The following is a 56,649-nucleotide window of genomic DNA, read 5'->3' on the forward strand; positions in this document are numbered from 1 at the left end:
TCCGGCCGCGTGCGTGGTGGCTCCGCCGATGCGCCGACAAATCCGAAACAGGACAGTCGAAGACGTCAGTCAGTCGGCGAGTCAGACGCATCAGCAGAACCACCACTCACATCCTCACTGTCAGTCGAGTTCACGCCCTGGTGTCCTTGCCCGCACAGACCCCCCGGCCCCGGAGTGCGCCGCCCCCGGGTCAGCGGTCGGAGACGGTGAACAGCGCGCCCTCGGGGTCGCAGATCACGTAGGCCGCTCCCGTGAGGCCGCTCGCGGGCGCCGCCTCGCCCCCGGCGGCCACCGCCGCGGCCGCCGTCTCCCGGCTGTCCTCCACGAAGAAGTCGACGATCCAGCGGGCCCGCACACGCGGGTCCGGATCGTTCTCCACACCGCCGCCGCGCAGGGTCACCACGGTGTGTCCACCGGCCCGGACGAGCACGCGCTCCTGCGCGTAGTCGACGCTGCACCGGCTGTGCGGTCTGGCCCATCCGAACACCTCGGCGTAGAAGACGGCCGCGTCGAAGACGTGGCGCGACCGGAGATCGACGCGCGCGGGTGCGCGGGGGCCGTCGGACCAGACGGGGGCCGGGCCCTCCCAGAAGCCGAAGGCCGCCCCTTCCCGGTCGGCGGCGATCACCGCTCTTCCGTCGCCCAGGGGGAGGGGCCCCACGGCGAGCGTGGCGCCGCGTTCCCTGATCCGGTCGGCCGTCTCGTCGGCGTCCGGCACGGCGAAGTACAAAATCCACACCGGGGACGGGCCTGCGGGCCCGGGGCAGCCGCCGATCCCGGCGACCGCCCTGCCGTGCGCACGGGCGACGACGAAGTCGCCGCCGAGGGTGCTCTCCTGGAACTCCCAGCCCATGACCCGGGCGTAAAAAGCCCTGGACGCCCGCGGATCGCGGGTCGTCAGACTCACCCAGCAGGGCGCACCGGCGACCGGTGTCTTCCATTCGAGGCTCGGCATGCGGCGCTCCTTCGCCGGAGGTGCTCCCACGTGAACGATCCTCCTGCGGCCCGGTACGCGCATCCCGGCCGCCCCGCGCCCGCGCCCGATTCCGCAGGGCGTTCAGCTCGCGAGGACCTGGGGCGAGATCACTTTGATCATGGCGTTGGCCCAGCGCTGCTGGCGCAGTGTCTGCGGGTGGCAGCGTTCGGTCAGATCCAGCAGTTCCTGGTCGCGGGCGGCCTGGGCGGTCTGGGCCAGCAGTTCCCAGTCCACGGAGACGGCCGTCGCCTTCAGATAGGTGTCGCGCAGGTCGCGCAGGAGGAGCAGGCCCGTCTCGGGGCGCCGCCCGACGAGTTCGCCGCCCTTCTCCCGCAGCCAGGCCGCGGCCCCCGTCTCCTCCTTCGGCTCGGGGGACAGGTCGACGCCGTGGTCGGCGGCCTTGTCCGCGAGTTCCCGTACGTGCTGCTGCGACCAGGCGGCCAGGTCGCGGGCCACGTGGTGCACCTCGTGGTCGGTCGCGTGGGTGCTGGAGAGCCGCATCAGCCGCACGGCGAGGCCGTTCTCCCCGTGGTGCACCTCTTTGAGGACCATGTCCAGCTTCATCGGGTCTCCTTAGGGTGCGTGGCGTGCAGCTGTTCGTCCGCCTCGCCCGCGCGGCCGCCGGTGGTCGCGGGCACGGCCGCGCCCGGGACGGGGGCGGATGCGGTGGTGGTGGGCGCGGGGGCGGGGGAGCCGGTGGCCCCGACGCGGCGCAGCCGGGCGGCGGCCGTCTTGAACAGCGGCTGTTTGGAGACCGGGTCCCACTGGGTGGGCGTCAGCTCGTTCCCGGCGCGCCCGTCGTCCTTGGGCGCGAACCCGCCGTCGGTGTCCCAGTAGCCGTAGTGGAACGGCAGGAACAGCACACCGTCCCGGATACCGCAGACGCGGGCCTTGGCCCGCACGGTGCCGCGCGCGGTGGCGACCTCCACCAGATCGCCCTCCCCGATGCCGTACGCCTGAGCGTCGCCGGCGGAGACCTCCACCCACACCTCGGGCGCGGCGGCCTGGAGCTGCGGGGCCCTCGCGGTCTTCGTCCGGGTGTGGAACTGGTAGAGCGTGCGGCCGGTGATCAGGGAGAACGGATACTCCTCGCCGGGCGGCTCGTGCGGCGTCACGTACTCGGCGGCCTTGATGACCGCCTTCGCCGACGGGTTCAGCGCCCGGTACTCGCTCTCCTCCACCGGCGCCCCGGTGATCAGGTCGCGCCCGAAGCTCTCGCAGTCGTCCGGGCCGCTCCAGAACGCACCGTCCGCGTACAGCCGCTCCGTACCGTACGGATGGTGCTCGTTGCACGGCCACTGGATGCCGCTCCCGCCACGGAGTTTGGCGTACGTGATGCCCGTGTAGTCGCAGGGCCGGCCCCGGCTGCACTCCTTCCATGCCTCGAACGCGGCCTCCGGGTCGCTCCACGGGACCAGCGGGCCGCCGTCCTTGTCCTCCAGACCGAGGCGGCGCGCGAAGTCGCAGAAGATCTCCAGGTCGGGCCTGGCCTGGCCGGGCGGCTCGACCGCCTTCTCCGAGAGATGCACGGTCCGGTCAACATTGGTGAAGGTGCCCGTCTTCTCGCCCCAGATCGCCGCGGGCAGGACCACGTCGGCGAGCTGCGCCGTCTCGGTGAGGAAGGCGTCCTGCACGACGAGGAACAGCCGCTCCTGGGCGAGCACCGAACGGATGCGCCGCAGCTCCGGCAGCGACACCGCCGGGTTGGTCCCGCTGACCCACAGCAGCCGGATGGAGCCCTCCTCCACGTACCGGAACATCTGCATGGCGTGGGTGGGCGGGCCGTAGTGCGGCACCTGGAGGGGGTCGAGGTTCCACAGCCGGGCGAGCTCGGCCATGTGGGCGTCGTTCTCCCAGTTGCGGAAGCCCGGCATGTCGCCGTTGGCGCCGCACTCGCGGGTGTTCTGCGCCGTCGGCTGACCGTTCATCTGGAGGACCCCGCAGCCGGGCTTCCCCAGCATGCCCCGTACCAGGTGCAGGTTGTTGACCTGCACGGACGCGGCGGTGGCCTGGTGCGACTGGTAGAAGCCCTGCAACACCGTGGACAGCAGCCGCTCGGCCGTGCCCAGGACGCGGGCCGCCTCCCGGATCTGTTCGGCGCTCACCCCGCAGATGCCCGCCACGTGCTCCGGTGTGTACGCGTCCAGCCGCTTTGTCAGCTCGTCGAAGCCGACGGTGTTGCGGTCGATGTAGTCGTGGTCGGTCCAGCCGTTCTCCACGATCTCCCGCAGCAGACCGTTCATCAGGGCGACGTTGGTCCCGGGGCGCGGCGCCAGATGCACGGTGGCCGCCCTCGCCACCGGGGTGGGGCGCGGGTCCACGCAGACGACGGCCGGCGGGTTCGGCCCGGCCAGCCGGTCCAGTACGCGCGTCCACAGGACCGTCTGGGTCTCCGCCATGTTGTGGCCGAACAGCGCGATGGTGTCCGCGTGGTCGATGTCGGCGTACGAGCCCGGCTGCCCGTCGCTGCCGAACGTCTCCTTCAGCGCCTCGGCGGCCGTCGACGTGCACAGCCGGGTGTTGCCGTCCAGGTGGTTGGTGCCGAGGCCGCCCCGGGCGATCAGGGTGAGCGTGTAGTACTCCTCCGAGAAGAGCTGGCCCGAGGTGTAGAAGCCCACCGACGACGGCCCGCGCTCCTCCATGAGTTCCTTCGTACGGCGCGCCACTCGGTCCATGGCCGTGTCCCAGTCGCTCTCCACCAGCCTGCCGCCCTCGTCGCGCACCAGCGGCCGGGTCAGCCGGTCCGGGGAGCCGTTCGCCTGCCAGCCGAACAGGTCCTTCGGGCCGAGCCGCCCGTGGTTGACCCGGTCCTGGGCCCGCCCCCGCACCCCGACGATCCGCCCGTCCTTCACGGCGATGTCGAGCCCGTCCCCGTTGGAGTGCAGGATCGCCGCCGACTGCACCCACCGCTCGACCTGGTCCGGCGTCACCCCGTCGGCGAGCCGGGTGTCCACCCGTACGGGCCACGGCTCACCCGGGCCGTACGGGGTCCGGGTGCCCCAGGGCTGTGCGATGCGGTCCGTTCGTGTCATGGGGTGCTCCTCAGGTCCGGCCGGTGCGGGCGCGCCCCTGCGGGAAGCGCCGAACCTTCGTCGTCGGGTGTCAGGTCGTCGAGCAGGGCCTGGCAGCCGGCCACCAGGCTGCCCAGCGAGGCACCGGCGTCGGGGCCGGGGCCGTGCAGGTGTTCCTTGGCGTCGGCCAGGGCGCGGCGGGCCTCGGCGAGATGGCCGGCGCGCTGCTCCAGGCACGCGTCGTCCGGGCCCTGCTCCATGATCGTCTGATCGGCCGCACAGACCTCCGCCGCGGCGGCCAGTACGGCGCTCAGGCACTCCAGGGACCGGCCCGGCGGGCGGGGCAGCGCCCGCTGCTCGGAAGCAGTCTCCCAGAGCGTCAGCGTCAGGGTGAGCAGGCGGTTGCCCACCTGGGCCCAGACCACGTCCCACTTGTCGGAGGGGGAAGGGGTGCTGCGGCGCAGCCGGTGGCCCGGGTTGAACCGGAAGCTCTCAGACGCCCATCCGCGCGCCGAGCGCAGTTCCGACAGCGCGCCCGGCAGCTCACCGGCGGCCTGGTGCCAGCGTCCCGCCTGCTCCTCGTCGTACTCCTCGACGATACCCTCGCTCAGGTCGTGCAGAAGGAGGGAACAGTCGCGCGGCAGCGCACACGCGAGGGTCCTGACGCGCAGCGAGTGCACCGGCGGCAGGACGATCGCGTTGACCGCGACACCGACGGCGGCCCCCACCGCGGTCTCCAGGAGCCGGTGTCCGACGGCGGGCAGCGAGTAGGAGCCGTAGGCCAGGACGAACAGGGCGGTGGTCGGCGCGTACAGGCCCTGCTCGCCGACCGGGGCCCAGTTGCCGAGGAGCACGGTCAGCGGGAGGGCGATGAGCATGGCGGCCATGGTGTCCCCCGTGACCGCCGCGGCCCCGGCGGCGAGCAGCGTCCCGGACGCCATCATCGCGAGCAGTTCGACCGCGGAGCGCAGGGACCGGTAGACGGTTCCCTGGACCAGGGCCACGGCCGCCCAGGGAGCCATCAGCGCCATGGGGGCCGCCAGCCACCAGCCCGTCACCGCCCAGGCGAGGGCGGCCGCGGCGGCCGCCTTCAGGGACTGCACCAACTGGTACCGGCCGGGGAGACGCCCGTCCGCGACGAGTGAGTCCCACGACGCCTTCAAGCCCTCTCCGGCCCTCCCTGTGCGGACCACGTCCACCCCTCCCTTCGCGCATGCGGACCCGGCGTTCTCCCGCCGTGCGGTCAGCCCCGCCGTCCCTGCTCCTCCTCGTCGTACGTCGTATGGACGGCGGCCTCCTCGGCGGACGCCGCACCGCCGTCGATGCCCACGTCGTCGGCGTAGACGTCGGTACGCCGTCCGGGCACCTCGTCCACCGCGCTCAGACGGCCCGAACGCGTCTCGCCGTCCTCCGGCTCCAGCGGTTCGCCCTCGCCCCCGTTCAGGTCACCGATGCCGTCGCCGTCCGGCGGCTCCACGTCGTCGACCTCCTGGGCCAGGCGCTGGTCGAGGGATTCGCCGCGCCGCTCCTCCTCGCCGGTCGTGCCGTACTTCTCGACGCCCAGCGGACGCTCGGGCGGGGAGTAGCCCTCTTCCATCTGGTCGTCCAGCCCCCGTTCACCGAGGGTGTTCTCCATGTCGAGTTCGTCGTTCGGCGGGTCCTGGCCGTCGTCCTGCGGCTGGTAGACATCGTCGCCACGTGCCTCTGTCGGCATGCTTCGTCCTTCCGTCGGAGGCGTCATGGGGCCCGGGCCGCCGCCGGGTGGCATCAGGCCACCCGGCGGCTTCCCTTCGCACCCTGCGAGTGCCCGGCCGGGCACGGTGGAAACACCCCATTTGTCACTCTAGGTGTGCGACTGATCCACGTCCTCCTGGGCGTCCGCATTCGGGGTCAGCGCGTCCCCGGCCTCACCGTCCTTGCCCTTCTCACCGCGCCGCTCTCCGTGGTCCGCCACGTCGGCCACGTCCGTCTCGGCCTCCTCCGCCTCCCGGAGCACCTCGTCGGCGGCGGTCCGGGGAGGCTTCGCGCCGTCCGGGCGGCTGCGTTCGCGATCCTGGTGGTTCATATGTCTCCTTACGTGGATGGCGCCCCGCCGACCGGGCGGGACGGCACGCGAGGGGCCTGTGGAGGCCCGGCCTCGTCCCGCGCGTGCCCTGGTCCGGGCCGGCTACACACCGCCGGCCCGGCACGTCCTCACAGAGCCGGGGTGAAACGGTCCCAGGCGCGGTGACCTGCGAGGAGCTCGGCCACGCCGTCGAGCACGGTGGACGCGGCCCCGCCCGACACGACCCCGGCCGCGTCCGCGGCCAGCCCGGCCTGCTCCAGCACCGTCGCCCCGTCGCTCAGGGCGCCGATGGCCTTGCCGTGGCGGAAGGCTTCGGTGACCAGCAGCAGGACGCGCGGGTCCACGCCGGTGGCCGCGGCCGCGCCGTCGTCGGCCTTGGCGTCACGGGCCCCGTAAGCGTCGGCGGCCGGAGCGGGCGCCCCCGCCACGACGATCGCGTCGAACTCGATCGACCGGGCGGTGGCGAAGGTGCGCTGCACGGTGACCGGATCGCTCCCGGCGCCCAGCTCGCCGCCCGTCGGCGCGATGACCAGCGGCACCATCCCGGCGTCCAGGACCAGCCCGCGCGCCTCCCGAACGGCGTCCAGGCCGGTCTCCCCGTCGGTGACGATGCCGACGATCCGGCCGTCGACCGGCCAGGTGTGGCCGAGCTGGGACAGCGCGGGGCTCGGTTCGACCGACGCCAGCGGCACGGTGGCCTCCGGCGCCGGCAGGCCCAGGCCCTGTGCGACGCGCGAGCACAGCTCCGGGTCGATGTTGGCGAGCGCCTTGAGCCCCCGCTCCTTGACCGCCTTGTCCCAGCACTTGCCGAGTTCGAAGGTGTACGCGGCGGCGGTGTGCTCGCGCTCCGTGGGCGTCATGCTGAGCCAGAACAGCCGGGGCTGGCTGAAGTGGTCGTCGAAGGAGGCCGCCGCGTCCCGCACCTTGCGGGCCGCCGGAACCTCGGTGGGCACCTCGATGTACGCACCGGTGTCCGCGCCCGCGACGAACGGGCAGCCGCCGTCCAGGGAGTTGGGCCGGTAGGGGGCCACCCCGCGGTGCACGGCCGTCTGGTGCATGCCGTCGCGCAGCATGTCGTTGACGGGTGCGTGGGTCCGGTTGATCGGCAGCTGCGCGAAGTTGGGTCCACCGAGCCGGGTGATCTGGGTGTCCACGTACGAGAAGAGACGCCCCTGCAGCAGCGGGTCGTTGGTGACGTCGATGCCGGGAACCAGATGGCCGATGTGGAAGGCGACCTGCTCCGTCTCCGCGAAGTAGTTCGAGGGGTTGGCGTTCAGGGTCATCAGCCCGATCGGGCGGACCGGCGCCAGCTCCTCCGGCACGATCTTGGTCGGGTCCAGCAGGTCGATCCCCTCGAACATCTCGTCCTCGGTGTCGGGGAACGTCTGCACACCCAGCTCCCACTGGGGGAACGCGCCCGCCTCGATCGCGTCGGCCAGGTCGCGGCGGTGGAAGTCGGGGTCGACGCCCCCTGTGATCTGGGCCTCCTCCCACACCTGCGAGTGCACACCCAGCTTCGGCTTCCAGTGGAACTTCACCAGTGTGGTCGCGCCCTCGGCGTTGACCAGCCGGAACGTGTGGACGCCGAAGCCCTCCATCATCCGGTACGAACGCGGGATGCCCCGGTCCGACATGTTCCACAGGGTGTGGTGGGTCGCCTCCGTGTGCAGAGTGACGAAGTCCCAGAACGTGTCGTGCGCGCTCTGCGCCTGCGGGATCTCCCGGTCCGGGTGCGGCTTGCCGGCGTGGATGATGTCGGGGAACTTGATCGCGTCCTGGATGAAGAACACCGGGATGTTGTTGCCGACCAGGTCGAACACACCCTCCTCGGTGTAGAACTTCGTCGCGAAGCCCCGGGTGTCGCGCACCGTGTCGGCGGAGCCGCGCGAGCCCAGCACGGTGGAGAAGCGCACGAACACCGGCGTCTCGGCGCCCTCGGCGAGGAAGGCGGCCTTGGTGATGCCGGCGGCGGCGCCGTAGGCCCGGAAGACACCGTGCGCGGCGGCCCCGCGGGCGTGCACCACCCGCTCCGGGATGCGCTCGTGGTCGAAGTGGGTGATCTTCTCGCGCAGGTGGTGGTCCTGCAGCAGCACCGGACCCCGGGGACCGGCCTTCAGCGAATGGTCGGTGTCGTACAGGCGCGCGCCCTGCGCGGTGGTGAGGTAGGTGCCGCCCTGGGCCACCTTGTCCTGCCCGGCGCCGGTCGGCTGCCCGGTGGGGCTGTACGTGTCGGGCCCGGTCTGGTCGTGCTTTGGCGGCAGCGGACCGCGCGGCTTGGTGGGCTCCTCGACCTGGGCGGGCTCGGGACCGGGTGCTCCGGGAATCTCGGTGCTCGGGGCGACGGCCTGCTGGACCTTGTCGGCGATCTTCTCCGCGGCTGCTGACACCGGGTTCTTCTTCTCGCTCACTGAGTTCCAATCTCGCGGGGGACGGGCAGTGCCGCGCGCGGGGTGGTCGGCACGCGCTGGGGGACGGCATCGCCTGACCACCGGTACCCCCTGGCGCCCGCCCGGACACATGCTGTTGCGCCATCCGGTGCTATGCCGCGGGCCCCGTAGCCACGGGGCCCCCGTACGGCGGAATGCGGGCCCGCTGAGGAAGGGCGCAGCGGGTATACGGCCCCCGTGAACGCTCCACGAACCTCCCCCGAGAAGCCCGACGCTCCGACGAGCCTCAAGAAGGAACTGACCACCCCGCTGCTCTACTTCTTCATCCTCGGAGACGTCCTCGGCGCCGGCGTGTACGTGCTGGTCGGCGAGGTCGCGGCCGACGCCGGCGGCGCCGTCTGGGTGCCCCTCGTGGTGGCCCTGTGCCTGGCCCTGCTGACGGCCACCTCGTACGCCGAGCTCGCCACCAAGTACCCGCGCGCGGGCGGCGCGTCCCACTACGCCACCCTGGCGTACGGGCCCTTCACCGGGTTCGTCGCCGGCTTCTGCATGCTCGCGGCCGGCGTGGTGTCCGTGGCAGCCCTGGCCCGGGGTTTCGGCGGGGACTACCTCTCGGAGTTCGTCACGCTCCCGGTGGTGCTCGTCACCGTCGTCTTCCTGGTGGCGCTGGCGCTGCTGAACGCCCGGGGCATCAGCGAATCGACCCGGGCCAACGCCGTCGCCACCGTCATCGAGGTCAGCGGGCTGCTGCTGGTGATCGGGCTCGGCGCCTGGATCGTGCTGCGCGGCGACGGCGACCTCGGACGGCTCACCGACCTGGGCACCGAGAGCGAGGGGCCGGTCCTGGCCGTGCTGAGCGGCGCCGTGCTCGCGTACTACTCGTTCGTCGGCTTCGAGACGTCCGTCAACGTCGCCGAGGAGACCCGCGATCCGCGCCGCTCCTACCCCCGGGCCCTCTTCGGCGCCCTGCTCACCGCGGGCGCCGTCTACGCCCTGGTCGGTGCCGCGGCCGCGGCCGCCGTGCCCACCAGCAAGCTGGCCCGCTCCACCGGGCCGCTGCTGGAGGTCGTCCGTACCGCCGGCGGTGTGCCCACCTGGCTGTTCAGCGCCATCGCCCTGGTGGCCGTGGCCAACGGAGCGCTCCTGACCGGCATCATGTCCTCGCGGCTGGCGTACGGCATGGCCCGCGACGGGCTGCTGCCGCGCTTCCTGACGGCCGTTCTGCCCGGCCGGCGCACCCCGTGGGCGGCGATCGCCGCGACCACCGCCCTGTCGCTGCTGCTCGCCCTGACCGGCGACGTCTCCACGCTCGCATCGACGCTGGTCCTGCTCCTCCTCGTCGTCTTCTTCATCGTCAACACCTCGCTGCTCGTGCTGCGCCGCGACCCCGGCCGAGCCGATCACTTCAAGGCGCCGGTCGTCGTACCCGTACTCGGCGCGGCTTCCTGCGTAGGGCTCGCCACCCAGATCGAGGGCGCGGTCTGGCTGAGGGGGCTGGCCGTCCTCGCGGTGGGCGCGGTCCTGGGTGCCGTGGCCGCACTGCGACTGCGCCGCGCCCGCTGAACGCAGCCCCAGTACGCTTGCGGCCACGCGAACGACAAGGGGGGGCCGCGGTGCACGAGAGACCTGCGGGCGGACCGGCGACGGGCCTGTCGGCCGAGCGGCCCTGGTGGGCGGCCAACGAGCTTCTGGCGTTCCTCGTGGAACTGGTGGCCCTGGCCTGCCTCTTCTGGTGGGGGTACTCCCTCGCGGACAACCTGGCCGTCCAACTCCTGCTCGGCTGCGCCGTCCTCGTCGTGGCCGTCGTGCTGTGGGCGCTGTTCGCCGCACCGAGCGCTCGCTTCTGCCCGCCGCTCGCCGGGGTGCTGGCGGTCAAGGCCCTGGTGCTCGGCGGCGGCGCCCTGGCGCTGTACTGGGTCGGGCACCCCACCGCCGCCGCGGTGATGGCAGTCGTCGTCGTGGTGAACACGGCCCTGGCGGAGACCTTCCGCCGCCGTCCCGCCCCTACCGCGTAGGGGAGCGGTCAGAATTCCGCCCCCCTGGTGCTCCCCGTGCCGGGCGACCGGCCCGCGGAGTCGGTAGCGTGGACCTAACGACGAGACCGGACGCCCAGGGACCGAGGACCGCGGAAGCAACCGGCGTCACGTCCGGACCACGGCCCCTGACCGCCGCCCGGGAAGGGACGCCGCTCATGTGCAGATGGCTGGCCTACTCCGGCACGAGTGTCGTGCTCAGCGATCTCCTCTACAAACCCGAGCACTCGCTCATCGACCAGAGCCTGCACTCACACATGGGTGTCGAGACGACCAACGGGGACGGCTTCGGTGTCGGATGGTACGGGCCCGATCGGGACACGCCCGCGATCATCCGGGACACCGGACCCGCCTGGAACAACCGCAACCTGCGCGAACTCGCGACCCACATCCGCTCGCCGCTGTTCTTCGCGCACGTGCGGGCGTCCACGGGGACGGCCGTGCAGCAGACGAACTGCCACCCCTTCCGGCACGGCCGGTGGATGTGGATGCACAACGGGGCCATCACCGATTTCCACCGCCTGCGCCGCGACCTCTCGCTGGCGCTCGACCCGGCGCTGTTCTCCGCCCTGGAAGGGTCGACGGACTCCGAGGTGATGTTCTACCTCGCGCTGACGTTCGGGCTCGACCAGGACGTGCCGGGTGCGGTGGCGCGCATGGCCGGACTCATCGAACGCGTGGGGCACGCCGAAGGGGTGGAGTATCCGCTCCAGATGACCGTGGCGGTCTCCGACGGCGAACGGCTATGGTCCTTCCGCTATTCGAGCCTCCGCAAGTCCCGCTCGCTGTTCTACAGCAGCAGGGCCGAGACGGTCCGCGCGCTCCACCCCGACCTGGACTTCCTGCGGGGCGTCTCCGACAGCACCCGCCTGGTGGTGTCGGAGCCCCTGGGCGGTCTGCCCGGCGTGTGGAAGGAAGTGCCGGAGAGCAGCTATGGCGTCGTCCAGCCGGGCACGGACGAGTTCCTGCCGTTCGCGCCCGAACCGGTCTAGGGCCGGCGCCAAACGGGGGGCGTCAGCCGGCGAGTGCGGCGTCGACCTCCTTGAGGAACGGGTCCAGGTCGCCCGGGTTGCGCGAGGTGATGAGCTTCCAGCCGCCCGACTCGTCCGCGACGACGGGCTCGTCCACCCAGTCGCCGCCCGCGTTGCGGACGTCGGTCTGCAGCGAGGCGTACGAGGTGAGCCGCTTGCCCGAGACGCCGCCGGTCTCCACCAGCACCCACGGGCCGTGGCAGATGGCCGCGACGGGGCGGCCGGAGCCGGTGAAGGACCGCACGATGTCCAACGCCGTGCGCTGCAGCCGCAGTGTGTCGGCGTTCAACGTGCCGCCCGGCACCAGCAGCAGGTCGTAACCCGTCGGATCGACGTCGTCCAGCGTGAGGTCGGGGCGTACGGTCCTGCCCGGGTCCTTGTCGCCGACGAGGGTCTGGATGTCGTCCTTCTTCAGGGCGGCGACATCGACCTGGGCGCCCCGTTCACGCAGATGGTCCACCGGGACGACGAGTTCGTCCTGCTCCACGCCGTAGTTGGTGACGATGGCCAGTACCTTGCGCTTGCTGCCGTTGTCGCTCATGTGCGTTCGTCCTTCCGTCCTGCGGGGAACACGCCCGGTGACGTCGCTTCCGGGTCGCAGCCTCTGGGTTCCCCCCACGGCGGCGGTCATTCCTGCGGCCGCCCGCCCCCCGGCAGCCTCCTGCCGTGGAGCGGCCCCCGCAACCGCACACCGGCCGTCCGGCCCCGCTGTAGCGGCATCGGCGGCGGGCGCCCATGGTGGGAAAGGCGGTGCGGGCGGCCTCCGACGGGTTGGCGTGCCGGTTGCCGGGTACACGGAAGCGGTCGGCGGACGAGGCCGTTTCGCCCTAGCGCACGTTCGAGGAGTGACACCATGGCAGGTCAGACGGGCGGACCCGCGCTTCCGCGGGCCCGCGGTGACCTTTCGGCGGCGGTCATCGCCCATCTGCGGGGCAGCGGCACACTGCCCGGCCCCGCCCCGGCGGACGCGGCACACCCCTACGGGGACGATCTGCAACTCGCCCTCTACCTCTGCTACGAGCTGCACTACCGCGGCTTCGCGGAGGTGGACCCGGCCCTGGAGTGGGACCCGGGCCTGCTGGCGTTCCGGGCCGCGCTGGAACGCCGCTTCGAGTCGGCCCTGCGCAGGGACGCCCCTGCCGGCGCCGGCCTGACCGACACCCTGGACGCGCTGCTCGTCGAGCCCGTCGAGGGCACGGGCGTGTCGCACTTCCTCCAGGAGCACGCCACGCGGGACCGCTTGCGGGCGTACGCCGCGCAGCGCTCCCTCTACCACCTGAAGGAGGCCGACCCGCACGCCTGGGTACTGCCCCGCCTCAGCGGCCGCGCCAAGGCGGGCATGGCCGCCATCGAGTACGACGAGTTCGGCGCCGGCCGGGCCGAACGGGTGCACGCCCAGTTGTTCGCCGACCTCATGGCGGACCTGGGCCTGGAGACGGCGTACGGCCACTACCTCGATGAGGGCCACGCCGAGATGCTGGCCCTGGTGAACCTGATGTCCCTCTTCGGCCTGCACCGCAGGCTGCGCGGCGCCCTGGTCGGCCACTTCGCGGCCGTGGAGATCACCTCGTCCCCGGCCTCGCGCCGCCTGGCCCTCGCGATGAAACGGGCAGGGGCCGGACCCGCCGCCGAGCACTTCTACACCGAACACGTCGAGGCGGACGCGGTCCACGAACAGGTCGTCCGCCACGATGTCGTACGCGGGCTGCTGGACGACGAACCCGCCCTGGAGGCGGATGTCGTGTTCGGCGTCGACACGACGGGCTTCCTGGAGGACCGCCTGGCCGACCGCCTGCTGACCGACTGGCGGACGGAGACCGTCTAGTGCCGCGGCACTAGCCGTCGCCCCGCACCTCACCCAGCAGCCGGCGCAGCTCCCGTGTGCTGCCCCGGCCCTTCACCCGTACGATCCGCGCCGCGACGGCGCTCAGCTTGTGGTTCGTACGCTGCGAGAGGGTGCGCAGCACGTCGAAGGCTTGGCCCGCGTCGCAGTCCAGCATGTGCATCACGATGCCGCTGGCCTGGTCGATGACGGCCCGCGAGGCCATCGCCGTACGCAACTGCTCCGCCTCCGCCTCGGCGCGGACGCGGGCGTGGTCGCCCAGGAGACCGTCGACCGACTCCTCGGCCAGGACCCGTACGGCCTCCTGGACCCCCTCGGTGAGCGGCCCCGGCCGGAAGGCGTACAGGGTGACCGTCGCCGGGACGCCCCCCGACAGTGCCGGCACGGCCGTGCAGGAGCGCAGCCCCCGCTCCAGCGCCGCGACCCGGAACCGGGGCCAGCGCGCGTCGGTGACGAGGTCGGCGGCGGCGACCGGCCGCCCGGAGCGGGCCGCTTCGATGCCGGGGCCGTCTCCGGTCTCCTCCTGGAGCGCGGCCAGGGCCGCGAGATCCGGATGGGTCGCCGCAGTGTGGCGTTCCGCGCCGGGGAGTTCCAGGGCCACGGTCGCTCCCCGGCAGTGCGCGGTGCACCGCATCACCCGCTGACCCAATCGGGTGATCCGCCGCGCCACGGCGGCGGAATCGGTCGTCGGATCCACCGGACAGGTCACGTCACAGCCTCCCGGACGGGACGGACGCGCCCTCGCGCGGCTCGGCGCGGGAACGCGGACCATCGGTTAGCTTCGTCGTATGAGCCGGTCACCGGAGCGTGAGAGCGACGTTCGGGCTCTCGCCGCCCGCGTGCGGGAACTGCGTGCGGCCCGTGCCCATCCTCCCGCCGAGTACCCGGTCCTGCTCGACGCGGCCCTCGTGGAACTGGAACACGCGGTCGAGACCCTGCGCCCGGCGCGGGACGAGCCGCCCCGGCCGCCGGGCACGAAGGCCACGTACCCGTTCAAAGATGTTTTCGAGCGCCTGCCGTGGGCCGTCGTCCTGATGGACGAGCAGACCGTGGTCCGGCGCCTCAACCCGGCCGCCGTGGAGCTGACCGGACTGCCCCCGCAGTACGCCGCCGGCCGGCCGCTCGCCGCGACGCTGAGGCCCGCCGACCGGGCGGCCCTGCGCAGCCACGCGGCGGCCGTGGCCCGGGGCGAGGGAGACCGCAGCCTCCCGGTGCGCCTCCAGCGGCTGCCGGACAGCCCCCTGCACGCCACGCTCACCGCCCTCGACATGCCGGGCGAGTGCAGGAAGGACGTGCTCCTGACGCTCACACCGTCCGCCGGCCCGCCTCCCGTACCGGCCGTGCGGGAACCCGGCCCGTCCGAACCGTCCGCCGTCGTCCGCCAGGCCGAGCTGACCGCCCTCCTGGACCGCACCGACCGTCTGCTCCTGAGCTGCGGCGGACAGGAGGACCCTGCCGCGACGCTCGGCGCGGCGGCGGGCCTGCTGCGCGACGGCCTCGCGGACTGGGCCCTGCTCGACCTCGGGCCGGCCCGGGCCCCGGCCAGGGTGGCCGTCCACGGACCGGCGGCCCCCGACGACCCGGGCCTGGAGAAGGCGTTCCTCCAGCAGGACCCGCGCGCCTGCCCGGTGGCCGCCGAGGTCACGGCCTCGGGCGCGGCGGCGGTGGAACAGCTGACGGACGACCTCGACAGGCTCGGGACGGATGACGAGGGCGCGCCGCTGACGGTCCGTGCCGACGTCACCTCGCTGCTCTGCGTCGCCCTGCTCGCGCCCGACGACTCGACGGTGCTGGGAGCGCTGACCCTGCTCCGGTGCGGGGCGCGACAGCCGTTCTCCCTCCTGGAGGCCGGCAGCGCGGAGATGGCGGCCGGCCACCTGGCCGTCCTGGCGCAGCGAGGGGGCATGGGCCGCCCCGACCCCTTCTGACCTGGGCCCCCGGGCAGGCCCGTACGAAGAAAACCCGCCCGGCGACGGGTGCGGCGGTCAGGAGGTGGCACACGTCATGGTGGAAGAACCTTTGAGGGCACCGAGGCCCGCGGACGCTCCGGCGCGAGCGGGCCGAACGGGTCGCCCAGGCCGGCCGAGCATGGAGGACACGATGGTACGGACAGTGGGTGTCGAGGAGGAGCTGCTGCTCGTCGACGAGCAGAGCGGTGACCCCCGGGCGCTGTCGACGGCCGTCCTGGCCCTGGCGGAACGCCACGCCGACGGCGACTCGGTCTTCGAGTCGGAGCTCCACCGCCAGCAGCTGGAATTCGCCACCGAACCGCGCACCGACATGCGCGAACTCGCCGACGAGATCCTGCGCTGGCGGGCGGAGGCGGCCCGCAGCGCCGCGGACGCCGGGGGAACGGTGGCGGCCCTCGCCACCGCGCCGCTGCCCGTCAGCCCCACCATCGGCGAGGGCGAACGGTACCGCTGGCTGGCCGACAAGTTCGGCCTGACCACCCAGGAGCAGCTGACGTGCGGATGCCATGTGCACGTCTCCGTGGAGTCGGACGAGGAGGGCGTCGGCGTACTGGACCGCATCCGGCCCTGGCTCGCCGTCCTGCTCGCGCTGAGCGCCAACTCGCCCTTCTGGCAGGGCCAGGACACCACGTACAGCAGTTACCGCAGCAGGGTCTGGGGGCGCTGGCCCTCGGCCGGGCCCGTCGAGATCTTCGGCACCGCCCGCCGCTACCACGAAGAGGTCCAGGCCCTCGTGGACACGGAGGTTCTGCGCGACAAGGGGATGATCTACTTCGACGCCCGGCTCTCGCACCGCTACCCCACGGTCGAGGTCCGGGTCGCGGACGTGTGCCTGGACCCCGCCGACGCCGTGCTGCTCGCCACCCTGGTGCGGGGCCTGGTCGAGACGGCGGCCCGGGCCTGGCGGGCCGGCGATCCCCCGGAGCCGTACGGGGTGGGCCTGCTGCGCATGGCCGCCTGGCAGGCAGGGCGCGCGGGCCTGGAGGGCAAGCTGCTCCACCCCGCCACCATGCGCCCTGCCCCCGCACCGGACGTCCTGCGCGCCCTGCTCGCCCATGTGCGGGACGCCCTGGAGGAGACCGGAGACCTCGCAGCGGCCGAGGAAGGCATCGAGCAGGTGCTGAAGAGGGGCACGGGTGCCCGGATCCAGCGCGACACACTCGCCCGCACGGGCAGCCTCCGCGACGCGGTCGCCGACTGCGTGACCAGGACGCTCGGCTGATAACGGCGGGCCGCTCCCCCACACGGGGAAGCGGCCCGCCGCTATCAGGAGTCGCGGACAGCCGCCCCCTCAGGAGTCGTCGTTCGCGCAGACCCGTACGGTGTGCAGCTCCGGGTCCGCCGGATCGGGCAGGTTCATGCCCGCTTCGAGCCCGGTCAGCAGGTAGCGCAGCACCGGTTCGGTCAGCCGCTCCCCGGGCAGCACCACCGGGATGCCCGGCGGATAGGGCGTGATCATCTCCGCGGCGATCCGTCCCGCGGCCCGCTCCACCGGGACGTCCTCGGTGGCGGTGAAGTAGGCGTCGCGCGGCAGCCGGGCCTGGTCCATCCGCAGCTCGGACGGGGCGGGGACCGCCACCACGGGGCCCCGGGGCAGGGAGGGTGCCCGGCGGGCCAGGTCCCGCAGGGCCGTCGTGAGACGCCGCGTCGTCTCCTCGTCGTCCGCATGGGTGAGCTGGGCGCTGACGCGCCGGTGGTCCATCAGGTGGGTGTCGATGTGGTGGTGCTCGCGCAGCCAGTCCGCCGCCAGGTAGCCGGAGACGCCGAGTTCCTCGATGTCGATGATGACCGGCAGCGGGTCGAACCCGGAGCCCGCCCCCGGGCCGCAGAAGTCGTCCCGGTCGTTGACGTGCATGCCGTCGATGGACTCGATCTCCTCGCGCACCGAGGCGGCGAGGGCGAGTGCCCGTGACATCAGCGTGCGGCCCTCCCTCACCATCTGCCGCCGCCAGCCGTCCATGCCGGCGTACAGCAGCACGGACGGGCTGGTCGTCCCCAGCAGGTCCGCCCGGGACGCCAGCGTGTCGTGGTCGATCAGGTCGCCCCGCAGATGGAACACGGAACCCTGCTCCAGGCCGCTGCCCATCTTGTGGATGCTGGTGACGCAGACGTCGGCGCCGGCGTCCATCGCCCATGTCGGCAGGTCCGGGTGGAAGGGCAGATGCGCGCCCCACGCCTCATCGACGACCAGCGGACGCGAGCGGCGGTGGCACACCTCGGCGATGGCCCGCAGATTCGCCGACACCCCGTACGGCGTGGGGCTGGTGACCAGGGCGCCCCTCGCGTCCGGGTGCTCCTCGAAGGCCCGCTCGTAGGCGTCCGGGGACGGCGGGTGCGCGAGGTGCCGTTCGGTGTCCCACTGCGGTTCGATCCACACCGGCTGGATGCCGGACAGGATGAGCCCGGAGATCACGGCCTTGTGCGCGTCCCGCCCCACCAGCAGCTTCTCGCCGTGGGCGGCGACGCTCAGCATCGCCGCCTTGACCGACAGGGAGCTGCCGCACGTGGAGAAGAACGCGTGCTCCGCGTGCACGGCGTCGGCCATCAGGACCTCCGCGCGCTGCAGCACCCCAGACTTCGTCCGCCGGTCGTCGAGCCCGCCACTGGCCAGGACGTCCCCCATGAACACGGCGTCCCCGAGCAGGTCCCTGACCTCCGGCGCAGCCCCGCGGGCCTGCTTGTGGCCCGGGGGAGTGAATCCCAGCTCGTCCCGCTTCCGGTAGGCGGCCAGGGCGTCGAGAACGGGCGCTTCTTCGTGGTTCTTCGGCATACGGGCCGCCTTCCCATGGTCGCCCCCGCCAATCACACGCCGCGCTGCCCGCGAAGTCAGGGAAGGGGCGTGCCGCCCGTGGCGTTCACGATTTCCCCGGTGATGAAACTCGCGTTCGCCGAGGCCAGGAACACGTACGCCGGAGCCATCTCGGCCGGCTGGGCGGGGCGCCCGAGCGGGCTCTGCTTCCCGAACTCCTTGGTGTCGGGCAGCGTCGCCGGAATCAGCGGCGTCCACACCGGGCCCGGGGCCACCGCGTTGACGCGGATGCCGTCGGAGGCCAGCATCTGCGCGAGGCCGTGGGTGAAGGTGACGATGGCGCCCTTGGTCATGGCGTAGTCGAGCAGATGCGGGCTCGGCTTGTACGCCTGCACCGACGTGGTGTTGATGATCGATCCGCCGGCCGGGATGTGCGGCAGGGCCATCTTGCACAGCCAGAACATCCCGTACAGGTTGGTGCGCATCACCCGGTCGAACTGCTCCGTGGAGATGGCGGCGATGCCGTCGGGCTGGGCCATCTGGTACGCGGCGTTGTTGACGAGTACGTCGATCCTGCCGAAGTCCTGCACCGCGCGGCCGATCAGCGCGCGGCACTGCTTCTCGTCCCGGATGTCGCACGCCTCGGTCAGGGCCCGCCGGCCCGCCTCCTCGACCAGGCGGGCCGTCTCCCGCGCGTCGTCCTTCTCGGCGTCGAGATGGGTGATCAGGACATCGGCCCCCTCGCGGGCGAAGGCCAGGGCGACGGCCCGGCCGATGCCGGAGTCGCCCCCGGTCACGACGGCCTTGCGGTCCTTCAGGAGGCCGTGGCCCCGGTAGGAGTCCTCGCCGTGGTCGGGCGGCGGGTCCATGGGCCCGGTCCAGCCGGGGTGCTTCTGTTCCTGCTGCGGGAAGTCGGGCTGCGGAAAGCGTTCGGTGGGGTCCGGGGTGGGGGCGGACTCGGTCATGACGCGGCTTCTTCCGTTGCGGTGGTGGGGGAGTGCTGGATGTCCTCGATGACGAACCCGCTGCGGGGCGCGGTCGGGACGCGGCTCAGCGGGATCGAGAGGTCCTGCTCCGCCACCCGGTACGTGAGGCCGGACAGCAGCTCCGCGAGAGCGGCCAGCAGCGCGAGGGTGATGTCCTCGCCGGGGCACCGGTGCCCCGTGGCCGGGTCGCCCCCGCCCTGCGGGACGAGCTCATCGGACCTGGGCGGCGCGCCACGGAAACGCGCGGGATCGAAGACGTAGGGCCGGGGCCACAGGTCCGGGTCGTGGTTCTGGCCGTACAGGTCCAGGAGCACGAGCGTCCCCGGCCGGATGGTCCGGCCCGCCCATTCGAGCCGTTCGGCGGCCAGCCCGCCGATGAACGGGGCGAACGGGTAGAAGCGGCGGACCTCCTGCGCGAAGGCGTACGCCGACGCCGGATCGCCGTCCCGGAGCGCCGCACGGTGTTCGGGCCACCGGTGCAGGGCGTGGGCCGCGAAGGCCGCGAACCAGCTGACCGCGACGGTCGGCCGCAGGATGTTGAGCACCTCGACGGCCGCCGTACGGGGATCGAGGAGCGCGCCGTCCGCATCGCGGTGGTGGGCGACGGTACGGAACGGGGTGGCCGGGCCGGCGTCGCCGCTCTCGCGCTCCGCCTCGATCAGGCGGGCCAGGCGCTTCTCCTGCCGGCGCCGGGCCCGGCGGGCGCGCAGATGCCGTGGCCCGGCGGTCGCGAAGCCGTCCACCATGGCCACGAGGTCACGGGCCGTCCCGTCCGCCTCCGCCTCCGGCAGCGGGACGCCCGCCCAGGCGTGGACGGCGCGGGTGAGCACCCCCGCGGCCTCGTCGAACAGCACGATCCGGCCCCGGTCCGCCCACCCGGCGACGGCTCCGTCCCACTCCCGGACCACCTGGTCGGTCAGGGACTTCACCCCCACCGGATCCTTCAGCAGGTGGAGGAACATGCCCTTGCGCACCCGGTGGTGCTCACCGTCCAGGGTGTGTACGGCGCCCTGGCCGAACAGTGTGTCGATGACCGGTTCGGGCAGCGCCCCGTGCCGGTGGATGTGCTTCTCGTCGTAGAAGAAGCGCACGGCGGCAGGGCCGTGCAGGGCGATGGCCCGCTTGCCGAGCAGACGGGTGCGGACGGGCGCTCCGCCGCTGCTCCGCCGCCGGTCGGGCAGCCACGCGTAGCCCCGGAGCAGAAGGGACAGGGTGCTGTCGACCATGAAGTCTCCGTAGGACAGGGATGAGGGGGTCCGTGCGGCGGCGGAACGCCCGGGGCGGGGCCACCGGTGCCCTGCCGTCGATCCTGGGCGCACCGGGGCCGGCGCGCGACTCGGAATCCGCTGGACGGCGCTGCGGCTGTTGTCCCAACCGGCAGCGCCTGCTCCCGCGTACGCCGGGAGCCTGGCCAGCCGGGTACCCGTACCGCCCCTGGACATGCGGGACCGGCCGGGTGTTTTCGTCCCCCCGGAGACCGGCGACGGCCCACGCGGATTGAATCGGTCATTCCGGTTGAAGCCGCATTACCTGGGAACCCGTCGCACGGAACGGCTGAGCGGGTGAGCCGCACAGGACGAAGCCGGACTATCGGGAGGAACAGGGGAAACATGGGAAGGCGTGCCGAAATCGTCCGTGCCCTGGCCCTGAGGGCCAGGGCGGCGAAACTCAAGTCGGACGGCGCCGCGCTGGGCGACGAGGGCCTGAAGGCGCGGGGACGCCGGCGGGAAGCCGCCGGGCGGGCCGCCCGGACCGACGCCGGCGCCACGCGGCGCACGGCCGGCCACTGAACCGGCGGCGCAGCCGTCACCGCACAGCGAGGAGATGACCCAATGCGTGCACTGACCTGGCAAGGAAAGCGCGATGTCCGCGTCGAGACCGTTCCCGACCCGGTCATCCAGGACCCGACCGACATCATCGTCCGCGTCACCTCGACGGGGGTCTGTGGATCGGACCTCCACCTGTACGAAGTGCTCGGCCCCTACCTCGACGCCGGGGACATCCTGGGGCACGAGGCGATGGGCATCGTGGAGGTCACGGGCCCCGAGGTGACCGCCGTGGCACCGGGTGACCGGGTCGTGATCCCGTTCAACGTCTCCTGCGGTACCTGCTTCATGTGTGAGAAGGGCCTGCACTCGCAGTGCGAGACCACTCAGGTGAAGGAGTACGGCACCGGGGCCTCGCTCTTCGGATACACCAAGCTCTACGGGCAGGTGCCCGGCGGACAGGCCGAGCTGATGTGGGTCCCCTTCGGCAACACCCTGCCCATCAAGGTGCCCGAAGGCCCGCAGGACGACCGCTTCGTCTACCTCTCCGACGTCCTGCCCACCGCCTGGCAGGCCGTCGAGTACGCCGACATCCCGCCCGGCGGCAGCGTCACCGTCCTCGGCCTCGGGCCGATCGGCGACATGGCGGCCAGGATCGCCCTGCACCGGGGCGCGGGCCTCGTCATCGGCGTGGACCTCGTCCACGAACGCCTCGCCCGCGCGGCGGCGCGTGGCGTCCAGGTGCTGGACCTGGGCCGTTACGGGAAGGACCTGCCGCAGGCGGTCCGGGACCTCACGGACGGCCGTGGCACCGACGCGGTCATCGACGCCGTCGGCATGGAGGCCCACGGCGCACCGCTCGGCAAGGCGGGCCAGTGGGCCACCGGACTCCTCCCCGACGCGGCTGCCCGCAAGCTGATGGAACGCGCGGGCATCGACCGCCTCACCGCCCTCTTCACCGCGATCGACGTGGTGCGCCGGGGCGGCACGATCTCGGTGTCCGGTGTGTACGGGGGCGCGGCCGACCCGCTGCCCCTGCTCACCCTGTTCGACAAGCAGATCCAGCTGCGGATGGGCCAGGCGAACGTCAAGCGCTGGGTGCCCGACATCCTGCCGCTGCTCGGCGACGACGACCCGCTGGGCGTGGACGGCTTCGCCACGCACCACCTGCCACTGGAGGACGCCCCGGAGGCGTACGCCACCTTCCAGGCGAAGGCCGACGGCATGGTCAAGACACTCCTGCGGCCCTGAGCCGGCGCCCAGCCGCAGAAGACCCGGGGGGCGACGTACGGAAGGAGTAATGGTGAGCGCATCGCAAGGACTGCGCGTCGTGGTCACGGGCGCGACCGGGAACGTGGGAACCAGCCTCGTCCGGGCCCTGTCGCAGGACCCGGAGGTGGACTCGGTCCTGGGCCTGGCCCGGCGGCTGCCCGACCTCACCCTGCCCGGCGTGGAATGGGGCAGGGTCGATCTCTCCCGCCCCGACAGCGCGAGGACGCTCGCCTCCCTGCTGGCGGGCGCGGACGCCGTCGTCCACCTCGCCTGGCGCTTCCAGCCGACGCACGATCCCGTCGTCACCTGGCGGAGCAACGTCGAGGGCTCCCTGCGGGTCTTCGACGCGGTGCGCACGGCGGGCGTGCCGTCCCTGGTCCACGCCTCGTCGGTGGGCGCCTACTCGCCCGGCCCGAAGCGGGAGCCGGGGGTCGACGAGCAGTGGCCGACCCACGGGTGGCCCGATGCCGCCTACTGCCGGGAGAAGGCGTACCTGGAGCGGGTCCTCGACACCTTCGAGCTGCGCCACCCGCAGATCCGGGTGGCGCGGATGAGGCCCGGCTTCCTGTTCAAGGAGACGGCGGCCCCCGAACAGCGGCGCATCTTCGGCGGCAAGTACCTCCCCGGAGTGCTGCTCCGCCCGGACCTGCTGCCGTTCGTACCCGACCTGGAGGGGCTGAGGTTTCAGGTGCTGCACACGGACGACGCGGCCGAGGCATACCGGCTCGCCGTGCTGGGTGACGTGCGCGGCCCCTTCAACCTGGCCGCCGACACCGTCACCGACGCCCGCGCGCTCGGGGAACTCCTCGACGCCCGCGTGGTGCGCGCGCCCGTGCCGCTGGTGCGCGGTGCGCTGGCGACGGCCTGGCACGCGCGGGCGGTCCCGGCGTCGCCGCACCTCTTCGACGCCGTGCTGCGGCTTCCGGTCATGGACTGCGCGCGGGCCCGCGAGGAGCTGGGCTGGCGGCCGCGGTACTCGGCCTCCGAGGCGCTGAACGCCTTCCTGCACGGCGTCGTCAGCGGGGAGGGCGAGGCGACCGCCCCGCTGGCCGGCAGCCGGTGGAGCTGATGAGCGCCGCCCCGGAACGTACGGACGGCGCCCTCCCCTACGTCCCGGCCCGCGAGAAGGTGGCGGCACTGCGGGGCGCGGCGGCCGGCTGCCGCGGCTGCCCGCTGTACGAGGACGCGACGCAGACGGTGTCCGGGGCGGGGCCCGGCCATCGGTTCCTATGGTGAAGCGTGTGCCGGACCCGCGCGGGACGACAGTTCGCCATGAAACCGGACGGATGCCACCATGAAAGTCATGTCACGCAAGGCGCTGATCGTCATCGACATGATCAACCCCTACGACCACAAGGACGCCGAACAGCTCCTCCCCTCCGCCGAGCGGGCCGTCCCGGTCATCACGCGCATGCTGGAGGCGGCCCGCCGGAGCGGGACGCATGTGATCTACGTCAACGACAACTTCGGTGACTGGCGCTCCCACCACGGCGAGATCGTCGACGCGGCCATGGCCGGCGTCCGCCCCGACCTGGTCGAACCGCTGCGGCCGGACGACGACTCGCTCTTCGTGGTGAAGGCCCGGCACTCGATCTTCTACGAAACCCCCCTGCCGTATCTGCTCCACCAACTGGGCGTCGACCACCTCGTCCTGACCGGCCAGGTGACGGAGCAGTGCATCCTCTACTCGGCGCTCGACGCGCACATCCGCCATATGGACCTGACGATTGCGCGGGACGGAGTGGCCCACATCTACGCCGACCTCGCCGACGCCGCCCTGCGGATGACGGAACGCAACATGGGTGCCCGGGTGAGCGCGGCCGAAGAGATCGCGCTCTGATGCCGGCAGCTCACGCAGAACCGAAAGGACCCCGATGACGCGCGCCGCCCTGTTCGATGTGGACGGAACCCTGGTCGACACCAACTACCTGCATGTCACCTCGTGGTGGGAGGCGTTCCGGCAGGCCGGCCACACCGTGGCGATGCCCGCGATCCACCGGGCTGTCGGCCTCGGCTCCGACGACCTCATCGACCATCTGCTGGGCCCCGGCCGGGACCGGGACCAGGACGCGGGGATCAGTGCCACGCACTCCGCCCTGTACGCCACGTACTTCGAGCGCCTGCCCCCGCTGGAAGGAGCGGCGGACCTGCTGCGCGCTGTGGCCGGGCAGGGCTGGACGGTCGTCCTGGCCACCTCCGCGTCCGGCCCCGAGCTCCAGGCCCTGCGCCGGGCGCTCGACGCCGACGACGTCATCGCCGGCACCGCCAGTTCCGACGACGTGGACGAGGGCAAGCCCGCTCCGGCGCCCATCCGCCACGCCATGGAGATCGCCGGGGCCACCAGCGAGGAGACCGTGTACGTGGGGGACTCCGTCTGGGACATGGAGGCGGCGACCCGGGCCTCGGTGGCCGCCGTGGGCCTCCTGTCGGGCGGAATCCCCCGGGCGGACCTGGAGTCGGCCGGGGCCGTGGAGGTCTACCGGGGTCCGGCCGACCTCCTGGCCCGTCTCGACTCGAGCGTCATCGCCCGCACGCGGACGTAGGACTCAACTGCGGCACAGGCAGAACGGGTGCCCCACCGGGTCCGCGAAGACGCGGAAGCCGCGCTCGCCGTTCCGGTCGTCCAGATCGAGCGGTTTCGCCCCCAGCGCGATCACCTCGCGCTGGGCCGACTCCATGTCGGTCACCTTGAAGTCGAGGTGTTCCTGCTGCGAGTTCCGGTCGCCCCGGGGCCACTCGGGGGGCCGGTAGTCGGGGGCGAGCTGAAAGGCGAGGCGTGCGCCGCCCGGCACGTAGAGGTCGTACCAGCGGTCGTGCTCCCGCTTCACCTCGCCGCCCAGGACCTTCTGGTAAAAGGTGGCGAGTGCCTCGGGGTCGGGGCAGTCGAGGGCGACCAGGCAGTACGTCGCGACAGCCATCTTGTTCCTCGCTTCCGTGTCGGATCGTCCCCTCCCGGGTTCCGCGTCCACCGCCGAGGAAACGTGTCCCGGATGGCTCCTTCGCCGGACGTTTCGACCGCCACGGAACGGTAACCCATCCTATATGGTGCAATTCGGATACACGATGATGACCGAGCAGTCGGGACCGCGGGCACTGGTCGAGGACGTCGTGGCGGCCGAGCAGGCCGGCTTCGACTTCTCCGTGACCTCCGACCACTACTTCCCCTGGCTGGCGTCCCAGGGACATGCCCCGTACGCCTGGAGCGTGCTGGGGGCGGCCGCCCAGGCCACGTCGCGCATCCCGCTGATGACGTACGTGACCTGTCCGACGACCCGCTACCACCCCGCCGTGGTGGCCCAGAAGGCCGCGACGCTGCAACTGCTCTCGGAGGGGAGGTTCAGGCTCGGGCTCGGGTCCGGCGAAAGCCTCAACGAGCACGTCGTGGGCAAGGGCTGGCCGGACGCCCGGGTGCGGCTGGAGAAGCTGGAAGAGGCGGTGGAGATCATCAAAGCGCTCCTCGCCGGCGGACCCGTCACCCACCACGGCACCCACTTCGACGTGGACAACGCCAAGCTCTGGGACGTGCCCGAGGTGGCCGTGCCCCTCGGTGTAGCCGTCTCGGGAGACCGCTCGTGCGAGATCGCGGGCCGGCTGGCGGACCTCGTCATCGCCACGGAGCCCAAGGCGGAGCTGCTCACCGGATTCGAACGGCACGGCGGCGGCGGAAAGCCGAGCGTCGGCCAGCTGCCCGTCTGCTACGACACCGACCGGGATGCGGCGGTGAAGCGGGCGCACGACCAGTTCCGCTGGTCGGTCGGCGGCTGGAAGGTGAACTCGGAGCTGCCGAACCCGGCCGCGTTCGACCAGGCCACCCAGTACGTCCGGCCCGAGGACATCGCCGAGTCGGTGCCCTGCGGTGACGACGTCGGGCAGTTCGTCGAGGCGGTGCGCCCGTTCGTGGAGGCGGGGTTCACCGAGGTCGCCCTCGTGCAGATCGGCGGCGGCCATCAGAAGCCGTTCATCGACTGGGCCGAGGAGAAGCTGCTGCCCGCCCTGCGCGCCATGTGACACGCGTACGCGCACCGGTGTTCCCCGGCCCGGAAGCCGGGGAACACCGATGCGCGCGCTGGAGTGCTACTTCCCGCGGTCCGAGTCCGCACCGGGGGACGAGGAGGACGACCTGACGAGTGCCCAGGCGGGGAAGACGAACCAGCAGACGAACGACCACAGGGCCATCCCGCCCACCAGCCACAGGGCCAGCGTGTTGTGCAGCGCCACCCGCATGATGAGCAGCAGCGCCGAACACATCGTGCAGAACAGCAGCACGAGCCCGAACAACGTGAGCCGCGACGCCCACACCACCGTCTCCGGCTTCAGATGGCGCCCGGTGAGCAGCCGGTGGTAGGAGACCGGCCCGATCAGCGCGGCCGCCGTCGCCGAACCCAGGAGCACGGTGACGACGTAGATGCCGCGGTCCGTTTCCGACAGGGTGGTGAAGCGGGGCTGGAAGACCACCGCGAGCAAAAACCCGAAGAGGATCTGGACCCCGGTCTGCGCCACCCGCAGCTCCTGGAGCAGTTCCGTCCAGCGGCGGTCCGCCCGCTCCTCGGTCGTCTCGTCCCGCCCGGAGCGCACATCCTCCCCGCCGTCGTCTCCTTCGTCCGTCGTGCTTCCGGTGTTGTCCATGCCGGCTCTCCCTCCCTCCCGGCCGTCGCACCCCCACTGCGGTGCGACGGCCGCACGCCCCGGCGGTTCAGCGGCTCACGGCCTTCAGGAGCTGCTCCTTGTTCATCGTGGAACGGCCCTCGATGTTCTTCTTCTTCGCCTCTTCGTACAGCTGGTCCTTCGTGCGGCCCTGCGCGCCCTTGTGCGAGCGCTCGCCGCCGCGCTGGGAGGCCGACTTGGGGTCGCGCGTGGACGTCTTGCTCGCCGTCCTGGACTCCCCGGTGCGGGCGCGCTCCTTGTTGACGGTGCGGGCGGCGATCTCCTTGGCACGCTTCTCGGACGTGCCGCGCTTCTCCGCGCTGTCCTTCACGTGCTCGTACTGACGCTCGCGCTTGGGGCTCGATCCTGCCGGCATGGCGCTCTCCTCCTCGTACTCGTTTTCGGCCCGTAGGACCCGGTCCCCGGGCATACACCCGGGTTGCCGGGGGGCCACGTCCGAAACATGGCACCGCCGACGGGCGTACGCCCACCGGGCCGCGCGCTCGGGTGACGCGGCGGCGGCCGCCGCACCCTGCCGCAGGGGTCCACAGGGCTGTTCGGGGCAGTCGCCGCACTGCGGACAGGTGAAGGTGCCGACTTCGGGTACCGGGTTCGTACGAGGCTGGGCCCGCCCGGGTTCCCCGGCCGGACGACGACGAGGAGGAAACGGATGGTCACGGGAGGGAACGCCCCGGCGGACGGGCAGCACGGTCCGGGCACGGCGGCGGCGCCGGACCTCGCCTCCCTCCGGCGCGAGCTGGACCGGCGGGTCGACGGCGAGATCCGCTTCGACGGGGGCAGCCGGGGCGCCTACGCGACCGACGGCTCGAACTACCGGCAGGTGCCGATCGGTGTCGTCGTGCCCCGCACGGTCGACGCCGGCGCCGAAGCGGTCGCGGTCTGCGCGCGGCACGGCGTCCCGGTGCTGTCCCGGGGCGGCGGCACCAGCCTCGCCGGCCAGTGCACCAACGCCGCCGTCGTCATCGACTGGACGAAGTACTGCCACCGCCTGGTGTCCGTGGACGAGTCCGCGCGGACCTGTGTGGTGGAGCCCGGCATCGTGCTGGACGAACTGAACCGGCAGCTCGCGGACCGCCGGCTCAGGTTCGGCCCGAAGCCCTCGACGCACAGCCACTGCTCCCTGGGCGGCATGATCGGCAACAACTCGTGCGGCGCATCGGCCCAGGCGTACGGCAAGACCGTCGACAACGTACGGCGGCTGGAGGTCCTCACCTACGACGGGCTGCGCTGCTGGGTCGGGCCCACGCCCGACGACGAGTTCACCCGGATCATCGACGGCGGCGGGCGCCGCGCGGAGGTGTACCGGGGACTGCGCCGGATCATCGACGCGCACCTCGCCGACGTCCGCCAGGGCTTCCCCGCCATCCCGCGCCGGGTCTCCGGCTACAACCTCGATTCGCTCCTGCCGGAGAAGGGCTTCGACGTGGCCCGGGCCCTCGTCGGCAGTGAGGGCACCCTCGTCACCGTCCTGCGCGCCGAACTCGACCTGGTCCCCGTCCCGCCCCACGAGGCGATGCTCGTCCTCGGCTACCCCGACATCTGCGCCGCGGCCGACGACGTGCCGCGCCTGCTGGAACGCAGCCGGCCGACCCAGCTGGAGGCGATGGACGGCCGGATGGCGCAGCTGATGCGCGAGGAGGACAGCCACGTCGCCTCCCTGAAGACCTTCCCCGAGGGCGAGAGCTGGCTGCTGCTCCAGTTCAGCGGGGACACCCAGCAGGAGGTGGACCGTCAGGCGCGCGACCTGCTCAAGGCGCTCGGGCGCGACGAGGACGACCCCACGGTGACGTTCTCGGACGACCCGCCGCGCGAGCGCAGGATGCTCAAGGCGCGCGAGGCCGGGCTCGGGGTGACCGCGCGGCCGCCGGACGGGCGCGAGACCTGGGAGGGCTGGGAGGACTCCGCCGTCCCGCCCGAGCGGCTCGGCGACTACCTGCGCGGTCTGAAGGAGCTCTTCGCCGAGTTCGGCTACGACCACCCCTCCCTGTACGGCCACTTCGGCCAGGGCTGCGTACACACCCGCATCCCCTTCGAGCTGAAGACCGCCGAGGGCGTGGCGACCTTCCGGAAGTTCCTGTTCCGCGCCGCCGACCTCGTCGTCGCGCACGGGGGCTCGCTCTCGGGCGAGCACGGGGACGGCCAGTCCCGCGCCGAACTGCTGCCCCGCATGTTCGGTGACCGGCTCGTCGCCGCGTTCGGCGAGGTCAAGGCGCTCCTGGACCCGGACAACCGGATGAACCCGGGCAAGGTCGTCGACCCGTACCGCGCGGACGAGAACCTGAGGCTCGGGCCGCTCTGGCGACCCCGCACCGACGCGACGCACTTCCAGTACCCAAAGGACGAGGGCTCCTTCAACCGGGCCGTGATGCGCTGTGTCGGCATCGGCAACTGCCGCTCCCACAGCGGCGGCGTGATGTGCCCGTCCTACCGAGCGACGGGCGAGGAGGAGCACTCCACCCGGGGGAGGGCCCGGCTGCTCTTCGAGATGCTGGGCGGCCACCGGGACACACCCGTCACCGACGGCTGGCGCTCCACCGAGGTACGCGACGCCCTCGACCTCTGCCTCGCTTGCAAGGGCTGCAAGTCCGACTGCCCCGTGGGCGTCGACATGGCCACCTACAAGTCCGAGTTCCTGGCCCACCACTACGCCGGGCGGCCGCGCCCCGCGGCGCACTACTCGCTGGGCTGGCTGCCCCTGTGGGCCCAGCTCTCCCGCCTCGCCCCGCGCCTGGTCAACGCGGCGCTCGACGCGCCCGGCGCCCGGCGCGTCGCCAAGCGCCTCGCCGGAGTCGCCGCCGAGCGGCAGCCGCCCGCCTTCGCCGAGGAATCGTTCGTCCAGTGGTGGCGGGCCCGCGGCGCCCCTGACCCCGACCCGGCCGACGCCCGGACCGTGGTGCTGTGGCCGGACACCTTCACGACCTTCTTCCACCCCGGCATCGCCAGGTCCGCGGTCCGGGTGCTGGAGGACGCCGGCTTCCGGGTCGCCGTTCCGGAGAAGGCCGTGTGCTGCGGGCTCACCTGGATCTCCACCGGCCAGCCCGCCACCGCGAAGAAGGTGCTGCGCCGCACCGTCGAGGTGCTGCGGCCGTGGATCGAGGCGGGCACCCCGATCGTCGGCCTGGAACCGTCCTGCACGGCCGTCTTCCGCTCCGACGCCCCGGAGCTGATGCCGCACGACCAGGACATCCAGCGCCTCGCCGGACAGTTCCGCACCTTCGCCGAACTTCTGGTGAACGACGCCCCCGACGACTGGCGGCCGCCCGTCCTGACCCGGCAGGCCACCGTGCAGACCCACTGCCACCAGCACGCCGTCACCAAGTTCGACGCGGACCGCGAACTCATGCGCCGAGCCGGGCTCGACGCCGAGGTGCTGGACGAGGGCTGCTGCGGGCTCGCCGGCAACTTCGGCTTCGAACGCGGCCACTACGACCTGTCCATGGACATCGGCGAACAGGGCGTCCTGCCCGCCGTCCGGGGCGCCGCACCTGACGCCCTGGTGGTGGCCGACGGCTTCAGCTGCCGTACTCAGATCGAGCAGGGCGCGACCGGCCGACGCGCCGTGCACCTGGCCGAAGCGCTCGCGCTCGGCCTCGACGGGCCGCTGCCCGCCGACCACCCCGAGAAGGCCACCGCCCGCCCCTCCCGCCCGGCCCCGGCCGCGAGCCGGCTGGTGACGGGCGCCGCGCTCACCGCACTCACCGCGCTCGGCACGGCCGCATACGCCACCCTGCGCCGGAACCGACGCACGACGCACCACCGATAGGAGTAGAAATCATGGCGACCAAGGTCTCCGACTACGTTCTGCAGCGCCTGCGCGAGTGGGACGTCGACCACGTCTTCGCCTACGCGGGCGACGGGATCAACGGTCTGCTCGCCGCCTGGGGGCGGGCCGAGAACAAGCCGAAGTTCGTCCAGGCCCGGCACGAGGAGATGGCCGCCTTCGAGGCGGTCGGCTACGCGAAGTTCTCCGGCAAGGCCGGGGTCTGCGCCGCCACCTCGGGCCCCGGAGCGATCCACCTGCTCAACGGGCTGTACGACGCGAAGCTGGACCACGTACCCGTCGTCGCGATCGTGGGCCAGACCAACCGCAGTGCCATGGGCGGCTCCTACCAGCAGGAGGTGGACCTGCTGAGCCTCTACAAGGACGTCGCCTCCGAGTTCTGCGAGATGGTCACCGTCCCCGAACAGCTGCCCAACGTCATCGACCGGGCCATGCGGACCGCGTACGCCAAGCGGACCGTGACCGCCGTGATCATCCCGGCGGACGTCCAGGAACTGGACTACTCGCCGCCCACCCACGCGTTCAAGATGGTCCCCTCCAGCCTCGGCGCGAGCACGTCCGCGCCGGTCCCCGCCGAGGACGACCTCGCGCGGGCCGCCGAGGTGCTGAACGCGGGGGAGAAGGTCGCGATCCTGATCGGTCAGGGCGCCCGGGGCGCTCGCGCCGAGGTCGAGCGGCTGGCCGAGGTGCTCGGCGCGGGCGTCGCCAAGGCGCTGCTCGGCAAGGACGTCCTGTCCGACGACCTGCCGTACGTGACCGGTTCCATCGGGCTGCTCGGCACCCGCCCCAGTTACGAGCTGATGCAGGACTGCGACACCCTGCTCGTGGTCGGCTCCAGCTTCCCGTACAGCCAGTTCCTGCCCGAATTCGACCAGGCGCGTGCGGTGCAGATCGACATCGACCCGTTCATGATCGGATTGCGCTACCCGTTCGAGGTCAACCTCATCGGTGACGCACGCGCCACCCTCGACGCCCTGCTGCCTCGGCTCAAGCGGAAGAAGCACGGCTCCTGGCGGAAGAAGATCGAGAAGGACACCGCCAAGTGGTGGGAGGTCATGCAGCGGCGCGCCGCCGTGGAGGCCGACCCGGTCAACCCCGAGTACGTCGTGCACGCCCTCGACGCCCTCCTGCCGGACGACGCGATGGTCGCGGCCGACTCCGGTTCCGCCGCCAACTGGTACGCCCGGCACCTGCGCTTCCGGAGCGCGATGCGCGGTTCGCTCTCCGGGACGCTGGCCACCATGGGCCCCGGCGTGCCGTACGTCATCGGCGCCAAGTTCGCCCACCCCGAGCGGCCGGCCATCGCCATCGTGGGTGACGGCGCGATGCAGATGAACGGCATGGCCGAACTCATCACCATCGCCAAGTACTGGCACGAGTGGGAGAACCCGCGCCTCGTCGTGGCGGTCCTCAACAACGAGGACCTCAACCAAGTCACCTGGGAGATGCGCGCCATGTCGGGCGCCCCGCAGTTCCTGCCCTCCCAGTCCCTGCCCGACGTGCGCTACGCGGACTTCGCCCGCTCGGTCGGCCTGGACGGCGTACGCGTCGAGAAGCCCGACGAGGTCGAGGACGCCTGGCACCGGGCCCTCGCCTGCGACCGGCCCTTCGTCATCGACTTCCGGACCGACCCCGCCGTCCCGCCGATCCCGCCGCACGCCAGTCTCGACCAGATCGAGGGGGCCGCCCTCTCCCTCATCAAGGGCGACAGCGACCGCGGTGCCGTGCTGCGCCAGGGGTTCAAGGCCAAGGTCCAGGAGATGCTGCCCGGCCACCACCGGGACTCCGGGAACGAAGGGCCCTCGGGCAAGTGAACCCCCGCCCGGGCGAAGCGGACGCACCCCTGATCGACCGGGTGGAGACCGCCGTCTACACCGTGCCCACCGACGCCCCGGAGGGCGACGGCACCCTGGCCTGGGACGAGACCACACTCGTCCTGGTCAGGGTGGGCTCGGGCGGCACGAGCGGCCTCGGCTACACCTACGGGGCCCCCGCCACCGCCGCGGCCGTCGACCAGCTGCTCGCCGCAGTGGTCCGGGGGCGCAGCGCCTGGGACGTACCCGCCGCCAACGAGGCGATGAGCCGGGCCGTCCGCAACGCCGGGCGCCCCGGCCTCGTCGCCCAGGCCCTGTCCGCCGTGGACATCGCGCTCTGGGACCTGAAGGCCCGCCTCCTGGAACTGCCCCTCACCCGCCTGCTCGGGGCGAGCGCCCAGGAGGTCCCCGTCTACGGCAGCGGCGGCTTCACCCCGTACGACGACGAGCGGCAGGACCGGCAGCTGCGCGGCTGGGCGCAGACCCAGGGCATCCCCCGCGTCAAGATCAAGATCGGCGAGTCCTGGGGCCGGGAGGAAGCCCGCGACCTGCACCGGATCGCACGCGCCCGCCGCAGCATCGGGGACGGCACCGAGCTGTACGTCGACGCCAACGGCGCCTACACCCGCAAACAGGCCGTCCGCGTGGCCCGAAGGTTCGAGGACCATGGTGTGACCTGGTTCGAGGAGCCCGTCTCGTCCGACGACCCGACCGGCCTCGCCCACATCAGAGCGGCCACCACGGCCGACGTCGCGGCCGGCGAATACGGCTACGCACTGCCCCACTTCTGGCAGCTGACCACCGCCGGCGCCGTGGACTGCCTCCAGGCGGACGCCACCCGCTGCGGCGGCATCACCGTCTGGCTGCGCGCCGCCGCCCTCGCCGAGGCCGCCGGACTCCACCTCTCCGGACACTGCGCCCCGCACGCCCACGCCCACGCCGCCGCGGCCGTGCCCAACCTGCGCCACCTGGAGTGGTTCCACGACCACGTCCGCATCGAGGAGTTCTTCTTCGACGGGGTACTGGACCCGGCCGGGGGCACCGTACGCCCCGGCGCGTCCGGCGCCCCCGGGCTCGGCCTGGAGCTGCGGTCCGACGCCGCGGAACGCTACCGCGTCCGGTGACCGCCCGGACCCTACGAGGAGGCGCATGACCCGCCCGCACCTGCCGTACGACAACCCGCCGCCCCACGTGCTGCGCGAGTACGCCCTCATCGCCGACGGGGAGCGGGGCGCGCTCGTCGGCCCCCAGGGCGACATCGCCTGGCTGTGCGCGCCGCGCTGGGACTCCGGCGCGGTCTTCTCCGCCCTCATCGGAGGCCCCGGCCACTACACCGTCACCCCCACGGACCGCTTCGTCTGGGGCGGCTACTACGAACCCGGCACGCTGATCTGGCGCAACCGCTGGGTCACCGCCTCCGGCGTCATCGAGTGCCGCGAGGCCCTGGCCTTCCCGGGCGACGCGCGGCGCGCCGTCCTGCTGCGCCGCATCTGCGCGGTGGAGGGGGACGCCCGGATCACCGTACGCCTGGAGCCGCACGCGGAGTACGGCGCGCACCGGGCGCGGGACGTGCGGCGCGAGCGGCCCGGAGTGTGGCGCGGGCGCACCGGCCCCCTGCACTGGCGCTGGACCGGAGCCGACGCGGCGCACCCCGCCCGCGACGGCCACCGCACCACGGGCATGGCGGCGGAGCTGACCGTGCCCGCGGGCGGGCACCACGACCTGATCCTCGAACTGTCCGAGACCGCACCCGGCGAGCCGGTGGACGCGGACCGGGCCTGGCAGGCCACGCAGGACGCCTGGGCCCGCGCCGCCCAGCCACTGCCCGACTGCCTCGCCCCCGACGACGCCCGCCACTCCCACACCGTGCTGCGCGGCCTCACCAGCGCCTCCGGCGGCATGGTCGCGGCCGCCACCACCAGCCTCCCCGAGCGCGCCGAGGCCGGCCGCAACTACGACTACCGGTACGTGTGGATCCGCGACCAGTGCTACGCCGGGCAGGCGGCCGCGGCAGCGGGGGCCCAGCAACTGACCGACGACGCCGTACGGTTCGTCACCGCACGCCTGCACGAGGACGGCCCCCGCCTGGCGCCCGCCTACACCGTGACCGGCGGACCCGTCCCCGACCAGGAGTCCCTGTCCCTCCCCGGCTACCCGGGAGGCCACGACCGGATCGGCAACCACGTCAACCGGCAGTTCCAGCTCGACGCGTTCGGCGAGGCGCTGCTCCTGTTCGCCGCGGCGGCCCGGGCGGACCGGCTCGGCCCCGACGGCCGGCGGGCGGCGGACATCGCGGTGGCAGCCATCGCCCGGCGCCACGGCGAACCGGACGCGGGAATCTGGGAGCTGGACAACCGCGCCTGGACGCACAGCAAGCTCATCTGCGCCGCCGGCCTGCGCGCCCTGGCCGGGAGCCTCCGCTGCGCCCAGGCCGCCTCCTGGGCCGGGCTCGCGGACACCCTGGTCGCCGAAACGGCCGCCACCAGCACCCACCCGACCGGACGCTGGCAGCGCGCGCCCGACGACCCGGGGCTGGACGCCGCCCTGCTGATGCCCCCCATCCGGGGCGGAATCAGCGCCTTGGACCCGCGAACCGTCCGCACGCTCGACGCGTACCGCGCCGAGCTGACCCAGGACCACTACGCCTACCGCTTCCGGCACGACGAACGCCCCCTGGACCAGGCCGAGGGCGCGTTCCTGCTGTGCGGCTACGTGATGGCGCTCGCCGAGCACCAGCAGGGCAACGAGTGGGAGGCGGTGCGCTGGTTCGAGCGCAACCGGGCGGCCTGCGGGCCCCCGGGCCTGTTCACCGAGGAGTACGACATCGGCCAGCGGCAGCTGCGCGGCAACGTCCCGCAGGCATTCGTCCACGCGCTGATGCTCGAAACCTCCGTCCGTCTCGCCGCACCCGCCCCGTCCGAAGGAGAACAGCTGTGAGCCAGAGCGTCGTCGTCACAGGAGCGAGCGCGGGAATCGGCCGGGCGGTGGCCCGGGCCTTCGGGGCGCGCGGAGCCGACGTGGCCCTGCTGGCCCGGGGCCGGGCCGGTCTCGCCGCGGCGGCCCGCGAGGTGGAGGAGGGCGGCGGGCGCGCCCTGGCCGTCCCCACCGACGTGTCCGACCACCACGCGGTGGAGGCCGCGGCGGACGAGGCCGTGCGCGCCTTCGGCCGGATCGACGTGTGGGTCAACGTCGGCTTCGCCTCGGTCTTCGCGCCGTTCACCCAGATCAAGGCCGAGGAGTACGAGCGGGTCACGCAGGTCACGTACCTGGGGTTCGTCAACGGCACCCGGGCCGCCCTCACACACATGACCCCGCGCGACGCCGGCACGATCATCCAGGTGGGTTCGGCGCTGGGCGAACGGTCCATCCCCCTCCAGTCCGCGTACTGCGGGGCCAAGCACGCCATCAACGGCTTCACCTCGTCCCTGCGCACCGAACTCATGCACCAGGGCAGCAACATCCGCGTCACCGTGGTCCAGATGCCGGCCGTCAACACCCCGCAGTTCTCCTGGGTCCTGTCCCGGATGCGCGGCCGCCCGCAGCCCGTACCGCCGATCTACCAGCCGGAGGTCGCCGCCGACGCCGTGCTGTACGCCGCCGACCACCCGGGCCGCAAGCAGTTCTACGTGGGCTCCAGCACGGTCGCCACGCTCGTCGCCAACAAGTTCGCCCCGGGCCTCCTCGACCGCTACCTCGCACGTACGGGCTTCGACTCCCAGCAGTCCGGGGACGCCGGCGACGAGCACCGCGAGCACAACCTCTGGCATCCGGTGGACGACGGGACCGACCACGGGGCGCACGGCACCTTCGACGACGAGTCCCACCGGCGCGACCCGCAACTGTGGGCCTCCCGGCACCCGGCCCTCACCGCGCTGCTCGCCGCGGGTGCCGTGTCCGGCGCCACGGCCCTGGGCCTGCGCGCCGCGAAGGGACGGTGAGCGGACGTGACCGCACGCACCCGCCGCGTACCGGAGATCAGCCGCCCGGACAAGGTCCTCTTCCCCGACGACGGCATCACCAAGGCCGAACTCGCCGGGTACTACCGCACGGTGGCCCGCCGCATGCTGCCCCAGCTGCGTGAGCGGCCCCTGATGCTGGAACGCTTCCCCGACGGGATCGGCGGCCACGGCTTCATGCAGAAGGACGTGCCCGACCACTTCCCCGACTGGGTCCACCGCGTCGAACTCCCCAAGGAGGACGGCACCGTCACCTACCCCATCGCCGACGACACCGCGACGCTGGTCTACCTCGCCGGCCAGGCTTGCGTCACCCCGCACCGCTTCCTCTCCCGGGCCGGCCGGCCGCACCACCCGGACCGGATGGTCTTCGACCTCGACCCGCCCGGCGACGACTTCGCCCCGGTACGCGAAGCGGCCCTGGCCCTGCACGGCCTGCTGGACGAACTGGAGCTGCCGTCCCTGGTCATGACCACGGGATCGCGCGGACTGCACGTCGTGGTGGCACTCGACCGCCGGGACGCCTTCGACGACGTACGGGCGTTCGCCCGCGCGGCCGCCGACGCCCTCGTCGCCCGCCGGCCCGACCGCTTCACCACCGAGGCCCGCAAGAAGGCCCGCGGGGACCGCCTCTACCTCGACGTCCAGCGCAACGCGTACGCCCAGACCGCCGTCACCCCCTACGCGGTCCGCGCCCGCCCCGGCGCACCCGTCGCGGCCCCACTGGCCTGGGAGGACATCGAGGACCCGGATCTCGACGCCCGCCGCTGGACCCTGCGCGGCGCCGACGGCCTCCTGGAACGCAATCCCTGGCACCAGCCGCCACGGCCCCGCTCCCTCGGTCGGGCCCGCACCCTGCTCGACGCGCTGACCGCGTAGAGCCGAACCATGACGGAGGAACCCCATGTCCAGAGCGACGACGGTGAAACAGCTGCTGGATGAGCACGGGCAGACGTACGCCGAGGAAGCCGGCATCCGGCTGAAGGACACGCCCATGCCCCTGTACCAGCTGCTGGTGCTCTGCGTGCTCTTCTCGGTCCGCATCAAGGCCGGCATCGCGGTGGCCGCGGCCCGCGAACTCTTCGACGCCGGGATGCGCACGCCCCGGGGCATGGCCGGCGCCACCTGGCAGGACCGGGTGGACGCGCTGGGCCGCGCCCACTACCGCCGCTATGACGAGAGCACGGCCACCGCGCTCGGCGAGGGCGCGCAGCTGGTGCTCGACCGGTACGACGGGGACCTGCGGCGGCTGCGCGACGAAGCCGGCGCGGACCCGGAGAAACTGCGCGAACTGCTGCGCGAGTTCCCCCGGATCGGACCCGTGGGCGCCGACATCTTCAGCCGCGAGGCGCAGGGCGTCTGGCCCGAACTGCGCCCGGCGTTCGACAAGCGGGCCCAGGGGGCCGCGGACGGACTCGGGCTGCCGCACTCCCCGGAGAAACTGGCCGCCCTCGTCGGCGACGACGACCTCCCCCGGCTGGCGGCCGCACTGGTCCGGGTCGAGCTCACCACCTGAGCCGCGCCCGGCCGGCCGGTGCGGGCCCACGGGGTTCGGCGCCGGCCGGTGAGCCGAAGGATCAGCGCAGTTCCTGGATGCGGACCAGGTTGCCCGCCGGGTCGCGGAACGCGCAGTCGCGGATGCCGTAGGGCTGCTCGGTCGGCTCCTGCACGACCTCCGCGTCACCGGCCTGCACCTTCTCGAAGGTGGCGTCCAGGTCGCGGGTGGCCAGCAGAATCCAGCCGTAGGTGCCCTTGGCCATCATCTCGGTGATGGTGCGGCGCTCGTCGTCGGTGACCCCGGGGTCCGCGGCCGGCGGGGCCAGCAGGATGGACGTGCCGGGCTGGCCCGCGGGGCCGACCGTGATCCAGCGCATCTTGCCCTGGCCGACGTCGTTGCGGACCTCGAAGCCCAGAGTGTCGCGGTAGAACGCGAGCGCCTCCTCCGGGTCGTCGTGCGGGAGGAAGCTGGTGTGAATGGTGATGTCCATGAAGATCATGCTAGGCAGGGCCGCCCGGCCCCGCTTCTCTATTCCTGACCGGTCCTGACCGGTTTCGGCCGGTGCGACGGCGCCCGGTCGTCCGTGCCGCACCGCTGCCCGAAGAGTCAGCATCCGGTGCCGCCTGGTCCAGCAGCGCTGCCCGGAACGGGCCGACCACAACGTCTCGGACCCCGGCGTCACCCTGACCGAGGCGTTTGCGACCAGGCGGGCCTGGCGGGCCAGGCGGGCCACGCGGGCCAGGCGGGCCTGGCGGACCAGGCGGGCCAGCAGAACTTCGACGTACGGGGCTCGCAGACCGTCCGCGTCCGGCTCACGCTCTACTCCGCGTTCGGCACCGGCAAGGGCCGCGGGTGGCGGTCGCCGAGGTCGAGTTCTTCGGCCACCGCTCCTGAAGCCGGGGCCGACGAGGCGTGCCACGAGCGTGCCCCGCTTGCGGCAGCGGAACGGGGACGGCAGGGTTCGGTGCTGTGCCCACTCTCCTGATCGTGCATCACACACCCTCGCCCAACTGCCAGGCCCTCTTCGAGGCCGTCGTCTCCGGTGCGACGACGGACGAGATCGAAGGCGTACGCGTCGTGCGCCGCGCCGCACTCGCCGCGACGGCCTCCGACGTCCTCGCCGCCGATGGGCTGCTCCTCGGTACCCCGGCCAATCTCGGGTACATGTCCGGGGCACTGAAGCACTTCTTCGATCAGATCTACTACCCGTGCCTCGACACCACGAGCAGCCGCCCCTTCGGCTACTACGTGCACGGCGGCAACGACGTCACCGGGGCCGTGCGCGGCATCGAGACCATCACCACGGGCCTCGGCTGGCGCCGGGCGGCGGACGCGGTCAAGGTGACGGGGGAGCCGGGCAAGGCCGACACCGAGGCATGCTGGGAACTGGGCGCCACCCTTGCGGCGGGCCTGACGGAGTGACTCCGGCGCCGCCGTGTCCACCCGGCGGCGCGCTTCTCCAACCGCCTCAACCCGCCGCCCCCGCCCGCAACCCGTCCATCACGAGGTCGAAGAGGCGGGCGGCGCGGGGCTGCCAGTCGCTGCGGGGGTCGAGCTGCCACAGGCCCGCTATGGCGAGGAGGAAGTCGTCGGGGGTCACGCCGGGGCGGATGCCGCCCGCCCGCTCGTTCGCCTCCAGGAGGAGTGTGATCGCCTCGGTCACCGGGCCGTGGCCCACCTGCGCCAGGGAGCCGTGTCCGCTCGTCGTGGCGCGCAGAGCGTCCGCGAGGCCGGCCTTGGCCATGGCGTACTGGGCGAGCCGGTCCATCCACTCCCGCAGGGCGAGGTCGGCGGGGCGGTCGCGGAGCAACTGGGCCGCCGTGTCGGCGACCTGCTGCATCTCGTAGCGGTAGACCTCCAGGACAAGGGCCTCGCGGTGCGGGAAGTTGCGGTAGAAGGTGCCCTGGCCGACGCCGGCCTTCTTCGCGATCATGCTGACGGGGGCGTCGGCGTCGCGCGTCAGCTCGGTCAGCGCGACGGACAGGATGCGCTCGCGGTTGCGCTGAGCGTCCGGGCGCGTGGGCGTGCTCCTCGCTTCCCGCACGCGTCCTCCTCTTCCGGAGCCACAGCCGGATACGGCCTTGCTCACCGGACAGCTGTCCGTTAGGTTCGACAGCCAAGCGGACAGCTGTCCGCTTGGCTCCACCATAGCGCCGGATCAGGCCACATGGCCGACCGGTGCCCGTTGGCCCTGCACTCGCACGCATCGCCCTTCGTCTCCCGGAACCGTCTCGTTCGACGCGTCCAAGCAATGCGAAAGAAGGCTGATCATGGCCCCATCGACGTCCAGTGCCATCACCCTGCGCATCAACGGCGAAAAATACACGCTGCCCGTCGACCACCGCACCACCCTGCTCGACGCCTTACGCGAGCATCTCGACCTGACGGGCACCAAGAAGGGCTGCGACCAGGGCCAGTGCGGCGCCTGCACCGTGCTGCTCGACGGCCGCCGGGCCGTGGCGTGCCTCCAGCTCGCCGTGGCGGCCGAGGGGCGCGAGATCACCACCATCGAAGGCGTGGCCGATGGCGACCGGCTGCATCCCGTGCAGCAGGCGTTCCTGGATCTCGACGGCTACCAGTGCGGGTACTGCACACCGGGGCAGATCTGCTCCGCCCTCGCGGTCATCGAGGAGCACGCCGCGGGCTGGCCCAGTGCCGTGACCGAGGACCTGCGGCCCGAAGCGGCGGCCCCCGCGCTCAGCACGGAGGAGATCCGTGAGCGGATGAGCGGCAACCTGTGCCGCTGCGGCGCCTACGCGTCGATCGTGCAGGCGGTCGCGCGAGCGGCCGAGAACGCCGCGGACGAGGTCAAGGAGCCGGTGGCATGAGGGAGTTCGGTTACGAACGGGCCCACGACGTCGCCGGGGCGGTCGCCCTCCTCTGCAGCGACCCCGGCGCCCGGCTGCTCGGCGGCGGCAGCAACCTCGTCGACCTGATGAAGGCGGGCGTGGAGCGTCCCACCCTCCTCATCGACGTCCAGGAACTCCCGCTCGACGGCATCGAGTCCACCCCCGAAGGCGGGCTGCGCATCGGGGCGACGGTCAGCAACAGCGACCTGGCGGCCCACCCCGATGTAAGGCGCCACTACCCGGCCCTCGCGCAGGCGCTGCTCGCCGGTGCGTCCGGGCAGCTGCGCAACATGGCGACCGTGGGCGGGAACCTCCTCCAGCGCACCCGCTGCGGCTACTTCGCCGACCTGAGCAAACCCTGCAACAAGCGGACACCCGGCAGCGGTTGCCCCGCCATCGCGGGCGAACACCGCAACCACGCCGTCCTCGGCGCGTCCGAGCACTGCGTCGCCACCCACCCCTCCGACATGGCGGTCGCCCTCACGGCGTTCGACGCGGTCATCTCGTACGAGACGGCCGAGGGGCCCGGTGACCTGCCGATCGACGCGTTCTACCTACCCGTGGGCGACACCCCGCACATCGAGACCGCGCTCCCCGCCGGCGCCGTGATCACCGGTGTCACGCTGCCGCCGGCACCCGCCGCGTACTCCCACTACCGCAAGGCGCGCGAGCGCGCCTCGTACGCGTTCGCGATCGGCTCGGTCGCCGCCGCGCTCGACGTGCACGACGGAGCCGTGCACGACGTCCGGCTCGCGTTCGGGGCGGTCGCCTCCCGGCCGTGGCGGGCCCGCGCCGCCGAGCGGGCGCTGACCGGCGGCCCGGCCGACGCGGACGCCTTCGCCGCGGCAGCGGACGCCGAACTGGCCGCCGCGCAGCCGCTGCCCGGCAACGGCTACAAGGTGACGCTGATGCGCAACCTCGTCGTGGCCGTGCTCACCCGACTCGCCGAGGAGGCCGCCCGATGACCACGACCACCGGCACGAGCGCCGCCACCGGAGCCGTCGGCTCGGGCCGCACCCGGGTGGAGGGCCGCGACAAGGTCACCGGGGCCGCCCGCTACGCCGGCGAGATCCCGTTCGCCCGCCTCGCCCACGGCTGGCTGGTCCTCTCCACGGTGGCCCGGGGACGGATCACCGCCGTGGCGGACGAGCCGGTCCTCGCCATGCCCGGCGTCCTCGCCGTGCTGCACCACGGGAACGCGCCGCGTGTCGACATCGACTACGTGGGAATGCTGGGGCGGCCGAACCCGGTCGTCGGGCTCTTCCAGCACGACCGGGTGCCGTTCGCCGGCTGGCCGGTGGCCCTGGTGGTGGCCGAGACGTCCGAGCAGGCCAGGGAAGCGGCCGAGGCCCTGGCCGTCAGCTACGAGCAGGAGCCGCACGACGTGGCGTTCCGCGCCGGACGCGACGACGCCTACCGTCCCGAGGACATGGTGCAGGCCGACGCCGAGAAGGGGGATGTGGAGGCGCGGTTCGAGGGCGCCGCGTTCGTCGTGGACGAGGAGTACACCACGCCGGAGGAGCACCACTGCACGATGGAGCCGCACGCCGCGACCGCCCGCTGGGACGACGGCCGGCTCGACGTCGTCGACTCCAACCAGGGCAGCAGCTGGGTGGCCGGCGAACTCGCCCGGCTCTTCTCCCTGGACCCCGCCTCGGTGCGGGTGCGGTCCGAGCACATCGGAGGCGCCTTCGGGTCCAAGGGGCTGAGCGCCCACCAGGTCGCCGCAGTCATGGCCACCACCGTCCTCCAGCGGCCGGTGCGCGTCGTCATGACCCGGCGTCAGATGTTCTCGCTCGTGGGGTACCGCAGCCCCACGGCCCAGCGCGTCAGGATGGCGGCCGACACCGACGGCAGGCTGCGCGCCTTCGACCACGACGCGCTGAACCTCACCTCGACCGTCCACGAGTTCGTCGAGACGAGCGCCGTGCTGGGCCGTGTCATGTACGACGCCGACGCGCACCGCAGCCGCCACCGGCTCGTCCGGCTGGACGTGCCGACGCCCACCTGGATGCGCGCCCCGGGAGAGGCGCCCGGCTCCTTCGCCATCGAATCGGCCCTGGACGAACTGGCCGAGAAGTGCGGTGTGGACCCGATCGCGCTGCGGGCCCGCAACGAACCCGCGACGGGCCCCGTGTCGGGCCTGCCGTTCAGCAGCCGCAACGTACTCGCATGCTTCGAGGAGGGCGCCCGCAGGTTCGGCTGGGCGGACCGCGACCCGCGCCCCGGCCAGCGCCGCGAAGGGCGCTGGCTGCTCGGCACCGGCACGGCCGCGGCCTCCTACCCCTCCGGGGTCGGCCGGTCCACGGCCGCCGTGACCGCCGAGGCCGACGGCACCTTCACCGTACGGATCAACGCGGCGGACATCGGGACCGGCGCCCGTACCGCCATGACGCTCGTCGCCGCCGACGCGCTCCAGGTCGGCCCGGACCGCGTCCGGGTGCGCATCGGCGACAGCGACCTGGGCCACGCGATGATCGCCGGCGGCTCGACGGGCACCCGCTCCTGGGGCTGGGCCGTCCGGCTCGCGGCGAGCGATGTGCGCGAACGGCTGGCCCTGGGCGGCGCCATCCCGCCCGAGGGGATCACCGCCCGCTCGGACACCGCCGACGCCATCGGCGCCCTCCCGCAACAGGAACGGCACTCCTTCGGCGCGCAGTTCGCCGAGGTCGCGGTGGACGTCACCACCGGCGAGGTACGCGCACGCAGGCTGCTGGGCATCTTCGCCGCGGGCACCATCGTCAACCCGCTCACCGCCCGCAGCCAGCTCATCGGCGGCATGACGTGGGGCCTTTCCATGGCGCTCCACGAGGAGGCGGTCCGCGACGCGGCGTCCGGCGGTCACGTCAACGCCGACCTCGCCGGCTACCACGTCGCCGCCCACGCCGACGTGCCGCTCATCGAGGCGGACTGGGTGGACGACCACGTGCCTGGCGACCCCGTCGGCATCAAGGGCATCGGCGAGATCGGCGTCGTCGGAGTCGCCGCCGCCCTCGCCAACGCGGTGTGGCACGCCACCGGCGTCCGCCACAGGCACCTGCCGATCCGGCCGGACCGGGTCCTGCGAGCGGCGGGGGACACCCCGGGTGCTTGAGATCGCTGACCGGCTGCACCCCTGGTTCGAGGACGGCCGGGACTTCGCCGTCGCCACGGTCGTGTCCGTCGACGGCAGCGCGCCGCGCGGCCCCGGCGCCGCCCTGGCCGTCGACCGGGAGGGAGCCGTCGTGGGCTCCGTCTCCGGGGGCTGCGTGGAAGCAGAGGTGTACGAACTCTGCGAGCAGGCCCTGGGCGACGGGCGGACCGTACGTCGGCGCTTCGGGTACAGCGACGAGGACGCCTTCGCGGCCGGGCTCACCTGCGGGGGCGTCATCGACATCCTGATCGCACCGGTGCGGGAGGCCGCACCGGTGCTGCGGGAGGCGGTAGCGGCCGCGACCCGGCGGGAGGCGGTGGCGCTCGCCCGGGTGGTCCGCGGCCCCGGCGACCTGCTCGGCGGCGCCCTGACCGTACGCGCCGACGGATCGTACGAGGGACACCTCGGCGGCCGCCCGGAACTCGGCCACGCGGCGGCGGCCGAGGCCCGAGCCCTGCTGGACACCGGACGCAACGGCACCGCCGAGATCGCCGAGGACGGCTCGCACTGCCCCGGCGGCCTCACTCTGTTCGTGGAGTCGAGCCTGCCCCCGCCCCGCATGATCGTCTTCGGTGCCGTGGACTTCGCCACCGCGCTCGTCCGGGCCGGCGCGTTCCTCGGCTACCACGTCACCGTGTGCGACGCCCGGCCGGTCTTCGCCACCCCGGCCCGCTTCCCCGAGGCCGACGACGTGGTGGTCGACTGGCCGCACCGCTATCTGCGGGGCACGACGACCGACGACCGGACCGTCCTGTGCGTCCTCACCCACGACACCAAGTTCGACGTGCCGCTCCTGGAGACGGCCCTGCGGCTGCCGGCCGCGTACGTCGGCGCGATGGGCTCCCGCCGCACTCACGAGGAGCGCAACCGGCGCCTGCGTGAAGTCGGTGTCACGGAGCACGAGCTGTCCCGGCTGCACTCTCCGATCGGCCTCGACCTCGGTGCCCGCACCCCCGAGGAGACCGCCCTGTCCATCGCGGCGGAGATCGTCGCGGTGCGCCGGGGCGGCACGGGTGCACCGCTCACGGGTTCGCACGCGCCCATCCACCACGAGGCGCGCCTGCCGGACAGAGCCTAGTGCCGCGGCCCTAGCCGCCCAGCCGCAGTGCGCGCCCCCGCCACCGCCGGCGCAGCCAGCGGTCGTGGCTGGCCACCACGACCGCGCCGGGCCCCGGGCCCAACGCCTCCTCCAACTCGTCGCACAGCCCGGGCGAGAGGTGGTTGGTCGGCTCGTCCAGCAGCAACAGCTCCGGCGGACGGGCCATGAGCAGGGCGAGGGCGAGCCTGCGCCGCTGACCCGCCGACAACTGACCCACCGGCTTGTCCGCGTCCGCCTCGCGCAACAGGCCGAGCGAGGCCAGCGGCACCCGCTCCGCCCGCTCGTAGCCCAGCACACGTTCGTACGTGTCGCCTGCGGTCCGGTCCGGCCGGGCGAACACGGTGTCCTGCGCGAGCACCCCGACGCTCAGACCCGGCCGCCGGTCCACCTCGCCCTGTGCGCCGAGCCGCCCGGCGAGCACCGCCAGAAGTGTCGACTTCCCGGCCCCGTTGCCGCCCGTGACCAGCAGGCGTTCGGACGCCGCGATGTCGAGCCGGTCGACGGTCAGGCGGCCCGGGACCCGTATGTCCCGCAAGGACACCAGGGTGCCCGGCTCGGACGGCTCGGCGCGGGCGGTGTACCGGAAGCGCAGCGGGCGGGGCGGCTCAGCGACCTGGCGGCGCTCCAGCTCGTCCAGCCTGCGGCCGGCATTGCGGACCCGGCGCGCGATCTGGCTCTGCACCCGGCCCGCCCGCAGCCCGTACCCCATCTTCTCGCTGTCGCGGGGCCCGCGGTCCGGCGCGACCTGGCGCGCGGTCACCGCGGCCGAACGGCGCAGGGCCTCGATCTCCTCCTGCTCCTCGGCATACCGGCGCTCCCAACGCACCCGCTCCGCACGCTTCTCGGCCAGATAGGCGCTGTACCCGCCGCCGTACCGCACGGGCCCCTCGACCGCCGGATCGAGGTCGATCAGGTCCGTGCACACGGCGTCGAGAAAGGCCCGGTCGTGGCCGGCCATCACCACCGGCCCCGGCATCGTCCGCAGCTGCTCCTCCACGAACGCGGCGGCCTCGTCGTCCAGATGGTTGGTCGGCTCGTCCAGGAGCAGGGCGGACGGCCGGCGCACCAGCAGTGCGGCGAGGGCCAGCCGGCCGCGCTGCCCGCCCGAGAGCGAACCGAGTGTCCGCTCGTGCGGCAACGCGGCGAGGCCGAGCCCGCCGAGCAGGACGGCCGCGCGCCGGTCGGCGTCCCAGGTCTCCCGTTCCTCGGCCTGTTCGAGCCGCCGGCCGTACGTCTCCAGGAGCTCCGCGTGGTCCGGGGCGCTCTCTGGCGTACGGGCGAGCAGTCCGGCGAGCCGGTCGAGTTCCGCGAGGTCCGCCCGGGCCTCGCGCAGCGCGTCGTCCAGGACGTCCGCGACGGTGGAGCGCGCGTCGAAGGGCATCTCCTGGTGCAGGAAGCCGACATCGGCGGGCCGCGTGACGTGGCCCGCGTCGGGCTCGTCCGCCCCCGCGAGCACCCGCAGCAGAGTCGATTTTCCGACGCCGTTCTCGCCGATCAGGCCGATGCGGTGGCCGGGCGACGCGGTGAGCGACACTCCGTCGTGGACGCGCCTGGTGCCGAGGGTGCGGACGAGGCCGTGGGCGAGCAGGGCGGGCAGCCGGGTGGTGGCGGTCATGGGTACCTCCGACGTGATCGGTTCTGGGCCCGCCGGGCACGGAGCCTCGGGCGCGGGCCTGGACGGCACGTCAGCGGTTCACGTCTGCGGGGCCCCCGTCTCCCGCAGCTCCCCGCCGGCCAGCCGGAGCCAGCGGTCCACGCCGATCCGTTCCAGGAACCGTTCGTCGTGGCTGACCACCACGAACGCCCCGCGATAGGAGGCGAGCGCGCTCTCCAGCTGATCGGCGCTGACCAGGTCGAGGTTGTTGGTCGGCTCGTCCAGGAGCAGCAGTTGCGGGGCCGGCTCCGCGCACAGGACGCAGGCCAGCGTGGCCCGCAGCCGTTCACCGCCCGACAGCACGCCCACGGGCAGGTGGGCGCGGTCGCCGCGGAAGAGGAAGCGAGCCAGCAGGTTCATCCGCTCCGCCTCCGTCCGGTGCGGGGCGAACGCGGCGAAGTTCTCGGCCACCGTGCGGTCGAGGTCGAGCAGGTCGAGGCGTTGCGAGAGGTAGGCGATCCGTCCGTCGGCACGCTTGATCAGCCCGCCGTCCAACTCCAGGTCGCCGTTGACCAGCCGCAGCAGGGTGCTCTTGCCGGCGCCGTTGGGCCCGGTCAGCGCGATGCGTTCGGGCCCCCGGATCGTCAGGTCTACGCCCTCGCCGGCGAACTGCTCCCGGCCGCCGAGGCGGATGCGCATCTGTTCGCCGAGCAGGACCGTGCGTCCGGCGGGCACGTCGGTGTCCGGAAGGTCGAGTGTGATGCGCTGCTCGTCGCGTACGGCACGCCCCGCCTCGTCCAGACGGGCCTGTGCCTCGCCGACCCGGGAGGCGTGGGTCTGGCCGGAGCGGCCCGCGGACTCCTGGGCGCCCCGCTTCATGTTCCCGGCGAAGATGCGGGGCAGTCCGGCGTTCTTGAGGTTGCGGGCCGCGTTGCTCGCGCGGCGCTCGGCCCGTTCGCGGGCCTGTTGCATCTCGCGCTTCTCGCGCTTCAGCTCCTGCTCGGCGTTGCGGACGTTCTTCTCGGCCACCTCGCGCTCGGCCTGCACGGCTTCCTCGTAGGCCGTGAAGTCGCCCCCGTACAGGCGCAGTTCCTCCGGGCCGAGTTCGGCGATGCGGTCCATGCGGTCCAGGAGCGCGCGGTCGTGGCTGACGAGGAGGAGTGTGCCGTTCCACGCCTCCAGCGTGTCGTAGAGCCGGCGGCGGGCTTCGAGGTCGAGGTTGTTGGTCGGCTCGTCGAGCAGCAGGACGTCCGGCCGCTTCAGCAGCTGGGCGGCCAGCCCGAGCGAGACGACCTGGCCGCCGCTGAGCGTGCCGATGCCCCGGTCCAGGGCGATGCCTTCGAGCCCGAGCCGGTCGAGCTGGGCGCGGGTGCGCTCCTCGATGTCCCAGTCGTCGCCGATGACGGCGAAGTGCTCCTCGCCCACATCACCGGACTCCACGGCGTCCAGCGCGCGGATCACCGCGTCGACGCCGAGCACTTCGGCCACCGACAGGTCGCCGGTCAGGGGGAGGCTCTGCGGGAGGTAGCCAAGCGTGCCCTCGACCGCGACGGAACCGGCGGCCGGCCGCAGCTCACCGGCGATCAGCTTGAGCAGCGTGCTCTTCCCCGAGCCGTTGGGGGCGATGAGACCGGTGCTGCCTTGGCCCACCGTGAAGGACAGGCCCGTGAAGACCGGCGTGTCGTCGGGCCAGGAGAAGGAAAGGTTCGAACAGATGACGGAAGCGTCGGACATGCGGAGACCTCGCGTGTGAATCCGGGGTCGGCACGGACCGCGGCCCCGGAGGAATGGCCAAGGGAACGACGACATGGCCACTGCGGCGGCGCCCTGGGCGCCCGCGGTGGCTATCGGCTCCGGGGATCACCCGGAGATGTCGTCGTCGCCTGCCATGCCTGGTCTCCTCGGTACACGCTGAACAGCGTGACGATCTTATCAGGCGGCCCGGTTCTTACCCCGGGAGTCCTGTCCGTGTGAGCGCACCGTCCCGCACGCCGCTGGATGAGATTCGTTCCGGATCTCATGTTTTGCCCTGGCTTGCCGTGGTACCCGCGCTGCGAAAGCCCGCTGGCGGGCGGAAGGGCTCGGGTCCGGGCCTTCGCGCGGCGGCCAGGGGAAACGTCGAGGGAGGTACGACATGGATGACGCCGGACGTGTTCAGCAAACGGGGCAGGCGGCGAAGGAACAGACGGCTGCGACTGCGGAACAGACGAAGCAGGGGGCCGCTGAAGTGGCCGGAACCGCTGCGGAGCAAGCCAGGGCAGTGGCCGATGAGGCGCGCCACCAGGCCGGAAACGTGGTGAGTGACCTCCGGCAACGTCTGCTGGAGCAGGGCCAGGAACAGACGGAGCGGCTCGCGGGAACCGTGCGGCAGTGGGCGGATGACTTCGCCGGGCTCGCACGGAACGCTCCCGGGGACTCGCCGGCCCGCAGCCTCGCGGCCCAGGCCGCCGACCGGGGACATCGTACGGCGGACTACCTGGGCAAGAACGGCCTGGAGGGACTGGTGGGCGACCTCCAGGGCTTCGCGCGTCGGCGGCCGGGTGCCTTCCTGGGCGGCGCGGTGCTCACCGGCCTGCTCGTCGGCCGTGTCGCGAAGGCGGGAAAGGCGGCCCACACCGCCGACGGCGCGCGGCAGGAGCCGGAGAGTGCCTGGCAGGGGCCCGACGGCGCGCGGCAGGAGCCGGAGAGTGCCTGGCAGGAGCCCGACGGGGCGTGGCGGGAACCCGGCCGCGAGGAGAGCAGCCCGCTGCCGCAGGGCACGGTACGGCGGGAGCTGCCCGGCGATCCGGAGGTGTGATATGTCATCGCTCTCCCCTCAACCCTCGCAGGAACCCGGAACGAGCGCCGCGGGACAGGACCGGTCAGCCGGCGAACTGCTGGCCGCGGTGACGTCGGATGTGCAGACGTTGTTCCAGCAGGAGGTCGAGCTGGCCAAGACCGAGATCCGCGAGGAGGCCGCCAAGGCGGGCAAGGCCGCCGGGATGTTCGGCGGAGCGGGATTCGCCGGATACATGGTGGCGCTGTTTCTGTCGCTGGCGGCCGTGTTCGGGCTGGCCAACGTGATGGACGCCGGCTGGGCGGCGCTGATCGTCACCGCGGTATGGGCGGTGGTCGGCGCTGTGCTCTTCGCGATGGGCCGCTCGCGGATGCGGAAGGTCTCGCCCAAGCCGGAGCAGACGGTTCAGACACTGAAGGAGGACGCACAGTGGGTACGTCACCCGAACAAGTAAGGGCCGACATCGACGCGACGCGCGACAGGCTGGCGCAGAACGTCGACGCACTGGCCGATCACACCAGCCCGAAGCGGATGGTGCAGCGCCGTACCGACCGGGTGCGCTCGGCGGCGACGGGGCTACGGCACCGGGTCATGGGGGCTGCGTCGGACACCGGCAGCCAGGCTGCCGAGCGGACGCGGCAGGTCACCCAGTCGGCTCAGGAGAGCGCCGGGCAGGTGGGCGACGCGGTCAAGGAGGCCCCGGAGAAGACCATGCGGCAGACCCAGGGCAACCCCCTGGCGGCAGGGCTGATCGCCTTCGGCGCCGGGCTGCTCGCAGCCTCCCTCCTCCCCGAATCCCCAGCCGAGCAGCAGGCGGCGAGCCGGATCGCAGACCAGGCGGGTGAGGCCATCGAGCCGGTCAAGCAAGCCGCCGTCGAATCCGCGCAGCACCTGAAGGAGGACGTCACCGAGGCGGCGAAGCACGCCTCGGAACAGGTCAAGGACACGGCCGCGGACGCAGCCAGCACCACACGCGAGGAAGCACGCAGCCAGGCCACACAGGTCACCGAGCAGGCCCGCGAATCCGGACAGCGGGTCGCCGACGAAGCCCGCGACCGAGACCCGGATGCTCAGTAGTCCCTGTGCCGGGGCGCACCGCCTCCGTGGCAAGGGCGTCCCGGCGCCCCACGGGCTGCCCGCGGCAGCCCGTGGCGGCTGCCGCGCCGGCCCGGGTCCTTCCTCTCCGGACCCGTGACAGGCGGTACCGGAAGGAGGACACGACCATGACGCGGAATACGCACGGCGAGGGCGGCGAGGCGGCCGCTCCCCGTACCGGGCAGGAGAACGCACAAGGGGAGCACCCGCCGGCCCATGGCCCCACCCAGGTACCCAAGCGTTCCTGGTGGGCCGCACTGAAGCGCACGGTCAAGGAGTTCAAACGGGACAACCTGACCGACTGGGCCGCCGCCCTGACCTACTACGGAGTGCTGGCGATCTTCCCGGCCATGCTGGCCCTGCTGTCAGTCCTGGGGCTGATGGGTGCCTCCAGCATCAGGCCGCTGATCAACAATCTGGGCAGTCTGGCTCCCGGCGCAGCTCGCGACATCATGACCAGCATGCTGCGGCAGCTGGAACACAGTCAGGGCCGAGCCGGCGTGGCGCTGATCGTCGGCATACTGATCGCGCTGTGGTCGGCCTCCGGCTACATCGCCGCGTTCATGCGCGCGTCCAACGCGGTGTACGACATCGGCGAAGGGCGCCCGGTGTGGAAGACCCTCCCCACCCGCCTGGTCATCACCCTCATCGTGGTAATCCTGCTGGCGCTGATCGCCATCGGCGTCGTGTTCACCGGTACGCTGGCCCAGAAGACGGGAGACGTACTCGGCGTCGGCGGGACGGCCGTGACGGTGTGGAACATCGCCAAGTGGCCGGTGATGGTCATTCTGTTCAGCCTCATCGTGGCCCTGCTCTTCTGGGCTGCCCCCAACGTCAAACGCGGGTTCCGCTGGGTTACTCCCGGCAGTCTGCTGGCCGTGCTCATCTGGCTCGTCGCCTCCGCACTTTTCGCGCTGTACGCGGCGAACTTCTCCAACTACGACAAGACGTACGGCAGCCTGGCCGCTGTCATCGTCTTCTTGGTCTGGCTGTGGATCTCCAACCTCGCCATTCTCCTCGGCCTTGAATTCAACGCCGAAGTGGAGCGCCAACGCGCCATCGACAGTGGTCACCCGCCCGGCGAAGAGCCGTATGCGGAACCGCGAGACACCCGCAAACTATGAACCCCGGCGATCGCTCCCGGCAGCGGCCGTTCACGCCGGACAGGTCCCGGTCAGCTGTGCCGCGACCGTGCCGAAGTCCATGGCCGAGGCGACACCCGCGCAGCCGGCGCAGTTCCGCGGGACCGGGCAGCTTCCGGGCCACTGGGGCGACCAGGTCCTGGCCTCGGGCGTCTCCACCGCCTTCCTCGCCGCAGCGGCCTTCGCCCCGGCCGCCGCGCTCACCGCGCTGTTCGTCATCCAGGTGCGCCCCTCGGACCTGGAGCGGCTGCGCGGCGGCGGCCGGCCGGGCCCGTGAGGACCCGGCCGCCGCCCCCGGGCGTCAGCCCTTGACGCTGAAGCCCGCCCGCAGCAGGTCGTCGTCGCGCGACGACGGGCCGACGAGGAGCTCGAAGGCGCCGGGCTCGACCGCCCGGCGGCCCTCGGCGTCCACCAGGCTGCACGCGGACACCGGCAGCTCGATGACGACCTCGCGCGACTCGCCGGGCGCCAGGGCGACCTGGCGGTAGGTCTTGAGCTCCTTCTCCGCCCACGTCACCGAGGTGACCGTGTCACTCACATACGCCTGCACGGTCTCCAGTGCCGGACGCTCACCCGTGTTGCTGACGAGGACGCGCGCCCGCAGTGTGTCGGCCGCGCCCAGCACGTCGGTCAGCACCTCCAGGTCCGAGTAGGCCACGGTCGTGTAGCTGAGGCCCTCCCCGAACACGAACGCCGGCCGCTGCGTCAGATCCGCGTACCGCGAACCGTGCTGGCCGCGCAGCTGGTTGTAGTACGTCGGCTGCTGCCCCGCGTGACGGGCGAAGGACACGGGCAGCCGCCCCGAAGGCTCGACGAGGCCGAGCACCAGCTCCGCCACCGCCCGGCCGCCTTCCATGCCCGGGTTGAACGCGTGCACGATGGCCGAGGCGCGGTACGCGGACGGCGGCAGCACGAGCGGCTTCGAGCTGATGACCACCACGGTGAACGGCTTGCCCGTCGCGGCGAGCGCGTCCAGCAGCGCGATCTGCCCGCCGATCAGCTCCAGGGTCGCGGTCGAGCGCCCCTCACCGACCAGCTCGATGCGGTCGCCCACCACGGCCACGACGTGGTCGGCGGCCTCGGCCGCGGCGACCGCCTCGGCGATCAGAGCATCGGACGGCTCGGCCGGGACGACGATCTCGGGCCGGGGCTGCCCGTCCGGGAAGAAGGCCCCCTCCGGGTCCGGGCCCACCGTCAGGATGTCGGCGCCGCGCGCGTGGGTGACCGACCAGCCGGCGGGCACATGCTCCCGGAACCCGTCGAGCACGGTACGGATCATGGCGCGCGGGTGGCCGTCCGGCAGCCAGTCCGCCTGCCCCGACGATCCCGCCCAGTCCCCGAGCTGGGTCTGCGCGTCGTCGGCGTTCGGGCCGATCACGGCGACCGTGCGCGGCGCCGTACCGGTGTCCGCGACCGCGCGCCCGTCCGCGCCGGCCTCGTAGCCGCCGTCCAGCGGCAGGGTGCCGTCGTTGGCCAGCAGCACCAGGGAGCGGCGGGCCACTTCGAGGTTCAGCGCGGTGTGGTCCGCACTGCCGATGACCGCCGCCTGCCGGGCCCGGTCCGGATGGCGTGGGTTCTCGAACAGGCCCAGCTCGAACTTGAGCGTCAGGACGCGCGCGACCGCCGCGTCGATCGCCGCCTCGTCGAGCCGCCCGGCCGCTACCGCCTCCTGCGCGCCCTCGAAGAAGTCCGGCGTCGTCATCACCATGTCGTTGCCCGCCCGGACCGCTGCGGCCGCCGCCTGCGCGTGGTCGGCGAACACCTTCTGCTCCCACACCATGCGCCCGACGTTGTCCCAGTCGGTCACCAGGGTTCCGGTGTAGCCCCACTCGCCCCGCAGCACCTCGTTCAGCAGCCAGTTGTTGACCGTGACGGGGACGCCGTCCATCGACTGGTAGCCGAGCATGAACGTACGGCAGCCCTCCCGGGCGACCCGCTCGAACGGCGGCAGGAACCACGAGCGCAGCTTGCGCCGCGAGATGTCGGCCTCGCTCGCGTCCCGGCCGCCCTGGGTCTCTGAGTAGCCCGCGAAGTGCTTGGCGCACGCCAGGACCGCCGTCGGGTCGTCCAGCCCCTCGCCCTGGTATCCGCGCACCATCGCCGAGGCCAGTTCGCCGATGAGGAACGGGTCCTCGCCGAACGTCTCGCTCACCCGCCCCCAGCGCAGGTCCCGGGTGATGCACAGCACCGGCGAGAACGTCCAGTGGACGCCGGTCGCCGCGACCTCCACCGCCGTCGCCCGCGCGACGCGCTCCAGCAGCTCGGGGTCCCAGCTCGCGGCCATGCCGAGCTGGGTGGGGTAGATGGTGGCGCCCTCCCAGAACGAGTGCCCGTGGATGCAGTCCTCGGCCACCAGGAGCGGGATGCCCAGCCGGGTGCGCCGGGTCAGCTCGGCCGCTTCCAGGACGCGTTCGGGCGAGGCGTGCAGGATCGACCCCACGTGCATGTCCTCGATGAGGTGCCGGACCCCCTCCTTGGCGTTCAGCTGGAGCATCTGGCCGACCTTCTCGGGCAGCGTCATCCGGCCGACCAGGTCGGCGACGCGCTCCGGTACGGACAGGCGGGGGTCGAGGTAGGGCAGGGAGGAGCCCACGGGAGTTCCTTTCACGACGTCGGCGACGTTCTCATCGGCGTTACGCGGAGGCAGCGCTCCGGGGTCCACCGTACGCCGAATCCCGACCGAGTGGTAAGTAAGTAATATGCAAACGTACTCAGCGGCGCCTGCCGAGACGACCGGGGAGCGTGCCGAGTGACCGGCGAGGAGCGGCGTGGTTACGCCAAGGGCCGGGCCAAACGCGAGGAGATCCTCGACCAGGCCATGGCCATGTTCGGCGAGGCCGGCTACCGGGGCGCCTCGCTGCGGGTCATCGCCACCCGCTGCGGCATCTCGCATCCCGGACTGCTGCACCACTTCCCGACCAAGGAGTCCCTGCTGCTCGCGGTCCTCGAACACCGCGACGCCGTGGACGGTGAGTGGCTGGAGGCGGGCCGGCCCACCGGCGTCGACCGGCTGCGCCGCCTGGTCGACCTCGCGGCGCTGAACGCCCGGCGGCGCGGCATCGTCGAGCTGTTCTGCGTCCTGTCGGCCGAGGCCACCTCCGCCGACCACCCGGCGCACGCCTACTTCGTGGAGCGGTACCGCACCTCGGTCCTGAGCACGGCGGTCTCCTATGCCGAGGCCCGCGACAAGGGCGTGCTGCGCGAGGGTATCGCCCCCGACGCGGCGGCGCAGCAGCTGATCGCGCTGATGGACGGGCTCCAGACCCAGTGGCTCCTCGGTGGTGGCGCGACCGATATGGCGGGCGTCCTGCGGGCGCACGTGCAGGCGCAGTTGACCGTGCCGTTCTGAGCGGGAGCGGAAGGAGGCCCCCGCGCCGCACCTCTTTACGGGGTTGTCATGTGCCGGTAACTTCCTTGCCGCAAGAGTTTTCAGCAACGTTCCGGCTGTGCTTACAGACGGATGATCCCCCATCGCTCGGACCTTGAGGCGCGTCAGGGTTTCCGGCGGGACGGCGCAGGGCCCCGACCCCTGCGCCTCGGTCGCCACGGCTTCGCCGCCGCTGTGGCTCTTCCCTGGAGACACCATGAAACGCACCCCTCGCCGGCTGCTGAGACGCACCCTGGCGTCCGCCGCGGCCGCCGCTGCCGTATGCGGTCTGCTGACCGCGCTGCCGGACGCCGCCGGCCTCGACGCGCAGCCCGTCGCGGCCTCCGACGCGTCCACAACTGTCTTCTACTACACGAAGACCAAGAACTGGGCCGCGTACGACCTGCATTACGCGCCGGACGGCGGTGCCTGGACCACCGTGCCGGGTGTGGCCATGGAGCCCGCCTGTACCGACTGGGTCAAGAAGACCGTCCCCCTCGCGGGCGCCGGGGGAATCCAGGCGACCTTCAACAACGGCTCGGGCGTGTGGGACAACAACGCGGGCAAGAACTACGACCTGGGCAGCGGCACCATCACCGTCAAGGACGGGGTCGTCGCCCACAGCGACCCGTGCGACGGCGCCGGTGACCCGGAACCGGGCCCCGGCCCGACCGACGGCGCGAACACCGCGTCCGTGTACTACTCCACCGCCACCGTCGGCTGGACCACCACGAATCTGCACTACCAGCCGGCGGGCGGGTCCTGGACGGCCGTGCCCGGCGTCGGTATGGAGCCCGCCTGCACCGGCTGGGTGAGGAAGACGGTCGACCTCGGCACGGCGACGTCGATGAAGGCCGCGTTCAACAACGGCAACGGCGTCTGGGACAACAACAACGGCGGCGACTACACGATCCCCGCCGGGGTCAGCACCGTGAAGAACCAGGCGGTCGTCAAGGACGCCAAGGACCCCTGCTCCGCCGAACCCGCCGACACCGAGGCGCCGTCCGTCCCGGCCGGCGTGACCGCGAAGGCGGACGGCGTGGCGGTCGTCCTGAGCTGGGAACCCTCCACCGACGACAACAAGGTGACGAAGTATCAGGTAACCCGCACCGGCGGTACCAAGGGCAGCACCGTCACCGATGTGACCTCGACCGTTCTCTCCGAGTCGAACCTGGAGGAGAACACCGCCTACACCTACACCGTCAAGGCGGCCGACGCGGCGGGCAACACCTCCGCCGCCTCCATGCCCGCCAAGGCGACGACCGGGTCGAAGCCGCCCGCCGCGGCGCAGGGGCAGCCGCTGGGCACCGACCCCCGCAAGGACCCGATCTACTTCGTCCTCACCGCCCGCTTCAACGACGGGGACACCAGCAACAACCGGGGCGGCAGCCAGGACGTGAAGTCCGGCAACGCCGCCGACGACGATCCCATGTTCCGCGGGGACTTCAAGGGCCTGGTCAACAAGCTCGACTACATCAAGGGGCTCGGCTTCTCGGCCATCTGGATCACCCCGGTCGTCCTGAACCGGTCCGACTACGACTACCACGGCTACCACGGCTACGACTTCTACGAGGTCGACCCCCGGCTGGAGTCCGCCGGCGCCTCCTACCAGGACCTGATCAGCGCCGCCCACGCCAAGGGCATCAAGATCTACCAGGACGTCGTCTACAACCACTCCTCGCGCTGGGGCGCCAAGGGCCTGTACACCCCGACCGTCTACGGCGTCCGCGACGAGCAGTGGAGCTGGTACTACGACGAGAAGAACGAGGGCTTCGAGTACGACGGGCTCAC

50 protein-coding genes and 2 pseudogenes (1 of these 52 only partly in view) are annotated in these 56,649 nt (G+C 72.6%); 32 read left to right on the forward strand and 20 right to left on the reverse strand.

Annotated features, from left to right (window positions below; genetic code table 11):
- Positions 1-190: 190 nt before the first annotated feature.
- The 7 genes from E6R18_RS27040 to E6R18_RS27070 all read right to left on the reverse strand — a co-directional run bounded on the left by E6R18_RS27040 (position 191) and on the right by E6R18_RS27070 (position 8,460).
- Complete coding sequence (locus E6R18_RS27040; protein WP_136319506.1) at positions 191-955, reverse strand: VOC family protein; 765 nt, start codon at positions 953-955, stop codon at positions 191-193.
- Positions 956-1,057: 102 nt separating this feature from the next.
- On the reverse strand, positions 1,058-1,540 hold the full coding sequence (locus E6R18_RS27045; protein ID WP_136319507.1) for a hypothetical protein: 483 nt from the start codon (positions 1,538-1,540) through the stop codon (positions 1,058-1,060).
- Positions 1,537-4,008 (reverse strand): nitrate reductase, encoded by a 2,472-nt coding sequence (locus E6R18_RS27050; protein ID WP_136319508.1) that lies wholly within the window; start codon positions 4,006-4,008, stop codon positions 1,537-1,539. The genes E6R18_RS27045 and E6R18_RS27050 overlap by 4 nt, the downstream gene beginning before the upstream one ends.
- A complete protein-coding gene (locus E6R18_RS27055) occupies positions 4,005-5,180 on the reverse strand; it encodes an FUSC family protein (RefSeq protein WP_240799864.1) in 1,176 nt (391 codons plus the stop codon). Before E6R18_RS27055 ends, E6R18_RS27050 begins: the two co-directional genes overlap by 4 nt.
- 50 nt (positions 5,181-5,230) lie before the next feature.
- The gene (locus E6R18_RS27060) at positions 5,231-5,701 is read right to left on the reverse strand and encodes a DUF5709 domain-containing protein (protein WP_136319510.1); all 471 of its coding nucleotides are present in this window, start codon (positions 5,699-5,701) and stop codon (positions 5,231-5,233) included.
- 129 nt (positions 5,702-5,830) lie between these two features.
- Positions 5,831-6,052 carry a hypothetical protein gene (locus E6R18_RS27065; protein WP_136319511.1) on the reverse strand — a complete coding sequence of 74 codons (222 nt, stop codon included), beginning with the start codon at positions 6,050-6,052 and terminating at the stop codon, positions 5,831-5,833.
- 128 nt (positions 6,053-6,180) lie between these two features.
- A complete protein-coding gene (locus tag E6R18_RS27070) occupies positions 6,181-8,460 on the reverse strand; it encodes a catalase (protein WP_136319512.1) in 2,280 nt (759 codons plus the stop codon).
- Positions 8,461-8,676: 216 nt separating this feature from the next.
- On the opposite strand from E6R18_RS27070, the gene E6R18_RS27075 reads away from it, so the two are divergent.
- The 3 genes from E6R18_RS27075 (at position 8,677) to E6R18_RS27085 (ending at position 11,464) form a co-directional block, all read left to right on the forward strand.
- On the forward strand, positions 8,677-10,002 hold the full coding sequence (locus E6R18_RS27075) for an APC family permease (RefSeq protein WP_136319513.1): 1,326 nt from the start codon (positions 8,677-8,679) through the stop codon (positions 10,000-10,002).
- A gap of 50 nt (positions 10,003-10,052) precedes the next feature.
- Positions 10,053-10,454, forward strand: a complete 402-nt coding sequence (locus tag E6R18_RS27080; protein ID WP_240799865.1) for a YrdB family protein — start codon at positions 10,053-10,055, stop codon at positions 10,452-10,454.
- A gap of 176 nt (positions 10,455-10,630) precedes the next feature.
- Positions 10,631-11,464, forward strand: coding sequence for a class II glutamine amidotransferase (locus tag E6R18_RS27085; RefSeq protein WP_136319514.1), 834 nt, complete (start codon positions 10,631-10,633; stop codon positions 11,462-11,464).
- Positions 11,465-11,486: 22 nt separating this feature from the next.
- Here the strand turns inward: E6R18_RS27085 and E6R18_RS27090 are convergent, their stop codons facing one another.
- A complete protein-coding gene (locus E6R18_RS27090; protein WP_136319515.1) occupies positions 11,487-12,044 on the reverse strand; it encodes a type 1 glutamine amidotransferase domain-containing protein in 558 nt (185 codons plus the stop codon).
- A 312-nt stretch (positions 12,045-12,356) separates the two neighbouring features.
- Here E6R18_RS27090 and E6R18_RS27095 point away from each other — a divergent pair, with 312 nt between their 5' ends.
- Positions 12,357-13,328, forward strand: coding sequence for an iron-containing redox enzyme family protein (locus E6R18_RS27095; protein WP_136319516.1), 972 nt, complete (start codon positions 12,357-12,359; stop codon positions 13,326-13,328).
- A 10-nt stretch (positions 13,329-13,338) separates the two neighbouring features.
- On the opposite strand, the gene E6R18_RS27100 is transcribed toward E6R18_RS27095, so the two are convergent.
- The gene (locus E6R18_RS27100) at positions 13,339-14,055 is read right to left on the reverse strand and encodes a GAF and ANTAR domain-containing protein (RefSeq protein ID WP_346765008.1); all 717 of its coding nucleotides are present in this window, start codon (positions 14,053-14,055) and stop codon (positions 13,339-13,341) included.
- Positions 14,056-14,134: 79 nt separating this feature from the next.
- Between E6R18_RS27100 and E6R18_RS27105 the strand changes: the two genes are divergently transcribed.
- Positions 14,135-15,274 carry a PAS domain-containing protein gene (locus E6R18_RS27105; RefSeq protein WP_136319517.1) on the forward strand — a complete coding sequence of 380 codons (1,140 nt, stop codon included), beginning with the start codon at positions 14,135-14,137 and terminating at the stop codon, positions 15,272-15,274.
- Positions 15,275-15,446: 172 nt separating this feature from the next.
- Positions 15,447-16,538 (forward strand): glutamate--cysteine ligase, encoded by a 1,092-nt coding sequence (locus E6R18_RS27110; protein ID WP_206308437.1) that lies wholly within the window; start codon positions 15,447-15,449, stop codon positions 16,536-16,538.
- A gap of 69 nt (positions 16,539-16,607) precedes the next feature.
- On the opposite strand, the gene E6R18_RS27115 is transcribed toward E6R18_RS27110, so the two are convergent.
- From E6R18_RS27115 to E6R18_RS27125, 3 genes are read right to left on the reverse strand one after another with little or no spacing between them, the layout of a single operon-like run.
- A complete protein-coding gene (locus tag E6R18_RS27115; RefSeq protein WP_136319519.1) occupies positions 16,608-18,086 on the reverse strand; it encodes an ornithine decarboxylase in 1,479 nt (492 codons plus the stop codon).
- Between the two features lie 56 nt (positions 18,087-18,142).
- Entirely contained in the window at positions 18,143-19,030 is an 888-nt protein-coding gene (locus E6R18_RS27120) for an SDR family oxidoreductase (protein ID WP_136319520.1), read from the reverse strand.
- The gene (locus E6R18_RS27125; RefSeq protein ID WP_136319521.1) at positions 19,027-20,277 is read right to left on the reverse strand and encodes a cytochrome P450; all 1,251 of its coding nucleotides are present in this window, start codon (positions 20,275-20,277) and stop codon (positions 19,027-19,029) included. The genes E6R18_RS27120 and E6R18_RS27125 overlap by 4 nt, the downstream gene beginning before the upstream one ends.
- A 384-nt stretch (positions 20,278-20,661) precedes the next feature.
- Here E6R18_RS27125 and E6R18_RS27130 point away from each other — a divergent pair, with 384 nt between their 5' ends.
- The 6 genes and pseudogenes from E6R18_RS27130 to E6R18_RS27155 all read left to right on the forward strand — a co-directional run bounded on the left by E6R18_RS27130 (position 20,662) and on the right by E6R18_RS27155 (position 24,632).
- Entirely contained in the window at positions 20,662-20,841 is a 180-nt protein-coding gene (locus tag E6R18_RS27130) for a hypothetical protein (protein WP_136319522.1), read from the forward strand.
- Between the two features lie 42 nt (positions 20,842-20,883).
- The gene (locus E6R18_RS27135) at positions 20,884-22,068 is read left to right on the forward strand and encodes an alcohol dehydrogenase catalytic domain-containing protein (protein ID WP_136319523.1); all 1,185 of its coding nucleotides are present in this window, start codon (positions 20,884-20,886) and stop codon (positions 22,066-22,068) included.
- 49 nt (positions 22,069-22,117) lie between these two features.
- On the forward strand, positions 22,118-23,158 hold the full coding sequence (locus E6R18_RS27140; protein ID WP_136319524.1) for an NAD-dependent epimerase/dehydratase family protein: 1,041 nt from the start codon (positions 22,118-22,120) through the stop codon (positions 23,156-23,158).
- Positions 23,158-23,301, forward strand: a pseudogene (locus E6R18_RS27145) (uracil-DNA glycosylase); the annotation flags it as partial. The gene E6R18_RS27140 and the pseudogene E6R18_RS27145, both read left to right, overlap by 1 nt.
- Positions 23,302-23,392: 91 nt before the next feature.
- Complete coding sequence (locus E6R18_RS27150; RefSeq protein ID WP_136319525.1) at positions 23,393-23,929, forward strand: isochorismatase family cysteine hydrolase; 537 nt, start codon at positions 23,393-23,395, stop codon at positions 23,927-23,929.
- A 34-nt stretch (positions 23,930-23,963) separates the two neighbouring features.
- Positions 23,964-24,632: an HAD family hydrolase gene (locus E6R18_RS27155; protein ID WP_136319526.1), complete on the forward strand. Its 669-nt coding sequence runs from the start codon at positions 23,964-23,966 to the stop codon at positions 24,630-24,632.
- Positions 24,633-24,635: 3 nt separating this feature from the next.
- Here the strand turns inward: E6R18_RS27155 and E6R18_RS27160 are convergent, their stop codons facing one another.
- The gene (locus tag E6R18_RS27160) at positions 24,636-25,007 is read right to left on the reverse strand and encodes a VOC family protein (RefSeq protein WP_136319527.1); all 372 of its coding nucleotides are present in this window, start codon (positions 25,005-25,007) and stop codon (positions 24,636-24,638) included.
- 124 nt (positions 25,008-25,131) lie between these two features.
- Between E6R18_RS27160 and E6R18_RS27165 the strand changes: the two genes are divergently transcribed.
- Entirely contained in the window at positions 25,132-26,097 is a 966-nt protein-coding gene (locus tag E6R18_RS27165) for an LLM class F420-dependent oxidoreductase (protein WP_136319528.1), read from the forward strand.
- Positions 26,098-26,163: 66 nt separating this feature from the next.
- On the opposite strand, the gene E6R18_RS27170 is transcribed toward E6R18_RS27165, so the two are convergent.
- Together E6R18_RS27170 and E6R18_RS27175 are read right to left on the reverse strand one after the other, a co-directional pair.
- On the reverse strand, positions 26,164-26,715 hold the full coding sequence (locus E6R18_RS27170; RefSeq protein WP_136319529.1) for a DUF6328 family protein: 552 nt from the start codon (positions 26,713-26,715) through the stop codon (positions 26,164-26,166).
- Between the two features lie 67 nt (positions 26,716-26,782).
- Complete coding sequence (locus tag E6R18_RS27175) at positions 26,783-27,109, reverse strand: plasmid stabilization protein (RefSeq protein WP_136319530.1); 327 nt, start codon at positions 27,107-27,109, stop codon at positions 26,783-26,785.
- Between the two features lie 294 nt (positions 27,110-27,403).
- Here E6R18_RS27175 and E6R18_RS27180 point away from each other — a divergent pair, with 294 nt between their 5' ends.
- Genes E6R18_RS27180 through E6R18_RS27210 form a run of 7 tightly spaced genes read left to right on the forward strand, consistent with a single transcriptional unit; the run spans position 27,404 to position 37,821 of the window.
- A complete protein-coding gene (locus tag E6R18_RS27180) occupies positions 27,404-30,517 on the forward strand; it encodes an FAD-binding and (Fe-S)-binding domain-containing protein (RefSeq protein WP_136319531.1) in 3,114 nt (1,037 codons plus the stop codon).
- An 11-nt stretch (positions 30,518-30,528) separates the two neighbouring features.
- Positions 30,529-32,349 carry a thiamine pyrophosphate-requiring protein gene (locus tag E6R18_RS27185; protein WP_136319532.1) on the forward strand — a complete coding sequence of 607 codons (1,821 nt, stop codon included), beginning with the start codon at positions 30,529-30,531 and terminating at the stop codon, positions 32,347-32,349.
- Positions 32,346-33,473 (forward strand): enolase C-terminal domain-like protein, encoded by a 1,128-nt coding sequence (locus E6R18_RS27190; protein WP_240799867.1) that lies wholly within the window; start codon positions 32,346-32,348, stop codon positions 33,471-33,473. Before E6R18_RS27185 ends, E6R18_RS27190 begins: the two co-directional genes overlap by 4 nt.
- 25 nt (positions 33,474-33,498) lie before the next feature.
- The gene (locus E6R18_RS27195) at positions 33,499-35,286 is read left to right on the forward strand and encodes a glycoside hydrolase family 15 protein (RefSeq protein WP_136319533.1); all 1,788 of its coding nucleotides are present in this window, start codon (positions 33,499-33,501) and stop codon (positions 35,284-35,286) included.
- Positions 35,283-36,287, forward strand: a complete 1,005-nt coding sequence (locus E6R18_RS27200) for an SDR family oxidoreductase (protein ID WP_136319534.1) — start codon at positions 35,283-35,285, stop codon at positions 36,285-36,287. Before E6R18_RS27195 ends, E6R18_RS27200 begins: the two co-directional genes overlap by 4 nt.
- Before the next feature lie 6 nt (positions 36,288-36,293).
- Positions 36,294-37,184 (forward strand): non-homologous end-joining DNA ligase, encoded by an 891-nt coding sequence (gene ligD / locus E6R18_RS27205; protein ID WP_136319535.1) that lies wholly within the window; start codon positions 36,294-36,296, stop codon positions 37,182-37,184.
- A 25-nt stretch (positions 37,185-37,209) separates the two neighbouring features.
- Positions 37,210-37,821, forward strand: a complete 612-nt coding sequence (locus tag E6R18_RS27210; protein WP_136319536.1) for an endonuclease — start codon at positions 37,210-37,212, stop codon at positions 37,819-37,821.
- 61 nt (positions 37,822-37,882) lie between these two features.
- Here E6R18_RS27210 and E6R18_RS27215 read toward each other — a convergent pair whose 3' ends face one another.
- Positions 37,883-38,293 carry a VOC family protein gene (locus E6R18_RS27215; RefSeq protein WP_136319537.1) on the reverse strand — a complete coding sequence of 137 codons (411 nt, stop codon included), beginning with the start codon at positions 38,291-38,293 and terminating at the stop codon, positions 37,883-37,885.
- Between the two features lie 479 nt (positions 38,294-38,772).
- On the opposite strand from E6R18_RS27215, the gene E6R18_RS27220 reads away from it, so the two are divergent.
- A complete protein-coding gene (locus tag E6R18_RS27220; protein ID WP_136319538.1) occupies positions 38,773-39,225 on the forward strand; it encodes an NAD(P)H-dependent oxidoreductase in 453 nt (150 codons plus the stop codon).
- 46 nt (positions 39,226-39,271) lie between these two features.
- On the opposite strand, the gene E6R18_RS27225 is transcribed toward E6R18_RS27220, so the two are convergent.
- Positions 39,272-39,847 (reverse strand): TetR/AcrR family transcriptional regulator, encoded by a 576-nt coding sequence (locus E6R18_RS27225; protein ID WP_206308438.1) that lies wholly within the window; start codon positions 39,845-39,847, stop codon positions 39,272-39,274.
- A 226-nt stretch (positions 39,848-40,073) separates the two neighbouring features.
- Here E6R18_RS27225 and E6R18_RS27230 point away from each other — a divergent pair, with 226 nt between their 5' ends.
- The 4 genes from E6R18_RS27230 to E6R18_RS27245 are packed head-to-tail and all read left to right on the forward strand — an operon-like array spanning position 40,074 to position 44,863.
- A complete protein-coding gene (locus tag E6R18_RS27230) occupies positions 40,074-40,631 on the forward strand; it encodes a 2Fe-2S iron-sulfur cluster-binding protein (protein ID WP_136319540.1) in 558 nt (185 codons plus the stop codon).
- A complete protein-coding gene (locus E6R18_RS27235; RefSeq protein ID WP_136319541.1) occupies positions 40,628-41,617 on the forward strand; it encodes a xanthine dehydrogenase family protein subunit M in 990 nt (329 codons plus the stop codon). Before E6R18_RS27230 ends, E6R18_RS27235 begins: the two co-directional genes overlap by 4 nt.
- Positions 41,614-43,746, forward strand: a complete 2,133-nt coding sequence (locus E6R18_RS27240; protein WP_136319542.1) for a xanthine dehydrogenase family protein molybdopterin-binding subunit — start codon at positions 41,614-41,616, stop codon at positions 43,744-43,746. Before E6R18_RS27235 ends, E6R18_RS27240 begins: the two co-directional genes overlap by 4 nt.
- Entirely contained in the window at positions 43,739-44,863 is a 1,125-nt protein-coding gene (locus E6R18_RS27245; protein WP_136319543.1) for an XdhC/CoxI family protein, read from the forward strand. Before E6R18_RS27240 ends, E6R18_RS27245 begins: the two co-directional genes overlap by 8 nt.
- 10 nt (positions 44,864-44,873) lie before the next feature.
- On the opposite strand, the gene E6R18_RS27250 is transcribed toward E6R18_RS27245, so the two are convergent.
- Both E6R18_RS27250 and abc-f read right to left on the reverse strand, forming a co-directional pair.
- Positions 44,874-46,499, reverse strand: a complete 1,626-nt coding sequence (locus E6R18_RS27250) for an ABC-F family ATP-binding cassette domain-containing protein (RefSeq protein ID WP_136319544.1) — start codon at positions 46,497-46,499, stop codon at positions 44,874-44,876.
- Positions 46,500-46,577: 78 nt separating this feature from the next.
- The gene (gene abc-f / locus E6R18_RS27255; RefSeq protein ID WP_136319545.1) at positions 46,578-48,212 is read right to left on the reverse strand and encodes a ribosomal protection-like ABC-F family protein; all 1,635 of its coding nucleotides are present in this window, start codon (positions 48,210-48,212) and stop codon (positions 46,578-46,580) included.
- Between the two features lie 526 nt (positions 48,213-48,738).
- On the opposite strand from abc-f, the gene E6R18_RS27260 reads away from it, so the two are divergent.
- From E6R18_RS27260 to E6R18_RS27280, 5 genes and pseudogenes are all read left to right on the forward strand, one after another.
- A complete protein-coding gene (locus E6R18_RS27260) occupies positions 48,739-49,275 on the forward strand; it encodes a hypothetical protein (RefSeq protein WP_136319546.1) in 537 nt (178 codons plus the stop codon).
- 1 nt (position 49,276) lies between these two features.
- Positions 49,277-49,708, forward strand: a complete 432-nt coding sequence (locus tag E6R18_RS27265; protein ID WP_136319547.1) for a phage holin family protein — start codon at positions 49,277-49,279, stop codon at positions 49,706-49,708.
- On the forward strand, positions 49,684-50,331 hold the full coding sequence (locus tag E6R18_RS27270; protein WP_136319548.1) for a DUF3618 domain-containing protein: 648 nt from the start codon (positions 49,684-49,686) through the stop codon (positions 50,329-50,331). The genes E6R18_RS27265 and E6R18_RS27270 overlap by 25 nt, the downstream gene beginning before the upstream one ends.
- 146 nt (positions 50,332-50,477) lie before the next feature.
- Positions 50,478-51,473 (forward strand): YihY/virulence factor BrkB family protein, encoded by a 996-nt coding sequence (locus E6R18_RS27275; RefSeq protein WP_136319549.1) that lies wholly within the window; start codon positions 50,478-50,480, stop codon positions 51,471-51,473.
- 67 nt (positions 51,474-51,540) lie between these two features.
- Positions 51,541-51,768 (forward strand): annotated as a pseudogene (locus E6R18_RS27280) (MFS transporter); the annotation flags it as partial.
- A 24-nt stretch (positions 51,769-51,792) separates the two neighbouring features.
- Here the strand turns inward: E6R18_RS27280 and E6R18_RS27285 are convergent.
- On the reverse strand, positions 51,793-54,084 hold the full coding sequence (locus E6R18_RS27285) for a glycoside hydrolase family 3 N-terminal domain-containing protein (protein WP_136319550.1): 2,292 nt from the start codon (positions 54,082-54,084) through the stop codon (positions 51,793-51,795).
- 156 nt (positions 54,085-54,240) lie between these two features.
- Between E6R18_RS27285 and E6R18_RS27290 the strand changes: the two genes are divergently transcribed.
- Positions 54,241-54,840 carry a TetR/AcrR family transcriptional regulator gene (locus E6R18_RS27290; RefSeq protein WP_136319551.1) on the forward strand — a complete coding sequence of 200 codons (600 nt, stop codon included), beginning with the start codon at positions 54,241-54,243 and terminating at the stop codon, positions 54,838-54,840.
- Between the two features lie 235 nt (positions 54,841-55,075).
- Positions 55,076-56,649 carry the 5' portion of a carbohydrate binding domain-containing protein gene (locus E6R18_RS27295; RefSeq protein ID WP_136319552.1) on the forward strand. Its footprint extends 1,426 nt past the window's final position, so 1,574 of the gene's 3,000 nt are visible here — the first part of the coding sequence; it begins with the start codon at positions 55,076-55,078; its stop codon lies off the right edge, out of view.

Origin of the sequence: Streptomyces sp. A1277 (genome assembly GCF_004795015.1) — a bacterium.
GTDB lineage: Bacteria > Actinomycetota > Actinomycetes > Streptomycetales > Streptomycetaceae > Streptomyces.

Coding starts and splice junctions, on each gene's coding strand:
- E6R18_RS27275 (WP_136319549.1), top strand. CDS start 50,478: ATGACGCGGAATACGCACGGCGAGGGCGGCGAGGCGGCCGCTCCCCGT.
- E6R18_RS27230 (WP_136319540.1), top strand. CDS start 40,074: ATGGCCCCATCGACGTCCAGTGCCATCACCCTGCGCATCAACGGCGAA.
- E6R18_RS27175 (WP_136319530.1), bottom strand. CDS start 27,109: ATGCCGGCAGGATCGAGCCCCAAGCGCGAGCGTCAGTACGAGCACGTG.
- E6R18_RS27150 (WP_136319525.1), top strand. CDS start 23,393: ATGTCACGCAAGGCGCTGATCGTCATCGACATGATCAACCCCTACGAC.
- E6R18_RS27095 (WP_136319516.1), top strand. CDS start 12,357: ATGGCAGGTCAGACGGGCGGACCCGCGCTTCCGCGGGCCCGCGGTGAC.
- E6R18_RS27165 (WP_136319528.1), top strand. CDS start 25,132: ATGGTGCAATTCGGATACACGATGATGACCGAGCAGTCGGGACCGCGG.
- E6R18_RS27240 (WP_136319542.1), top strand. CDS start 41,614: ATGACCACGACCACCGGCACGAGCGCCGCCACCGGAGCCGTCGGCTCG.
- E6R18_RS27065 (WP_136319511.1), bottom strand. CDS start 6,052: ATGAACCACCAGGATCGCGAACGCAGCCGCCCGGACGGCGCGAAGCCT.
- E6R18_RS27115 (WP_136319519.1), bottom strand. CDS start 18,086: ATGCCGAAGAACCACGAAGAAGCGCCCGTTCTCGACGCCCTGGCCGCC.
- E6R18_RS27040 (WP_136319506.1), bottom strand. CDS start 955: ATGCCGAGCCTCGAATGGAAGACACCGGTCGCCGGTGCGCCCTGCTGG.
- E6R18_RS27085 (WP_136319514.1), top strand. CDS start 10,631: ATGTGCAGATGGCTGGCCTACTCCGGCACGAGTGTCGTGCTCAGCGAT.
- E6R18_RS27140 (WP_136319524.1), top strand. CDS start 22,118: ATGGTGAGCGCATCGCAAGGACTGCGCGTCGTGGTCACGGGCGCGACC.
- abc-f (WP_136319545.1), bottom strand. CDS start 48,212: ATGTCCGACGCTTCCGTCATCTGTTCGAACCTTTCCTTCTCCTGGCCC.
- E6R18_RS27215 (WP_136319537.1), bottom strand. CDS start 38,293: ATGGACATCACCATTCACACCAGCTTCCTCCCGCACGACGACCCGGAG.
- E6R18_RS27050 (WP_136319508.1), bottom strand. CDS start 4,008: ATGACACGAACGGACCGCATCGCACAGCCCTGGGGCACCCGGACCCCG.
- E6R18_RS27250 (WP_136319544.1), bottom strand. CDS start 46,499: ATGACCGCCACCACCCGGCTGCCCGCCCTGCTCGCCCACGGCCTCGTC.
- E6R18_RS27195 (WP_136319533.1), top strand. CDS start 33,499: ATGACCCGCCCGCACCTGCCGTACGACAACCCGCCGCCCCACGTGCTG.
- E6R18_RS27235 (WP_136319541.1), top strand. CDS start 40,628: ATGAGGGAGTTCGGTTACGAACGGGCCCACGACGTCGCCGGGGCGGTC.
- E6R18_RS27265 (WP_136319547.1), top strand. CDS start 49,277: ATGTCATCGCTCTCCCCTCAACCCTCGCAGGAACCCGGAACGAGCGCC.
- E6R18_RS27125 (WP_136319521.1), bottom strand. CDS start 20,277: ATGGTCGACAGCACCCTGTCCCTTCTGCTCCGGGGCTACGCGTGGCTG.
- E6R18_RS27105 (WP_136319517.1), top strand. CDS start 14,135: ATGAGCCGGTCACCGGAGCGTGAGAGCGACGTTCGGGCTCTCGCCGCC.
- E6R18_RS27110 (WP_206308437.1), top strand. CDS start 15,447: ATGGTACGGACAGTGGGTGTCGAGGAGGAGCTGCTGCTCGTCGACGAG.
- E6R18_RS27210 (WP_136319536.1), top strand. CDS start 37,210: ATGTCCAGAGCGACGACGGTGAAACAGCTGCTGGATGAGCACGGGCAG.
- E6R18_RS27160 (WP_136319527.1), bottom strand. CDS start 25,007: ATGGCTGTCGCGACGTACTGCCTGGTCGCCCTCGACTGCCCCGACCCC.
- E6R18_RS27090 (WP_136319515.1), bottom strand. CDS start 12,044: ATGAGCGACAACGGCAGCAAGCGCAAGGTACTGGCCATCGTCACCAAC.
- E6R18_RS27135 (WP_136319523.1), top strand. CDS start 20,884: ATGCGTGCACTGACCTGGCAAGGAAAGCGCGATGTCCGCGTCGAGACC.
- E6R18_RS27155 (WP_136319526.1), top strand. CDS start 23,964: ATGACGCGCGCCGCCCTGTTCGATGTGGACGGAACCCTGGTCGACACC.
- E6R18_RS27180 (WP_136319531.1), top strand. CDS start 27,404: ATGGTCACGGGAGGGAACGCCCCGGCGGACGGGCAGCACGGTCCGGGC.
- E6R18_RS27120 (WP_136319520.1), bottom strand. CDS start 19,030: ATGACCGAGTCCGCCCCCACCCCGGACCCCACCGAACGCTTTCCGCAG.
- E6R18_RS27185 (WP_136319532.1), top strand. CDS start 30,529: ATGGCGACCAAGGTCTCCGACTACGTTCTGCAGCGCCTGCGCGAGTGG.
- E6R18_RS27045 (WP_136319507.1), bottom strand. CDS start 1,540: ATGAAGCTGGACATGGTCCTCAAAGAGGTGCACCACGGGGAGAACGGC.
- E6R18_RS27060 (WP_136319510.1), bottom strand. CDS start 5,701: ATGCCGACAGAGGCACGTGGCGACGATGTCTACCAGCCGCAGGACGAC.
- E6R18_RS27170 (WP_136319529.1), bottom strand. CDS start 26,715: ATGGACAACACCGGAAGCACGACGGACGAAGGAGACGACGGCGGGGAG.
- E6R18_RS27130 (WP_136319522.1), top strand. CDS start 20,662: ATGGGAAGGCGTGCCGAAATCGTCCGTGCCCTGGCCCTGAGGGCCAGG.